The organism is Streptomyces aurantiacus JA 4570 (assembly GCF_000414115.1).
In the GTDB taxonomy this organism is placed as follows: domain Bacteria; phylum Actinomycetota; class Actinomycetes; order Streptomycetales; family Streptomycetaceae; genus Streptomyces; species Streptomyces aurantiacus_A.
Genome location: NZ_AOPZ01000019.1, coordinates 1 through 54,950, shown reverse-complemented (window position 1 = coordinate 54,950; position 54,950 = coordinate 1). Strand labels below are relative to the sequence as shown.

The 54,950-nt window shown below is 71.9% G+C and carries 57 protein-coding genes (1 of these 57 running past the window's edge); 30 read left to right on the top strand and 27 right to left on the bottom strand.

Annotation, left to right across the window (positions count from 1 at the left end):
- Together STRAU_RS02940 and STRAU_RS02935 are read right to left on the bottom strand one after the other, a co-directional pair.
- Positions 1–71, bottom strand: partial view of a tryptophan 2,3-dioxygenase family protein gene (locus STRAU_RS02940; protein WP_016638737.1) — the start only. 805 nt of this gene lie to the left of the window's left edge; the window shows 71 of its 876 coding nt (coding positions 1–71); it begins with the start codon at positions 69–71; the stop codon falls past the left edge of the window.
- Positions 72–239: 168 nt separating this feature from the next.
- Positions 240–653: a DUF3151 domain-containing protein gene (locus tag STRAU_RS02935; RefSeq protein WP_016638735.1), complete on the bottom strand. Its 414-nt coding sequence runs from the start codon at positions 651–653 to the stop codon at positions 240–242.
- 221 nt (positions 654–874) lie between these two features.
- Between STRAU_RS02935 and STRAU_RS02930 the strand changes: the two genes are divergently transcribed.
- Genes STRAU_RS02930 through STRAU_RS02920 form a run of 3 tightly spaced genes read left to right on the top strand, consistent with a single transcriptional unit; the run spans position 875 to position 4,199 of the window.
- Positions 875–2,239 carry a histidine kinase gene (locus STRAU_RS02930; RefSeq protein WP_016638734.1) on the top strand — a complete coding sequence of 455 codons (1,365 nt, stop codon included), beginning with the start codon at positions 875–877 and terminating at the stop codon, positions 2,237–2,239.
- Complete coding sequence (locus tag STRAU_RS02925) at positions 2,236–2,916, top strand: response regulator (protein ID WP_016638733.1); 681 nt, start codon at positions 2,236–2,238, stop codon at positions 2,914–2,916. The genes STRAU_RS02930 and STRAU_RS02925 overlap by 4 nt, the downstream gene beginning before the upstream one ends.
- Before the next feature lie 56 nt (positions 2,917–2,972).
- The gene (locus tag STRAU_RS02920; protein ID WP_016638732.1) at positions 2,973–4,199 is read left to right on the top strand and encodes a cytochrome P450; all 1,227 of its coding nucleotides are present in this window, start codon (positions 2,973–2,975) and stop codon (positions 4,197–4,199) included.
- Between the two features lie 7 nt (positions 4,200–4,206).
- Here the strand turns inward: STRAU_RS02920 and STRAU_RS02915 are convergent, their stop codons facing one another.
- Positions 4,207–5,769: an ABC transporter permease gene (locus STRAU_RS02915; RefSeq protein WP_016638731.1), complete on the bottom strand. Its 1,563-nt coding sequence runs from the start codon at positions 5,767–5,769 to the stop codon at positions 4,207–4,209.
- Positions 5,766–6,653 carry an ABC transporter ATP-binding protein gene (locus tag STRAU_RS02910; protein WP_016638730.1) on the bottom strand — a complete coding sequence of 296 codons (888 nt, stop codon included), beginning with the start codon at positions 6,651–6,653 and terminating at the stop codon, positions 5,766–5,768. Before STRAU_RS02910 ends, STRAU_RS02915 begins: the two co-directional genes overlap by 4 nt.
- 113 nt (positions 6,654–6,766) lie before the next feature.
- Here STRAU_RS02910 and STRAU_RS02905 point away from each other — a divergent pair, with 113 nt between their 5' ends.
- A complete protein-coding gene (locus tag STRAU_RS02905) occupies positions 6,767–7,273 on the top strand; it encodes a GbsR/MarR family transcriptional regulator (protein ID WP_016638729.1) in 507 nt (168 codons plus the stop codon).
- A 27-nt stretch (positions 7,274–7,300) separates the two neighbouring features.
- Here the strand turns inward: STRAU_RS02905 and STRAU_RS02900 are convergent, their stop codons facing one another.
- Positions 7,301–8,134: a hypothetical protein gene (locus STRAU_RS02900; protein WP_037657203.1), complete on the bottom strand. Its 834-nt coding sequence runs from the start codon at positions 8,132–8,134 to the stop codon at positions 7,301–7,303.
- 174 nt (positions 8,135–8,308) lie between these two features.
- Between STRAU_RS02900 and STRAU_RS02895 the strand changes: the two genes are divergently transcribed.
- Positions 8,309–9,592, top strand: coding sequence for an adenylosuccinate synthase (locus STRAU_RS02895; protein ID WP_016638727.1), 1,284 nt, complete (start codon positions 8,309–8,311; stop codon positions 9,590–9,592).
- 53 nt (positions 9,593–9,645) lie between these two features.
- Here STRAU_RS02895 and STRAU_RS02890 read toward each other — a convergent pair whose 3' ends face one another.
- The 5 genes from STRAU_RS02890 to STRAU_RS02870 form a co-directional block, all read right to left on the bottom strand.
- Positions 9,646–10,206 (bottom strand): hypothetical protein, encoded by a 561-nt coding sequence (locus tag STRAU_RS02890; protein ID WP_016638726.1) that lies wholly within the window; start codon positions 10,204–10,206, stop codon positions 9,646–9,648.
- Between the two features lie 81 nt (positions 10,207–10,287).
- Complete coding sequence (locus STRAU_RS02885; RefSeq protein ID WP_016638725.1) at positions 10,288–11,856, bottom strand: substrate-binding domain-containing protein; 1,569 nt, start codon at positions 11,854–11,856, stop codon at positions 10,288–10,290.
- Between the two features lie 115 nt (positions 11,857–11,971).
- Positions 11,972–13,801 (bottom strand): serine/threonine-protein kinase, encoded by a 1,830-nt coding sequence (locus tag STRAU_RS02880; protein WP_037657230.1) that lies wholly within the window; start codon positions 13,799–13,801, stop codon positions 11,972–11,974.
- 130 nt (positions 13,802–13,931) lie between these two features.
- A complete protein-coding gene (locus STRAU_RS02875; protein WP_016638722.1) occupies positions 13,932–14,390 on the bottom strand; it encodes a MarR family winged helix-turn-helix transcriptional regulator in 459 nt (152 codons plus the stop codon).
- Positions 14,387–15,007, bottom strand: a complete 621-nt coding sequence (locus tag STRAU_RS02870; RefSeq protein ID WP_037657201.1) for a type 1 glutamine amidotransferase family protein — start codon at positions 15,005–15,007, stop codon at positions 14,387–14,389. The genes STRAU_RS02875 and STRAU_RS02870 overlap by 4 nt, the downstream gene beginning before the upstream one ends.
- A gap of 131 nt (positions 15,008–15,138) precedes the next feature.
- Here STRAU_RS02870 and STRAU_RS02865 point away from each other — a divergent pair, with 131 nt between their 5' ends.
- Both STRAU_RS02865 and STRAU_RS02860 read left to right on the top strand, forming a co-directional pair.
- Positions 15,139–15,750: a DUF4956 domain-containing protein gene (locus STRAU_RS02865; RefSeq protein WP_016638720.1), complete on the top strand. Its 612-nt coding sequence runs from the start codon at positions 15,139–15,141 to the stop codon at positions 15,748–15,750.
- A 34-nt stretch (positions 15,751–15,784) separates the two neighbouring features.
- Entirely contained in the window at positions 15,785–16,582 is a 798-nt protein-coding gene (locus STRAU_RS02860; RefSeq protein ID WP_016638719.1) for a VTC domain-containing protein, read from the top strand.
- Here STRAU_RS02860 and STRAU_RS42200 read toward each other — a convergent pair.
- Positions 16,530–18,044: a sensor histidine kinase gene (locus STRAU_RS42200; RefSeq protein ID WP_052028925.1), complete on the bottom strand. Its 1,515-nt coding sequence runs from the start codon at positions 18,042–18,044 to the stop codon at positions 16,530–16,532. The two genes, STRAU_RS02860 and STRAU_RS42200, sit on opposite strands and share 53 nt — an antisense overlap.
- Positions 18,044–18,772: a response regulator transcription factor gene (locus tag STRAU_RS02850; RefSeq protein WP_016638718.1), complete on the bottom strand. Its 729-nt coding sequence runs from the start codon at positions 18,770–18,772 to the stop codon at positions 18,044–18,046. The genes STRAU_RS42200 and STRAU_RS02850 overlap by 1 nt, the downstream gene beginning before the upstream one ends.
- Before the next feature lie 124 nt (positions 18,773–18,896).
- Here STRAU_RS02850 and STRAU_RS42195 point away from each other — a divergent pair, with 124 nt between their 5' ends.
- A complete protein-coding gene (locus STRAU_RS42195; RefSeq protein WP_158692000.1) occupies positions 18,897–19,427 on the top strand; it encodes a hypothetical protein in 531 nt (176 codons plus the stop codon).
- A gap of 26 nt (positions 19,428–19,453) precedes the next feature.
- Here the strand turns inward: STRAU_RS42195 and STRAU_RS02840 are convergent, their stop codons facing one another.
- Positions 19,454–20,053, bottom strand: coding sequence for a hypothetical protein (locus STRAU_RS02840; protein ID WP_016638716.1), 600 nt, complete (start codon positions 20,051–20,053; stop codon positions 19,454–19,456).
- Positions 20,054–20,352: 299 nt separating this feature from the next.
- Here STRAU_RS02840 and STRAU_RS02835 point away from each other — a divergent pair, with 299 nt between their 5' ends.
- The 4 genes from STRAU_RS02835 (at position 20,353) to STRAU_RS02820 (ending at position 25,799) form a co-directional block, all read left to right on the top strand.
- Positions 20,353–21,711 (top strand): aspartate aminotransferase family protein, encoded by a 1,359-nt coding sequence (locus STRAU_RS02835; protein WP_037657197.1) that lies wholly within the window; start codon positions 20,353–20,355, stop codon positions 21,709–21,711.
- A 194-nt stretch (positions 21,712–21,905) separates the two neighbouring features.
- Positions 21,906–22,643 carry a GntR family transcriptional regulator gene (locus STRAU_RS02830; RefSeq protein ID WP_016638714.1) on the top strand — a complete coding sequence of 246 codons (738 nt, stop codon included), beginning with the start codon at positions 21,906–21,908 and terminating at the stop codon, positions 22,641–22,643.
- On the top strand, positions 22,640–25,078 hold the full coding sequence (locus STRAU_RS02825; protein WP_016638713.1) for a dolichyl-phosphate beta-glucosyltransferase: 2,439 nt from the start codon (positions 22,640–22,642) through the stop codon (positions 25,076–25,078). Before STRAU_RS02830 ends, STRAU_RS02825 begins: the two co-directional genes overlap by 4 nt.
- A gap of 70 nt (positions 25,079–25,148) precedes the next feature.
- Complete coding sequence (locus STRAU_RS02820) at positions 25,149–25,799, top strand: hypothetical protein (RefSeq protein WP_016638712.1); 651 nt, start codon at positions 25,149–25,151, stop codon at positions 25,797–25,799.
- A gap of 97 nt (positions 25,800–25,896) precedes the next feature.
- Here STRAU_RS02820 and STRAU_RS02815 read toward each other — a convergent pair whose 3' ends face one another.
- Positions 25,897–26,688 (bottom strand): SLATT domain-containing protein, encoded by a 792-nt coding sequence (locus STRAU_RS02815; RefSeq protein WP_037657195.1) that lies wholly within the window; start codon positions 26,686–26,688, stop codon positions 25,897–25,899.
- A 292-nt stretch (positions 26,689–26,980) separates the two neighbouring features.
- Here STRAU_RS02815 and STRAU_RS02810 point away from each other — a divergent pair, with 292 nt between their 5' ends.
- The 3 genes from STRAU_RS02810 to STRAU_RS02800 all read left to right on the top strand — a co-directional run bounded on the left by STRAU_RS02810 (position 26,981) and on the right by STRAU_RS02800 (position 28,727).
- A complete protein-coding gene (locus STRAU_RS02810) occupies positions 26,981–27,322 on the top strand; it encodes a YbaB/EbfC family nucleoid-associated protein (protein ID WP_078620933.1) in 342 nt (113 codons plus the stop codon).
- A gap of 108 nt (positions 27,323–27,430) precedes the next feature.
- On the top strand, positions 27,431–28,030 hold the full coding sequence (gene recR / locus STRAU_RS02805; RefSeq protein ID WP_016638709.1) for a recombination mediator RecR: 600 nt from the start codon (positions 27,431–27,433) through the stop codon (positions 28,028–28,030).
- A 16-nt stretch (positions 28,031–28,046) separates the two neighbouring features.
- Positions 28,047–28,727 carry a DUF5063 domain-containing protein gene (locus tag STRAU_RS02800; RefSeq protein ID WP_016638708.1) on the top strand — a complete coding sequence of 227 codons (681 nt, stop codon included), beginning with the start codon at positions 28,047–28,049 and terminating at the stop codon, positions 28,725–28,727.
- 64 nt (positions 28,728–28,791) lie between these two features.
- On the opposite strand, the gene STRAU_RS02795 is transcribed toward STRAU_RS02800, so the two are convergent.
- A complete protein-coding gene (locus STRAU_RS02795; RefSeq protein ID WP_016638707.1) occupies positions 28,792–29,364 on the bottom strand; it encodes a dihydrofolate reductase family protein in 573 nt (190 codons plus the stop codon).
- Between the two features lie 294 nt (positions 29,365–29,658).
- On the opposite strand from STRAU_RS02795, the gene STRAU_RS02790 reads away from it, so the two are divergent.
- The 3 genes from STRAU_RS02790 to STRAU_RS02780 all read left to right on the top strand — a co-directional run bounded on the left by STRAU_RS02790 (position 29,659) and on the right by STRAU_RS02780 (position 31,237).
- Positions 29,659–30,399, top strand: coding sequence for an FG-GAP repeat domain-containing protein (locus tag STRAU_RS02790; protein WP_016638706.1), 741 nt, complete (start codon positions 29,659–29,661; stop codon positions 30,397–30,399).
- A gap of 116 nt (positions 30,400–30,515) precedes the next feature.
- Positions 30,516–30,926 (top strand): hypothetical protein, encoded by a 411-nt coding sequence (locus STRAU_RS02785; protein WP_106967789.1) that lies wholly within the window; start codon positions 30,516–30,518, stop codon positions 30,924–30,926.
- A 2-nt stretch (positions 30,927–30,928) separates the two neighbouring features.
- Complete coding sequence (locus tag STRAU_RS02780) at positions 30,929–31,237, top strand: transcriptional regulator (protein WP_016638704.1); 309 nt, start codon at positions 30,929–30,931, stop codon at positions 31,235–31,237.
- A gap of 80 nt (positions 31,238–31,317) precedes the next feature.
- On the opposite strand, the gene STRAU_RS42190 is transcribed toward STRAU_RS02780, so the two are convergent.
- Positions 31,318–31,476, bottom strand: coding sequence for a hypothetical protein (locus tag STRAU_RS42190; protein WP_016638703.1), 159 nt, complete (start codon positions 31,474–31,476; stop codon positions 31,318–31,320).
- Between STRAU_RS42190 and STRAU_RS02775 the strand changes: the two genes are divergently transcribed.
- Positions 31,456–31,800, top strand: a complete 345-nt coding sequence (locus STRAU_RS02775; RefSeq protein ID WP_158691999.1) for a hypothetical protein — start codon at positions 31,456–31,458, stop codon at positions 31,798–31,800. The genes STRAU_RS42190 and STRAU_RS02775 overlap by 21 nt on opposite strands.
- A gap of 38 nt (positions 31,801–31,838) precedes the next feature.
- On the opposite strand, the gene STRAU_RS02770 is transcribed toward STRAU_RS02775, so the two are convergent.
- The gene (locus STRAU_RS02770) at positions 31,839–32,078 is read right to left on the bottom strand and encodes a hypothetical protein (RefSeq protein ID WP_037657191.1); all 240 of its coding nucleotides are present in this window, start codon (positions 32,076–32,078) and stop codon (positions 31,839–31,841) included.
- Between the two features lie 204 nt (positions 32,079–32,282).
- Here STRAU_RS02770 and STRAU_RS02765 point away from each other — a divergent pair, with 204 nt between their 5' ends.
- The gene (locus STRAU_RS02765) at positions 32,283–32,891 is read left to right on the top strand and encodes a hypothetical protein (RefSeq protein ID WP_016638700.1); all 609 of its coding nucleotides are present in this window, start codon (positions 32,283–32,285) and stop codon (positions 32,889–32,891) included.
- On the opposite strand, the gene cspE is transcribed toward STRAU_RS02765, so the two are convergent.
- Positions 32,888–33,130, bottom strand: a complete 243-nt coding sequence (gene cspE, locus STRAU_RS02760; RefSeq protein ID WP_397892051.1) for a transcription antiterminator/RNA stability regulator CspE — start codon at positions 33,128–33,130, stop codon at positions 32,888–32,890. The two genes, STRAU_RS02765 and cspE, sit on opposite strands and share 4 nt — an antisense overlap.
- A gap of 387 nt (positions 33,131–33,517) precedes the next feature.
- On the opposite strand from cspE, the gene STRAU_RS02755 reads away from it, so the two are divergent.
- The 6 genes from STRAU_RS02755 (at position 33,518) to STRAU_RS02730 (ending at position 40,128) form a co-directional block, all read left to right on the top strand.
- Positions 33,518–34,498: a hypothetical protein gene (locus tag STRAU_RS02755; RefSeq protein WP_016638698.1), complete on the top strand. Its 981-nt coding sequence runs from the start codon at positions 33,518–33,520 to the stop codon at positions 34,496–34,498.
- A 50-nt stretch (positions 34,499–34,548) separates the two neighbouring features.
- Entirely contained in the window at positions 34,549–35,127 is a 579-nt protein-coding gene (locus STRAU_RS02750; protein ID WP_016638697.1) for a Uma2 family endonuclease, read from the top strand.
- A 224-nt stretch (positions 35,128–35,351) separates the two neighbouring features.
- Positions 35,352–36,623 (top strand): aspartate kinase, encoded by a 1,272-nt coding sequence (locus STRAU_RS02745; protein ID WP_016638696.1) that lies wholly within the window; start codon positions 35,352–35,354, stop codon positions 36,621–36,623.
- Positions 36,620–37,681 (top strand): aspartate-semialdehyde dehydrogenase, encoded by a 1,062-nt coding sequence (locus STRAU_RS02740; RefSeq protein WP_016638695.1) that lies wholly within the window; start codon positions 36,620–36,622, stop codon positions 37,679–37,681. Before STRAU_RS02745 ends, STRAU_RS02740 begins: the two co-directional genes overlap by 4 nt.
- A gap of 447 nt (positions 37,682–38,128) precedes the next feature.
- A complete protein-coding gene (locus STRAU_RS02735; RefSeq protein ID WP_078620932.1) occupies positions 38,129–38,785 on the top strand; it encodes a SigE family RNA polymerase sigma factor in 657 nt (218 codons plus the stop codon).
- A complete protein-coding gene (locus STRAU_RS02730; RefSeq protein WP_016638693.1) occupies positions 38,782–40,128 on the top strand; it encodes a hypothetical protein in 1,347 nt (448 codons plus the stop codon). Before STRAU_RS02735 ends, STRAU_RS02730 begins: the two co-directional genes overlap by 4 nt.
- A 58-nt stretch (positions 40,129–40,186) precedes the next feature.
- On the opposite strand, the gene STRAU_RS02725 is transcribed toward STRAU_RS02730, so the two are convergent.
- The 4 genes from STRAU_RS02725 to STRAU_RS02710 all read right to left on the bottom strand — a co-directional run bounded on the left by STRAU_RS02725 (position 40,187) and on the right by STRAU_RS02710 (position 45,725).
- Entirely contained in the window at positions 40,187–41,005 is an 819-nt protein-coding gene (locus tag STRAU_RS02725; protein WP_016638692.1) for an SURF1 family protein, read from the bottom strand.
- A gap of 163 nt (positions 41,006–41,168) precedes the next feature.
- Entirely contained in the window at positions 41,169–42,953 is a 1,785-nt protein-coding gene (locus STRAU_RS02720) for a S9 family peptidase (protein ID WP_037657189.1), read from the bottom strand.
- Between the two features lie 189 nt (positions 42,954–43,142).
- A complete protein-coding gene (locus STRAU_RS02715; protein ID WP_037657187.1) occupies positions 43,143–43,670 on the bottom strand; it encodes a hypothetical protein in 528 nt (175 codons plus the stop codon).
- A 147-nt stretch (positions 43,671–43,817) separates the two neighbouring features.
- On the bottom strand, positions 43,818–45,725 hold the full coding sequence (locus tag STRAU_RS02710; protein ID WP_016638689.1) for a hypothetical protein: 1,908 nt from the start codon (positions 45,723–45,725) through the stop codon (positions 43,818–43,820).
- Positions 45,726–46,221: 496 nt separating this feature from the next.
- On the opposite strand from STRAU_RS02710, the gene STRAU_RS02705 reads away from it, so the two are divergent.
- Positions 46,222–47,967 (top strand): sensor histidine kinase, encoded by a 1,746-nt coding sequence (locus tag STRAU_RS02705; protein WP_016638688.1) that lies wholly within the window; start codon positions 46,222–46,224, stop codon positions 47,965–47,967.
- A gap of 114 nt (positions 47,968–48,081) precedes the next feature.
- Here STRAU_RS02705 and STRAU_RS02700 read toward each other — a convergent pair whose 3' ends face one another.
- Entirely contained in the window at positions 48,082–48,822 is a 741-nt protein-coding gene (locus STRAU_RS02700; RefSeq protein WP_016638687.1) for a response regulator, read from the bottom strand.
- Between the two features lie 487 nt (positions 48,823–49,309).
- On the opposite strand from STRAU_RS02700, the gene STRAU_RS42840 reads away from it, so the two are divergent.
- Complete coding sequence (locus tag STRAU_RS42840; RefSeq protein WP_016638686.1) at positions 49,310–49,834, top strand: hypothetical protein; 525 nt, start codon at positions 49,310–49,312, stop codon at positions 49,832–49,834.
- On the opposite strand, the gene STRAU_RS39875 is transcribed toward STRAU_RS42840, so the two are convergent.
- The 3 genes from STRAU_RS39875 to STRAU_RS02680 form a co-directional block, all read right to left on the bottom strand.
- The gene (locus STRAU_RS39875) at positions 49,752–49,970 is read right to left on the bottom strand and encodes a DUF4287 domain-containing protein (RefSeq protein ID WP_037657186.1); all 219 of its coding nucleotides are present in this window, start codon (positions 49,968–49,970) and stop codon (positions 49,752–49,754) included. The two genes, STRAU_RS42840 and STRAU_RS39875, sit on opposite strands and share 83 nt — an antisense overlap.
- 113 nt (positions 49,971–50,083) lie before the next feature.
- A complete protein-coding gene (locus STRAU_RS42185) occupies positions 50,084–50,692 on the bottom strand; it encodes a hypothetical protein (protein WP_016638685.1) in 609 nt (202 codons plus the stop codon).
- 125 nt (positions 50,693–50,817) lie between these two features.
- The gene (locus tag STRAU_RS02680; RefSeq protein ID WP_016638684.1) at positions 50,818–51,267 is read right to left on the bottom strand and encodes a DoxX family protein; all 450 of its coding nucleotides are present in this window, start codon (positions 51,265–51,267) and stop codon (positions 50,818–50,820) included.
- Between the two features lie 209 nt (positions 51,268–51,476).
- On the opposite strand from STRAU_RS02680, the gene STRAU_RS02675 reads away from it, so the two are divergent.
- Both STRAU_RS02675 and STRAU_RS02670 read left to right on the top strand, forming a co-directional pair.
- On the top strand, positions 51,477–52,712 hold the full coding sequence (locus tag STRAU_RS02675) for an amidohydrolase family protein (protein WP_016638683.1): 1,236 nt from the start codon (positions 51,477–51,479) through the stop codon (positions 52,710–52,712).
- 21 nt (positions 52,713–52,733) lie between these two features.
- On the top strand, positions 52,734–53,654 hold the full coding sequence (locus STRAU_RS02670; RefSeq protein WP_016638682.1) for an FkbM family methyltransferase: 921 nt from the start codon (positions 52,734–52,736) through the stop codon (positions 53,652–53,654).
- Between the two features lie 57 nt (positions 53,655–53,711).
- On the opposite strand, the gene STRAU_RS02665 is transcribed toward STRAU_RS02670, so the two are convergent.
- Positions 53,712–54,458, bottom strand: coding sequence for a glycosyltransferase family 2 protein (locus STRAU_RS02665; protein ID WP_037657184.1), 747 nt, complete (start codon positions 54,456–54,458; stop codon positions 53,712–53,714).
- Positions 54,459–54,950 lie beyond the last annotated feature (492 nt).

Genomic DNA, 54,950 nt, shown 5'->3' with positions numbered 1-54,950 from the left:
TCCGGGCTTTCGTCGTCCGTGGTCACGGACTGTGGCCGGGTCTCGTGCGCCGCGTGCGCCTCGTAGGACATCGCTTACTCCTAGATGCGTACTCCGGGTAGCGGTCCGCCCCTGCCGGTACCGGCACGGGGGCCCCGGTCCCCACCCGCATCCTCCGCAACATCCCCGGAAACAGCAAGACCTGCCTGGTCACACTGGGTGTCCAGGCAGGTCGTGGGTACGCGCGGGCGCTGCCGGGCTCAGCCCAGGGTGTCCGCCGCCGTCGCCGAGGACTCGCGCAGGAACGTCGAGCACCGCTCGTACTCCTCCTGCTCGCCGATGGCGCCCGCCGCCCGGGCGAGGGCGTGCAGCGCGCGCAGGAAGCCGCGGTTCGGCTCGTGCTCCCACGGCACCGGGCCGTGGCCCTTCCAGCCGCTGCGGCGCAGGGAGTCCAGGCCGCGGTGGTATCCCGTACGGGCGTACGCGTACGACTCGACGACGCGGCCCGCCTCGTACGCCTCGTCGGCGAGGCGTGCCCACGCGAGGGAGGACGTCGGGTACTTCGCGGCGACGTCGGTGGCCGGCGTGCCGCCCGCGAGGAGCTCGCGGGGCTCGGGGTCGTCGGGCAGATGGGTCGGGGGCGGTCCCCCGAGCAGATTCTCGTGAATGGCCATGGGCCAAGTCTGCTCCATGCGGGCCCTGCCGGTGGCCTCCCCAACCCGCCCCTTCCCGTAACCAGGGGGCTGCCGCCCCCTGTGGGGCGGAGCCCCAGTTCGGGAAGGGGCGGGGTTGGGGAGCCCCCCGGCAGGGCCCCGCGTAGTACCTGCGACGGACCCCGCACAACCCGTCCCGGAGGGGACGCGACCCGCGGCCCCCGGCCCGTACCGTCTACCGCGTGACCGAGAAACCGCGCAGCCCGGAGTTCCACCTCGCGCAGAACGCCCTCCAGGGCCTGCGCACGGACCTCTTCCACGACGCCTTCGCCTACCGCCCCCTGCCCCCGCTGAGCGCGGACGCCGCGCCACTGCAGTGGGTGCCGAAGCGGCTGCGCAGGTACGCGATCTGGTTCCCGCACGCCGTGGTGCTCGCGATGGCCCTGCTCACCTTCGCCGTCGCGTACACGGAGACCCCCCTCGGAACCGGCACCAGCGACCTCACAAAGATCATTCTGGGGCTCGGTCCGGCGGCCGCGGTGGCGGTGACGCTGGTGCGCCCGGTGCTCGCCTGGTGGCTGTCCCTGGGCCTCGCCCTCGTCACGGCGGCCGCGGGCGACGGCACCGACTATCCGTGGACGTCGGGCTCCCTCACGGGCCACACCGCGGTCATGGTGGTGGTGGCGGCGCGCACCCGGCCGCGCACGGCGGCCTGGCTGTGGGTGCTCACGGCCGTGTTCTCGGTCGTCGCGGAGGGGGCGGGCTCGCGCTACGCCACCAACACCGGGCCCATGCTGGTGTTCAGCGGCATCTGCGTCGCCCTGGTCACCCTGGTCACCGTCAACCGCAACACCCGCCGCGAGGTCGCCGCCGAACGCACGGTCACCGCCGTCGAGCGGGACAAGCGCACGCTGCTCGAGGAGCGCACCAACATCGCCCGTGAGCTGCACGACGTCGTGGCGCACCACATGTCGGTGGTCGCCATCCAGGCGGAGGCCGCTCCGTACCGTGTCGAGAACCCGCCGCCCGAGCTGGAGCAGGCGTTCGCGACGATCCGGGAGAACGCCGTGATCGCCCTGACCGAGCTGCGCCGCGTCCTCGGTGTCGTACGCGCGGAGGACTACGAGGCCCCCGACGCCCCGCAGCCGACCCTCGCCGACATCGGCCGGCTGCTCGACAACGTGCGCGACACCGGCCTGGACGTGGAGAAGGTCGTCACCGGCGCGGTGCGGGAGCTGCCGCAGGGCGTGGAGCTGTCGGCGTACCGCATCGTGCAGGAGGCCCTCAGCAACAGCCTGCGGCACGCGCCGGGCGCGACGGCACGGGTGGAGATCGGCTATGTGCTCGGCGGCCTCGGGCTGCGTATCGTGAACGGTCCCGCGACCGGGTTGGCGAAGCCGTCGCCGGGGGCCGGGCACGGCATCACCGGCATGCGGGAACGTGTGACGATGCTGGACGGCGAGATGACGGCGGAGCCGACCGCCGACGGCGGGTACGAGGTGACGGTGTTCCTGCCGGTGCCGGTGGAGCCTCCCGCGGCGGCGGACGCCACGAAGACCCTCTCCCTGGCCAAGCACGACAAGCCCGCCGGAGGCGACACCGCATGACCCGCACCATCCGTGTCCTGATCGCCGACGACCAGATGATGGTCCGCGAGGGCTTCTCCGTCCTGCTGAACGCCATGCCGGAGATCGAGGTCGTCGGCGAGGCGGTGAACGGCCTCGAAGCCGTCCGGCGGGTGCGCGAACTCGCCCCGGACGTCGTCCTGATGGACATCCGCATGCCCGAGATGAACGGCATCGAAGCGACCCGCGAGATCGTCGCGGACGCGTTGGTCGAGACGAAGGTGCTTGTCCTGACGACGTTCGACCTGGACGAGTACGTGTACCAGGCGCTGCGCGCGGGCGCGTCCGGCTTCCTGCTCAAGGACGCCTCGGCCCGGCAGCTCGCCGACGGCGTACGCGTGGTGGCCGCCGGTGAGGCCCTGCTCGCGCCGAGCGTGACGCGCCGCCTGATCACGGAGTTCTCGAAGCTGTCGGACAACCCGCGGCTCATGGCGTCCGCGCAGGCGCGGGCCCAGTACGGGGAGCTGACCGAGCGCGAGACGGAGGTCCTGGTGCTCATCGCGCAGGGTCTTTCGAACGCCGAGATCGCCGCGCGGCTCGTCGTCGCCGAGTCCACGATCAAGACGCACGTCAGCCGGGTCCTGGTGAAGCTCGGCCTGCGCGACCGCACCCAGGCCGCCGTGTTCGCGTACGAGGCACGGCTGGTCACGCCGGGCTGAGCGGGGCTGGGCGGGCGGGGCTGGTCAGGCCGGGCGGGCGGGGCTAACGTCCCTTCATGGACGCCCCCTTCGACCCCTGGTCGCCCGCGTTCGTGGCGGACCCCTATCCCGCGTACGCCGCGCTGCGCGCCGCCGGCCGCGTGCACCACTACGCGCCGAGCGACCAGTACCTGATCCCGCACCACGCGGACGTCGCGGCGCTGCTGCGGGACCGGCGGCTCGGCCGCACCTATCTGCACCGGTACAGCCACGAGGAGTTCGGCCGCCAGGCCCCGCCGCCCGAGCACGAGCCGTTCCACGTCCTGAACGACCACGGCATGCTCGACCTGGAGGCACCGGCGCACACCCGCGTCCGGCGCCTGGTGGCGAAGGCGTTCACGCCCCGCACGGTCGAGCGGCTTCGCCCGTACGTCGAGGGCCTCGCGGACGAGCTGGTGCGGGGGCTCGTGGCCGACGGGGGCGGGGACCTGGTGGCGCGGGTGGCCGAGCCGCTGCCCGTCGCGGTGATCGCCGAGATGCTGGGCATCCCGGAGGCGGACCGGGGGCCGCTGCGGCCCTGGTCGGCGGACATCTGCGGGATGTACGAGCTGAACCCGGGGGAGGAGACGGCGGCCCGGGCCGTGCACGCGTCGGTCGAATTCTCCTCGTACCTAAGGGAGTTGATCGCCGCTCGGCGCAGGGAGCCCGGCGACGACCTGATCAGCGCCCTCATCGCCGCCCACGACGAGGGCACCGGCCACGACGAGGGCGACCGGCTCAGCGAGCAGGAGATGATCTCGACCTGCGTGCTGCTCCTGAACGCGGGCCACGAGGCCACCGTCAACTCCACCGCCAATGGGTGGAACGCTCTCTTCAGCCATCCCGAACAGCTCGCCGCCCTGCGCGCGGACCCCGAGAAGCTGCTGCCCACCGCCGTGGAGGAGTTGCTGCGCTTCGACACGCCGCTCCAGCTCTTCGAGCGGTGGGTGCTCGACGACATCGAGGTCGGCGGCACCCGGATCCCGCGCGGCAGCGAGGTCGCGCTGCTCTTCGGCTCCGCCAACCGGGACCCGGCCGTGTTCGCCGCCCCCGACACCCTGGACCTGGCCCGCGCCGACAACCCGCACATCTCCTTCAGCGCGGGCATCCACTACTGCGTCGGCGCGCCGCTCGCCCGGATCGAACTCGCCGCCTCGCTCGGGGCGTTGCTGCGCCGGGCCCCGGACCTGCGGCTCGCGGCGAAGCCGACGCGCAAGCCGAACTTCGTGATCCGGGGCCTGGGGGAGCTGCTCGTCGAGTGCTGACAGGCTCTCAGCCCGCCGCCATGTCCCGCCTGCGCAGCCCCGCGAGGCCGGTCGCCGTGAACACCACCGCGAGCCCCGTGAGCAGCAGCACCGGGCTCCACGTCATGTCCGATCCCGGCAGCTTCGGCAGGTGGGAGAACGGCGACAGGTTCAGCACGGGCTGCGGTACGTCCAGGGCGGGGCCGATCCAGCCGATGAGCAGGGCCAGGCCCGCGGCTCCCCAGGCGGATACGGCCAGTTGGGGCGAGACGCCGTGGAGCAGCACGGCCAGCGAGCCGATCAGCCAGATCGCGGGGAGCTGGACCAGGCAGGCACCGACGACGGGGCCGACGTCCTTCCCGTACCCGAGGGCGAGACCGCAGGCCGCGAGCAGCATGATCAGCGCGGCGCCCGCGAAGGCGACGACGAGGTGGCCCGCCGCCCAGCGGAGCCTGCCGACCGCGTTCGCGAGGACCGGCTCGGCGCGCCCCGAGGTCTCCTCCCCGTGCAGCCGAAGCACCGAGGCGACGATGTAGAGCGCGCCGACCATGCCGATGAGGCCGACGATCGCGGCGAGGAAGGCGTCGGTGAGCCCGGTCTGGCCGCCCATGCGCTCGAAGATCTGGCGCGTGTTGTCGTTGTCGCCGACCAGGTCGGTGGCGCCCTCCGTCATGCCGCCGAAGACGACGCCCGCGGCCAGGAAGCCGAGGCTCCAGCCGACGACGGCACCGCGCTGCAGCCGCCAGGCCAGCGCGCCCGCCGTGCCGAGCCCGCCGCGCGCGGGGCCCGGCCGGGACGGCAGGAAGCCCATGCCGACGTCGCGCTGTCCGGCGAGTTCGTACGCGGCCACGCTCTGGACGCCGACGGCGCCCGCGAACAGCAGCAGCACCCACCACCGCTCGTCGCCGAACGACCGCAGGTTCTCCAGCCAGCCCACCGGCGAAAGCCACGTGAGCGGCGAGGAGCCGTCGGCCGTCGCCGAGTCGCCGGCCGCGCGCAGCACGAACGCGGCGCCGAGCAGCGCCGAGGTGAGGCCCTTGGCGAGCCGGGCGCTCTCCGTGAACTGGGCGACGATCGCCGCCATCGTGGCGAACACCATGCCCACGCAGGCGATGCCGGCGCCGAGCGCCAGCGCGCCCGCGGCGCCCTGGCCCGCGAGTCCGGCGGCCACGAGCAGGCCGAGGAGCGCGTTCGCGGCGAGCGCGGTGAGCAGCGCGGAGGTCAGCGGCGCGCGGCGGCCGACCATGGCGGAGGAGATCATCTCCTGGCGGCCCGACTCCTCCTCCTCGCGCGTGTGCCGTACGACGATCACGAGGCTCATCACGGCCGCGAGCACCCCGGCGAAGGTGCCGGCGCGCCAGGCGGTGAGGCCGCCGACGGACTGGTCGAACAGCGGGCCGTAGAGGGCGCGCAGGGAGGCGTTGGTGGCCAGCGAGTCCATCAGGTCGGCGCGCTGGGCCGCGGTGCCGTACACCTCCTTCAGGGTGTTCGGCATGCTCAGGACCATCAGCGCGATGACGGCGAGCCACACCGGGATGATGACGCGGTCCCGGCGCAGGGCCAGGCCCAGCAGGGGCCGGGTGCCGGTCATGCCTCCTCCTGGTAGTGCCGCAGGAACAGTTCCTCCAGGGTGGGCGGGGTGCTGTTGAGGGTGCGTACGCCGGACTCGGTGAGCGCGCGCAGGACGGCGTCCAGCTTGTCGGTGTCGACCTGGAGCGCCACGCGGCGGCCGTCGATCTCCAGGTCGTGCACGCCGGACAGGCGGGAGAGGCCGTTGGGCGCGCCCGCGAGTTCGGCGCGGACGCTGGTGCGGGTGAGGTGGCGCAGGTCGGCCAGTGAGCCGGACTCGACGGTGCGGCCCTTGCGGATGATGCTGACGCGGTCGCAGAGGCTCTCCACCTCGCTGAGGATGTGCGAGGACAGCAGGATGGTGCGGCCCGCGCGGCGCGCGTCCTCGACGCAGCCCTGGAAGACCTCCTCCATCAGCGGGTCCAGGCCGGACGTCGGCTCGTCCAGGATCAGCAGCTCGACGTCGGAGGCGAACGCGGCGACCAGGGCGACCTTCTGGCGGTTGCCCTTGGAGTAGGCGCGGCCCTTCTTGGTCGGGTCAAGCTCGAACCGCCCGATGAGGTCGGCGCGCCGCCGCTTGTCGAGGCCGCCTCTCAACTTGCCGTAGAGGTCGATGACTTCGCCGCCGGACAGGTTGCGCCACAGGGTGACGTCGCCCGGTACGTACGCGAGGTGCCGGTGCAGTTCGACCGCGTCGTGCCACGGGTCCCTGCCGAGGAGCTGGGCGGCGCCGGAGTCGGCGCGCAGCAGGCCGAGCAGGACGCGGATGGTTGTGGACTTGCCCGAACCGTTGGGCCCGAGGAATCCGTGGACCTCGCCGCGCTCGACGTCGAGATCGAGGCCGTCGAGCGCGTGCGTCCGGCCGAACGACTTGTGCAGCCCGGAGACGGTGAGTGCCTTCGTCATGTTTTTGAACGTACGCTGGTTTCACAAATTTGTGAAGTTAAGGAATCGCATAAACTCGGGTGTGTGCCGGGACGAGCAGGACGAGCGGGGAGAGCCGGGGAGATGATCTACGGATGAGCACGGAACGGAACGAGGGGCGCGAGGAGGATCTGGCGGCCGCCTCCCGCTTCACCGAGCAGTTCGCCGCGCAGCTCGTGTGGGCCGGGATGCCGCGGATGCCCGCGCGGGTGTTCGCCGCGCTGCTCGCCTCCGAGTCCGGGGCGCTGACCTCGGCCGAGCTGGGGGAGCGGCTGCAGGTCAGCCCGGCTGCGGTGTCCGGGGCGGTGCGCTATCTGACCCAGCAGTACATGGTCACGCGGGAGCGGGCGCCCGGGTCCCGGCGGGACATCTTCCGGGTGCACAGCAACCAGTGGTACGAGGCGGTGACGAACCGGGACGCCGTGCTCCAGCGCTGGGAGGCGGCCCTGCGGGACGGCATCGCCGCCCTCGGCCCCGACTCCCCGGCGGGCCACCGCCTCCAGGAGACCCTCGCGTTCTTCGAGTTCGTCCAGAAGGAACTCCCAGGCATGATGACCCGCTGGCGCACCCACAGAGAGTCCCTCTTCGGCCCCCAGAACTGACGCCGACGGTGCCCGTGACGTCTGCGCTCAGCCGGGCAACGTAAGCCCCCAAGCCTGCGGCCGAACCTGCCACGTCCGGGTCCGGACTGGGCCCGTGACCACCGCGTCGGCGCGGTACCGGAAGTCCGGCCCGGACACAGTCACCAAGCGGGCCCGCGCCCGCACGGGCGCGATCTCCGCCCCGACGGAAGCCGGATGCACCTCGACCCGGGCGAACCCCCCGCCCCCGGGCACCACGGACACCCCCTCGACCGGCTGGTCGAGATCGACGAGGGTCACCCCGTCGGCCTCGACCCGCAGCCGCGAGGGCCCACCCGGCACCACCCGCGAGGGCCGCGCGCCCAGCGTCCGCACCAGCGACTGACACGTCCGCAGCCAGGCGTGCCGCTCCCCGCCCGCCCCGCCGGCCGAGGCGTCCTGCGGCCCCACCGGCGGGATCCGCACATCCCCGAGCACCACCCCGTCCCGGTCGTCCACGAGCAGATCGAGCCGCCGTGGGGTCCCCTCCAGGACGGCCCGCGCCGCGGCGACCGCCCCGGCGGGCACGCCGAGCCCCCGCGCGAGCCGGACGGCGGACGCGGCCGCGCCGACGGGGACGACGGACAGGACGGCGGACGCCAGCGCCCGCTCCCGGTGCAGCACGGCCACCGCCCGCAGCAGCGCCCGGTCGTCACCGACTACCACCGGCCGCCGAGAACCGCGTTTGACCAGCGCTTTCGCGAATTCCTCGGGCCCTTCGGGCAGGCACAGCTTGACGCCCGCGCCCGCGCCAAGCACGTCCTTGGCGATGCGTACGGACTCCCCGTCCGTGCGCCGGGCGACCGGGTCGATGACCACCAGAAGCTGGTCGCGAGCCGACACGTGCGCCCTTTCTTTAGTCCTCGGGTAGCATCTTTGTGCAAGAGCCCCTTGCGCTATTGCGCCAGGGGCTTCGTCTATTCCGGGGCAACCAAGGCACACCCACACCGGCGGCACAATGCCTCCGGCTGCGGCCCCTGACCTTGGACATGCCCCGCCCGGAAGGGGTGTACGCCTGTGCCCGCACTCGTGCTGCTCGGTGCTCAGTGGGGTGACGAAGGCAAGGGAAAGGCCACCGACCTGCTCGGTGGCTCCGTGGATTATGTAGTGCGCTATCAGGGCGGCAACAACGCCGGCCACACGGTTGTCGTAGGCGACCAGAAGTACGCGCTGCATCTCCTCCCTTCCGGGATCCTCTCGCCGGACTGTGTCCCGGTCATCGGCAACGGCGTCGTCGTCGACCCGTCGGTCCTGCTCTCCGAGCTGAGCGGGCTCAACGAGCGCGGCGTCGACACGTCGAAGCTTCTGATCAGCGGAAACGCGCACATCATCACGCCGTACAACGTGACGGTCGACAAGGTGGGCGAGCGCTTCCTCGGCAAGCGGAAGATCGGCACGACCGGCCGCGGCATCGGCCCGACCTACGCCGACAAGATCAACCGCACCGGCATCCGCGTCCAGGACCTCTACGACGAGTCGATCCTGAAGCAGAAGGTCGAAGCGGCCCTGGAGCAGAAGAACCAGCTCCTGACGAAGGTGTTCAACCGCCGCGCCATCGAGGCGGAGCAGATCGTCGAGACGCTCCTGGAGCACGGCGAGAACATCAAGCAGTACGTCGCCGACACCACGCTGATCCTCAACGACGCGCTCGACCAGGACAAGGTCGTCCTGTTCGAGGGCGGCCAGGGCACGCTCCTGGACGTGGACCACGGCACGTACCCCTTCGTCACCTCGTCGAACCCGACCGCGGGCGGCGCCTGCACGGGTACCGGCGTCGGCCCGACGAAGATCAGCCGCGTCATCGGCATCCTGAAGGCGTACACGACCCGCGTCGGCGCGGGCCCGTTCCCGACGGAGCTGTTCGACGCCGACGGCGAGGCGCTGCGCACCATCGGCGGCGAGCGCGGTGTCACCACCGGCCGCGACCGCCGCTGCGGCTGGTTCGACGCCCCGATCGCCCGCTACGCGACCCGCGTGAACGGCCTGACGGACTTCTTCCTCACCAAGCTCGACGTGCTCACCGGCTGGGAGCAGATCCCGGTCTGTGTCGCGTACGAGATCGACGGCAAGCGCGTCGAGGAACTCCCGTACAGCCAGACGGACTTCCACCACGCGAAGCCCGTCTACGAGATGCTGCCGGGCTGGTCCGAGGACATCACCAAGGCCAAGACCTTCGCGGACCTGCCGAAGAACGCGCAGGGCTATGTGAAGGCCCTGGAGGAGATGTCCGGCGCCCCGATCTCCGCGATCGGCGTGGGCCCCGGCCGCGACGAGACGATCGAGATCAACTCGTTCGTCTAGCGCGGCCGCGTACCACCGCCGCCGGTCCCGGGTTCCGGTTCGAAGACAGGCTCTCAGGCCCTGCCCGCGCACCGGCGGCGGTAGTACGCGTACGTGAGGATCAGCAGCAGCGGTCCCCACAGGGTCAGCAGGCCGCTGACCGTCATCGCCAGGACGTTCCAGCCCTCGGCGTAGGGCCAGCCGGCGGGTCCCTCGGTGACGGCGCCGACCAGCCAGTGCACGGTGAGCGCGCTGAGGGCGAGGCCGCCGGCGGTCGCGGGGACGATCACCGCGGCGGGCGGGATGCGGCGGCCGCGAAGGCGGGGCACCCAGTGCGGCACGACCTCGCCCCAGCCGCGGACGAGGCCGAAGCAGAGGTGCGCGAGCAGCTCCGAGAGGATGCTGAGCGTCAGCACGTACGGGATGTTCCACACGGACTCGGGCAGCCGCTCCCCGCCCATGGGGAAACCGAAGGGGATGGGCAGCCGCCAGACGCAGACGGGCAGGACGACCAGGGGAATGGCGTGGGCGACGCGAACGGCCCAGGCCGGGACGGGGCGTTCGGTGCGCGTCGGGTGCGTCGGGTGCGTCGACGGGCGGGTCTTCGCCTGCGTCTGCGGGTGCGTTGTGGTCATGCGTCCAGCCTGTCCGGCCCGCCGCTGACGGGAATCGGCGCCGCGGCGGATCATGCTCCGCCGCGCGGATGAGGCGGGCTCCTACTCCTCGCCGCAGATCCGCAGGCCCTCCGGTGTCGCGCACGGCAGCTGGCCGTGGGTGCGGATGACGTCCTGGCCGCTGCCACGGGTCGCGTACGCGAGGAACTTGGAGGCGAGGGAGTCGGCGGGCGGCTCCCCGTAGGTGTACGCGTACTCGATCTCGCGGTAGGCGTAGCCGCTGACCGCGATGCCGTCGAGGGCCGCCGCGCGGCCGTCCAGGCTGAGGCGGTGCAGGCCCTCGCGGCCGGACGCGGCGCGCAGCTCGCTGTAGCCGACCGCGCCCGGCAGGCGTTCCACCGCGTCCAGGACCTGTTGGGTGGAGTTGAGTTCGCAGCGGATGACGGGTGCCTCGGGGTCGTCCTTGCGGGTGCAGTCGTCGGACGACTCGCGGACCTCGAACGCGCCGTCCAGGACCCGGCGTTGGAGGGTCTGGCGGGTGCCCGAGCTGAACGTGCGGCTGACCAGGACGACGGGCAGGTCGGGGCCGCCGAGCTGTTTCCAGTTGCGGATCTCGCCGCGGTAGAGGCGCCGTACGGCGGCGGTGGAGAGGTTCCTCAGGGTGACCTTGTCGTTGACGGCCAGGGTGAACACCGAGAGCGCCACGCGGGTTTCGCTCAAGGGCGGGCGGTCGGGCGCGGGGTCGTCGGTCGCTGACTCGTCGGTCGCGGGGTCGTCGGTCGCCGGGCCGTCGGAGAGGGCCACGATCGGCGGCGATCCCTCGGCGCGCTCCCCGGCCGCGATCAGCTCGGTCACACCGTCGCGGCTGCCGTGGCTGCTCACGGTGATGCGCGCGCCGGGGCAGTCGTCCTCGTACTTCGCCTTCAGCTCCTCGGCGACGGGCTTGAGGGCCGTGGAACCGGTGAGCGTCAGCTCGCCCTTCGCGCACTCGATCGGGGCCCGGTCCTCTTCGGTCAGCAGGATCATGGCGGCGAGCGTGACGACGGACGCGGTGAGCAGCGCCGTCAGGACCTTCGCGGGCCCGCTGAACAGCGGCGGCTTGTCGTCGGGTGTCGTGGACCGGTTCGGCTGCACGGCGCCCGCCTGGATGCCCCCGGAGACGATGACCTCGCTGCCGACGGCGCCGCCGGTGAGCAGCACCAGCAGCTTGTAGTGCTGGCCCCGGTTCAGCGGTACGCGCGGTATGTGCAGCGTCGAGCCCTCGTACCGCAGTCCCGCCGACGGCGTGAAGTGCTCCATCAGGTGGTCGGCGCCGACCTGCGCGGTCACGGCGAGGCCGCGCACGGTGCGGCCGGTGAACACGGCCGTGAGCCCGTGCAGCGCGCGCCCGGTGTAGTCGGCGTCGGAGATCGACTGGGATCCGTCGTTCTCCACCCTCAGCAGCACGAGCGTCGCGTCCGACATCTCCGGCGTCTCGTCGAAGAGCCCGAGCCGCGCGTTCGCGCCGCCGGTGCGCACGTTGTCACCGATCGCGGTGTCCATCTGCACGCGGTAGCCGACGCGTTTGCGGCGCGGCACGCGGCGCTCGTACCAGATCGCCCCGAGGGTGGCGAGCAGCCCGAGCGCGGCGGTCAGGACAGCGACGACGTTCTCGGGGCTCAACCAGTCCACGGGCGCACGCTACGGAGGCGCCCCCGGAGCGGGGAACGCCCCGGCGGGGGACTTCGCCGTTCCGTCGCCGGACGTTCGTGAGCGGTTCAACTTCCTTACGGAAGCGGTCAGTTGCTCAGCCGCCCTTGGTGTACGTCAGCGCGCGGGTGCCGTCGGTGTTGACGCGGTGCAGTTCGCCGCTCGGCAGGATCGTGACCACGGTCGGCTTGCCGGGGTCGCACGCCGGGGGCCCGCCCACGGTGACCGTCGTCGGGCCGATGTGCAGCCGGTCGTCGCTCGCGGACACCAAGCTGCCCTGGAACACGCAGTGGTAGGTGCCGCCGCCCGCCAGCGGCCCGTCGGCCGTCATGGAGAGGACGGTGTCCCCTTCCTCGCCCTGCTGAATGGTCAGCACCCGCGTGCTGGTCCCGGCGTCACCGCTGACCGTGCCGTTCCAGGTGCCGAGGAACTTGTCCGGCACCGTCTTGTTCGAGGCCACCGACGTGGACGGCGAGGGGGTCGGCGCGGAGTCGGACTCCGAGGGGGTGCCGGGTGTCTTCGGCGCGCTGCTCCCGCGGTTCTTGCCGTCGCCGCCGCCGCGCGCCTTCGGGTCGCCGTCGTCGCCCTTCATCACCGCGTACACCGTGCCGCCCGCCCCGAGGGCCACGACCAGCGCCACCGCGACGAGCAGCGCGGTGGAGCGCCCGCCGCGCCGCGGCGGGTCGACGGGCGGCGGTCCGTACGGGGGAGTGGGCCCGTACGGAGGCGTCGCACCGTACGGGGGCTGCGGATGCGGATACCCGTACGCGGACCCCGGCGCCTGCGGATACCCGTAGGCGGGCGAGTGACCGGGCGTGGGGGTCGGCGCGGGCGGCATCCCGCTGACCATGGTGGGGAGGTGATTGACGGGGGTCTGGCCGGGGGTGCCGGGAGGGGGCGGGGTATCGGTGGAACCCTCCGGTGCGGAGGGTTCGGGTTCCCTCTGGACGTCGGGAGTGTGCTCCGGGACTTCCGGGTCACCGGACTCCGACCCCGCCCCGGCTGCCTCCGGGTCCTCGATCTCCAGCAACTGCACAGCGTGCCGCCCAAGCTGGGCAACCAGGGCCCCCGGGAGCCAAGGCTCCAAGGACTTCCCCTCGGAGAGGGTGTCCTCCGCCCCGGTCCGGGCAAGTATCTCGTCCAGCGAGGGCCGGTCCCCGGGCGCCTTGGCGAGGCAGGACTGAACCAGCTCCCGCAACTCCTCGGGCAGGGCCGAAAGCTCGGGCTCCTCCTGCGCGATGCGGAACATCAGCGCGTGCACCCCGCTGTTGGCGGTCCCGAACGGCAGCGCCCCCGTCGCGGCGTACGCGAGCACGGACCCCAGACAGAAGACGTCGCACGCCTCCGTGACCCGGTCCCCGCGCACCTGCTCGGGCGCCATGAAGCCGGGCGACCCGACGAGCGCCCCGGTCCGGGTGAGCCCGCCGTCCGTGACGGTCTCGAGCGCGCGGGCGATGCCGAAGTCGATGACGCGCGGCCCGTCGATGGTGACGAGGACGTTCGACGGCTTCAGGTCGCGGTGGATGAGCCCGGCCGCGTGGATGTCCTTGAGGGCGTTGGCGAGCCCGGCGGCGAGGATGTTCACGGACCGCTCGGGCAGCGGCCCGTGGTCGTGCGAGACGACCCCTTGGAGCGAGGGCCCGGCGACGTACCCCGTGGCGACCCAGGGGATCGCCGCCTCCGTGTCGGCGTCGAGCACCGGCGCCGTCCACGCCCCGCCGACCCGCCGCGCGGCCCCCACCTCCTGCCGGAAGCGCCCCCGGAACTCCTCCTGCGCGGCCAGCTCCTCGCGCACCAACTTGACCGCGACCGTGCGGCCGCGGTCGGACCGCGCCAGATACACCTGCCCCATGCCGCCCGCGCCGAGCCGCGCGAGCAGACGGTAGGCACCGATCCGCTGCGGATCCCCCGGCCCCAGTTTCTCCATGGCCATCGGCGCCGTCCTCCCCCTGTGTTCCTGCGGTTTTCAAGCCACCTTCGCGTGGCGACTCTCCGTGCACCGCTGTGCAACAGACCGAGGATAGTGCCGTGGTGGGAGGGGCGCCCCGGGCTTACCTCTACGGTTCCGTAACGGCGGGCTCCAGTCCCGCGAGGGCCTCGGAGAGCCGCTCCAACGCCAGGGCGGTTTGCGCGAATTGTTCGGCTCCGAGGGCGTCTTCGAGGCGCCCGGCGAGATCGGCGTGCCCGGGCTCGATCTTCGCGACGGCGGCCCGCCCCTCGTCGGTGGGCCGCAGGAGCTTGGCGCGGCGGTGCGCCGGGTTGGGCACGTACTCGGCGAGCCCGCGGCGTACCAGCAGATCGGCCACGCGCTGCACGCTCTGCCGGGTGATGCCCATGGCGCGGGCGACCCCGGCGACGGACAGGGGCTCGCGCAGGACCGCGCCGAGGACCTGCCACCAGGCGGCGGTGAGCCCGGCCGGGCGGGCCAGCTCCTCCGACACGGAGAGGAACTGGCCGTTGAGCCGGAAGACGCTCAGCGCGGTGCTGCTGAGCAGGTCCTGCGCGTTCCCGCTCACGATGCGAGGACCTCGTACGCCGTCGGGTCCGAGTCGTGGAACAGCCGGTACCACGCGTCCAGCTTCTCGCCCTCGAACGCGCCCATGCGCTTGAGGACTTCGCGGGCGAAGGCGACGGGCTCGGTCGGCCCCGCCGTGATCAGGTCGCCGTCGGTGACGGCGTCGGACTCGACGTACCGCTCGGCGCCCTTGTAGCCCGTCGCGTCCAGGTACATCGAGACGGCGCTGGTGTGCGCGCGGTCGTCGAGCACGCCCTCGCGGGCAAGACCGGCCGTGGCGCCGCAGATCGCGGCGACCGGCACGCCCGCGTCCAGGAAGGAGCGGGCCGCGCGGGCGAAGGGGGCGAGCGAGTCGCCCGTGTCCCACAGGTCGGCGCCCGGCAGGATCAGCAGCTCGCTGTCCTCGGGGCGCAGCTCGTCGAGGGCCAGGTCCGGCTGGACGCGGACGCCGCCGACGCTGGTGACGGGCTCGCGGGTGAGGGCGACGGTGCGCAGCTCGTGTCCGGCGCGGGCCAGATACGCCGTGGCGTAGCCCGTCTCCCAGTCGGCGAGGGTGTCGTAGACGGCGAGGTGAACGGTGCGGGGACGCTGCGCGCTGTGCGGGGCCTGGCTGTTCATGGTGACCTCCACTGGGTGACCGCCACTGGGTCTGATGTAAGTATGCTGTCATTATGACAGTGTGCTGTCAATGGCGCTGTTTAACCTCGGTCAGGGGCCGCGTTAACCCGCCCCTCCCTAGCGTCCCGGTCATGGATCTGACGACTCTCGCCGCCCATCTCGGTCTCGATCTGGCGGCCGTCTCGCTGCTGACCTTCGGCGTCTTCTGCCCACGGCACCGCAGGCGTGAGCTGGTCCCCGCGTATCTCGCCCTGAACGTCGCCCTGTTCGCGGTCGTCGCGGCCCTCTCGGAGGCGTCGGGCGGCGGCGGGCTCGCGCTCGGCTTCGGGCTCTTCGGCGTCCTGTCGATCGTCCGGCTGCGCTCCGACGCGGTGCGGCACCAGGAAGTGGCGTACTACTTCATCACCCTCGTCCTGGGGCTCCTGTGCGGGCTGCCGGGCCTCTCGCTGCCGATGGCCGCGGGCCTCGCGGCGGTGCTGCTGCTCGTGATGTACGTCGGCGACCACCCCCGTCTCTACCGGCGCGACCGGCGGGCCCTGGTGACCCTCGACGCCGTGTACCGCGAGGAGGACGCGCTCCGCGCCGAACTGGCCCGGCGGCTCGGCGAGCCGCTCGGCGGCGGCTGGGGGAGCCGCTCGGCTGGACGGTCCAGGAGGTCGACTACGTACGGGACCTCATGGTGCTGGAAGTCCGCTTCCGTCAGCCGGAACCTATGCCGCACGATGGGGAGTTCGTACGAGTGACCCCGCCGTCCCCGCCGTACGCCAAGGAGGCCGTGTGAAACCCGCCGAACGCGCCCTGAGCCGCGCCGCGCTGGCCGCCCACCCCGTCTCCCTCGACGAACTCAACGCCCGCGCGGAGCTGCTCGCCCGCTACGACAACAGCTACCTCGTCCCCGTGGAGATCTTCGAGGACTTCGCGGCGCTGCTCACCGACCCGCGCCGGCCCTGCGGCGCGTTCCACGCGCTGAGCATCGGCGGCCGCCGCTCGTTCGGGTACCACTCGACGTACTACGACACCCCCGCCCTGGGCACGTACCACGACCACCGCCAAGGCCGAAGACTCCGCTACCGCGTCCGTGAGCGGGTCTACCAGGACAGCGGGGAGCGGCAGTTCGAGATCAAGCTGAAGACCGGGCGCGGCGAGACCGTCAAGCACCGGCAGCGGATGTCGGGCGACGACCACGCCCTGGACGACGCCCGGCGCGGGTTCCTGGCCGGGGTGCTGCGCGGCTCGTACGGCATCGACGCCCCCGCCGGCCTGACCCCCTCCCTCGTCACCGACTACCGCCGCGCCACGTTCGTCGCCGACGGGCAGCGGGTGACGTGCGACGCGGCCCTTGTGGTACGGGACGTGGCGACGGGCCGCACGGCCGCGGCCGACGGCGGGCTCGTCCTCGTCGAGACGAAGACGCGGGGCCGCCTCACGGAGGCCGACCGGGTGCTGCACCGCTATGGCCTGCGCGCCGCCGAATTCACCAAGTACTGCGGCGGTTTCGCGGCCGTCCGGCCCGACCTCGGCGTCAACCGGTGGGCCCGGGCGGTGCGGACGGTGTTCCCGCGAGCGGGAAGGTGAGCGTGACGCGGGTCGGCCCGGCCGCGACGGCGAACGTCCCGCCCGCGTCCTCGGCGGTCCGCCGCGCGATGTCGAGCCCGAGCCCGGTGGACCCGCCGCCGCTGGCGCCGCGGGCGGCGGCCGCGTGTCCGTCCGGGAACCCCGGCCCGTCATCGGCGACGGTGAGCCGGGCCCACCCGCCCGCCTCCTCGACGACAATCCGGAATCCGGTGCCTTGGGGGGTGTGATCGAGCACGTTCCCGATGAGCGCATCGAGCGCGGCGGAGAGCTCGTCCGGGGGGACGGGCACGAGTATCTCTTCCGCGCTGTGCCGCGGTCTGTCGGGCTGCTCCCCGCTGTGGGCATCCGGCCTCCACCCGGGCTTCCGGTCCGGCTCTTGTTCCCGCCCCCTGCTGTGGGCAGTCGTTCCGCAGGGCGGAACGGGTGGGCACAGCCCAGGCCGACGGTGCGTTTGATGTGGGGGGTGACCAAGGCCGACGGCGTCAACGGTCAGCGAGCGGCCCTGGTCCTCGGCCAACGGAAGCCAGAAGGCAGCCCGCTCGCGGGCGACATCGGCAAGGTCGGCGCACGGCGCGCCCCGCAGGGGCAACCGAGCCCGACGGATCACGTCGTCCACACTGCGCTCCAGCGCGGACACATCCTCGGCGATCCGCCGAGCCTCCCCCGCGTCCCGCAACGACTCCGCGTCCAGCCGCAACGCGGCAACAGGCGTACGCAGCCGATGCGCGAGATCGGCGGCATTCTCACGGGCAGTCTCCCGCTCAGCGGTGAGCAGCTCGTCAATACGCCCGGCAAGCCGGTTCAACTCCCCGGCGACGAGCCGGAGTTCGGGCGGCCCATCAGGCACGGCCCGAGCCGTGAGATCCCCCGCGGCGAGCCGGTCCGCCGTGCGGGCAAGCCCCCGCGTCGCCCCCACGAGCCGCGCCCCGAGCCGATCGGCGAGCAGCAGCCCGAGCAGCACAAGGCCCACGCCGATCCCGGCGAGCACAAGCCAAGAGGTGAGCGTACCCGCGTACAACTGCCGCTCGGTGAGGGCGACTTGAACGACGGCGGTCCCGTCGGCGGCCCCGTGCACGGGGACGAGGACCTGCCGCCCGCCGGTCGAGGGCTCATAGGTGAAGGCACGCCCGGTACGGGCGAGCCGAATGGCATCGGAACCGGAACCGGAACCGGCGTCGGACCCGGCACCGGGCCCGATGACAGTCCCGTCGGCGAGGACGAGCGAAGTCCGGGGCAGCCCGGACCCGTTGACCCCGGCGACGGTCTGCTCCGCGGTGGGCCGCTCCGCGGCCGAGGCGAGCGCGGGCCCAATGGCATGCGCCACCCACTGCGCGCGGGCGGTGGCCTCGGCGGTGGCACGGTCGGCGGCGTGGCTGCGGGTGAGGAGGGTGAGCGGGACGAGCAGGGCGGTGAGGACGAGGGCGGTGGTGGCGGCGGTGAGCAGCAGCAGCCGACGACGCATCAGAGGGGCCCGTCGGGGAAGTCGCCCTCGGGCCGCGGGGACGAGGCCGCGTCCGGCGCCGCGAGTTTCACGCCGACCGTGCGGACGGTGTGCAGATAGCGCGGGGCCTGCGCCGTCTCGCCCAGTTTCCGGCGCAGCCACGACAGGTGGACGTCGACCGTCTTGTCGGCGCCGCCGAGCGGCTGGTGCCAGACCTCGGCGAGGAGTTCGCGGCGTGAGACGACCTGCCCCGCGCGCCGCGCGAGATGGGCGAGAAGGTCGAACTCGCGCGGCGTGAGCTCGACCGGCACCCCGTCGAGGGCGACCTCACGCGCGGCCGGGTCGACGCACAGCCCGCCCACCCGCAGCGGCGCCTCCCCCTCACCCCCGCCGAGCCGCCGAAGCACCGCCTTCACCCGGGCGTCCAACTGCGCGGCTCCGAACGGCTTCACGATGTAGTCGTCGGCCCCGTCGCCGAGGAGCGCCACCATCTCCGGCTCCTCGTCGCGCGCGGTCGCCACGATGACGGGTACGTCGCTGACGGCCCGCAGCATCCGCAGCACCTGCGCCCCGTCCACGTCGGGAAGCCCGAGGTCGAGCACGACGAGGTCGGGCCGGTGCGTCACCGCCGCGTCGAGCCCCGTCATGCCGGTGGGCGCCGTCGCGACGGCGTGGCCCTTGTCGCGCAGGGCGCGGACGAGGGCGCCGCGCAGCTGTGGGTCGTCCTCCACGACGAGCAGGTGGGCCATGGGGCCACGGTAGCCACGAGTTGGCCCCGGATTCGCCGCGGGTTCACGCCGGAGTGGGGGGCGGGGGCCGACCTTAACCGGGTCCTTAACCGGACGTTAGGGAACCGTGGGGGACAGTGGCTCCATGGGGAAGTGGCAAGGAGCCGTGGTGACCGCGGTGTGGGTGGCCGCGGGCACGGCGGCGGGGGCGCTGGGCGCCTGGCAGTTGGCGAGCGCTGATTCCGGCGGGGCCGCCCACAGCAGGCCCTTGGACGAGGGGGCCGTGCGGCGGGCGCTGGCGGACACCCCGAACGCCCCGTCGGCTTCCCCCTCCCCGACCCGTACCCCTGCCCCCTCTGCCTCTGCCTCTGCCTCGCCCTCTCCCTCCCGTTCGGGCCCGGCCGAGCCGACCCGTCGGGCCGTCGAACGGTCGACGGTCCGGTTCACCGGCGGAACGGCGACGGTGGAGTGCCGCTCCGACGGCACCGTCCGCCTGATCTCCTGGAGCCCGGCCGACGGCTACCACATAGACGACGACGTCACCCGGGGCCCGGCCGCCACCGCCCGCCTGGAGGCCGAGGCCAACGACGACGACGAACGGGACGACCTGACGTACGAAATCCGCTGCACCTCGTCCGGCCCCCACGCCCGGGCCGTCCCCGAGGCGGACGACTAGAGCGTGCCCGAGGGCGTTCGCACCGGCTAGCCGATCGTCAGGTTCTTGTACTGGATCGTGACGGCCTGCTCGTTGCCGGTCGGGGGGTTTTCGACCTTGACGACCCTGGGCTCTTGCAGGGTGTACTGCCTCGTCACGTTGCCCGCGTAGTCCAACCCGTCGAGGGACGCTGTCCCGGGCTGGGTCTTGCCGTCGATCAGATCGGTGAACTGCTGGGACTGTTCGGCGCCGCGGACCACGGTCACCGTGCCCGTCTTGTGCTCGCCGGGGATGAGCGTGTTGGAGGGAACCTGCTGCGTGGGCTCGTCCGCCGTCGGCCCGGCGGAGACTTCGGCGAGGATCTCGGTGCCGCCGTCGACGCTCAACTGGACCCTGTGAGCGACGAGGCCGTCGCCCTCCTGGAGGTTCGACTCCCCGCCCCCGGACCGGGAGGACAGTTCCGAGCGGTCCTTCGCACCGTTGCCGGACGGCTTGGCACGCGGCTCGGCCTTCCGGGACGAGCCGGCGCCCGACGCGCCGGTGTCCGAGGACTCGGAGCCGCACGCGGTCAGCAGCCCCAGGGACAGTAAGGCCGCGGTGGCCACCGCCGCTATGCGGCGGCGCGAGCTGATGGTGGAACGGGTCATGGGGAGACTCCCTGAGCTGTCGGCGGCTGCGTATGTCGGACGGCTTGAGTCTGCGAGCCGTCCGGTCCCGGCCACCACAAAAAGCGGGCAGAATGGGAAGCCGGAACGCACTTTCCCCCGCTGACCAGGCGAAACGAAGCACGGGTGGAACGCCGGAGCGGGACGCGTGACGCAGGGGGATGGGAACGCACCGGAAGGTGCTCTGCCGGACGACGCCCGACAGAATGTCGCGTTCCCGGCGAGCCGCCAGACAGGACGCCCATGGCCCGTCCACGGAGTGGACATTTACCCTCGGCCCCATGACCCCTCAGCCAAACCCGCAGCTCGGCGCAGCCGTCTCCGCGGCGGACCGCGCGCACGTGTTCCACTCCTGGTCGGCCCAGGAGCTCATCGCCCCGCTCGCCGTCGCCGGCGCGGAAGGCTCGTACTTCTGGGACTACGAGGGCAACCGGTACCTCGACTTCACCAGCGGACTCGTCTTCACGAACATCGGCTACCAGCACCCGAAGGTCGTCGCCGCGATCCAGGAGCAGGCCGCGACGATGACCACGTTCGCGCCCGCCTTCGCCCTGGAGGCCCGCAGCGAGGCCGCCCGCCTCATCGCCGAGCGCACCCCCGGCGACCTGGACAAGATCTTCTTCACCAACGGCGGCGCCGAGGCCGTGGAGAACGCCACCCGCATGGCCCGGCTGCACACGGGTCGCCCCAAGGTGCTCTCCGCCTACCGCTCGTACCACGGCGCCACCTCCGCCGCGATCAACCTCACCGGTGACCCGCGCCGCTGGCCGTCCGACACCGCGTCGGCGGGCGTCGTGCACTTCTGGGCGCCCTTCCTGTACCGCTCGCCGTTCTACTCCGAGAACGAGACGCAGGAATGCGAGCGGGCCCTCCAGCACCTGGAGGACACCATCGCCTTCGAGGGCCCCGGGACGATCGCCGCGATCATCCTGGAGACGGTCCCCGGCACCGCAGGGATCATGCCCCCGCCGCCCGGCTACCTCGCGGGCGTCCGCGAGCTGTGCGACCGGCACGGGATCGTCCTCGTCCTGGACGAGGTCATGGCGGGCTTCGGCCGCACCGGAAAGTGGTTCGCGGTCGACCATTACGAGGGTGTCGTACCGGACCTGCTGACCTTCGCCAAGGGCGTGAACTCCGGGTACGTGCCGCTCGGCGGCGTCGCGATCTCCGGCGCCATCGCCGAGACCTTCGCCCGGCGGCCCTACCCGGGCGGGCTCACCTACTCCGGGCATCCGCTGGCCTGCGCCGCCGCCGTCGCGACGCTCAACGTCATGGCGGACGAGGGGGTCGTGGAGCACGCGGCGCGGCTGGGCGAGGAGGTGGTGGGGCCCGGCCTCCGCGAGCTGGCCGCGCGCCACCCCTCCGTGGGGGAGGTCCGCGGGCTCGGCATGTTCTGGGCCCTTGAGCTGGTACGGGACCGCGAGACCCGCGAACCCCTCGTCCCCTACAACGCGACCGGCGAGGCCAACGCCCCCATGGCGGCGTTCGGCGCGGCCGCGAAGGCGAACGGGCTCTGGCCCTTCATCAACATGAACCGCACCCACGTCGTACCGCCGTGCAACATCACGGAGCCCGACCTGAAGGCCGGTCTCGCGGCCCTCGACACGGCCCTGGACGCCGCCGACGCCCACGTGGCCTGAGGAGCGGGCCGTCCGGCCGGTCCTGCGGGGCCCCCGGGTCGGCCGTGAGGTTCCGCACCCCCGTGACCCCGGTCACGGGGGTCGGGAACCCCGACCGCGTAGTCTGACGTGCTCGTAAGTGCCCAGAGCGACCAGAACGTGCCACGTTCGCTCAAGACACCCACGTCAGAGAGACGCGTAGGGGGAGAGCCACCATGCCCGGACCCGACGGCCCGGCCGTCATCCGCAGCACCCTGCGCCAGCAGATCGCCGACGCCCTGCGCGACGAGATCCTCGCGGGCCGCCTCGTGCCGGGCCAGGAGTTCACGGTGAAGGAGATAGCCGACCAGTACGGCGTCTCCGCGACCCCGGTCCGCGAGGCGCTGGTGAACCTGGCGGCCCAGGGCCTCCTGGACTCCGCGCAGCACCGCGGCTTCCGCGTGCACGAGCACACCCTCGACGACTACCGCGGCATGCTCCAGGCCCGCGGCCTCATCGCGGACGCCATCTTCCGCGAGGTGGCGACGACGTCCGCGCACGACTCCATACCGGCGGCCGGCTTCGTCTCCGTGCGCCGCCGCGGCGAGGAGGCGGCCCGCGCGGCGGCGGCCGGCGACCTGACCGTCCTCATCGGCTACGACCTGCGCTTCTGGCGCGAGCTGAGCGCCCTGTTCGGCAACGCCTACCTCTCCGACTTCCTGCACCGCCTGCGCGTCCAGTCCTGGGCCTGCGCGGTCCCGCGCCTGCGCCGCGAGGCGGAACGCGGCGGCGGCCTGCGCGGCCGCCTCTGGTGCCGGCACACCGACCTGGTCGAGGCCCTGACCCGCCGCGACGCGATCCTCGCGCACGCGATCGTCGCCGAGTACAACGCGCACTCCCTGAACCTCGTCGAGACCCTCGCCGCCGAGGAGACCGACGAGGACGGGACAGCCGAGCCCCAGGCCCCCGCATGACCGTCGACCTGACCATCGTCATCCCCGCCTACAACGAGGAACGCCGCCTCGCCCCCACCCTGGACGCCATCCGCGCGTACCTCGACGCGGGCTCGCAGCAGCCGAGCTGGGAGCTGATCGTCGTCGACGACGGCTCCACCGACCGCACCGCGGACATCGCCGCCGAGGCCGCCGCCGCCGACCCCCGCGTCCAGCTGCTCCGCGGCGGCCGCAACCGCGGCAAGGGCCACGCCCTGCGCCAGGGCGTCCTCGCCTCGTACGGCCGCCGCGTCCTGGTCACCGACGCCGACCTGGCCGCGCCGATCGAGGAGCTGGACGCCCTGGAGAAGGCGCTCGCCGACGGGCACGCGGCGGCCGTCGGCTCGCGGGCGCGGCCGGGCGCGACGATCGGCGTGCACCAGCACCGGCTTCGCGAGCTGCTCGGCCGGGGCGGCAACTTCCTGATACGCACGGTCGCCGTCCCCGGAATCCGCGACACCCAGTGCGGCTTCAAGCTCTTCGACGGCGACCGCGCCCGCGCGGCGTTCGCCGCGTCCCGGCTCAGCGGCTGGGGCATCGACGTCGAGATCCTGCACCACTTCCGGCGGGAGGGCTGGCCCGTCGCGGAGGTCCCGGTGCGCTGGTCGCACCAGGAGGGCTCCAAGGTCCGCCCGGGCGACTACGTACGCGTACTCGCGGAGGTCACCTCGCTCAGGGCCCGCGCGATCCGCCGCGCCGACCTCCTCGTGGCCCTGCTCTTCCTCGCCTTCGCCACCGTCCTGTACTCGGCCCGCTGGATATCCCCCGACCACCGCTACCTCCCGCACTCCCTCCAGGACCAGAACCAGTGGGAGTGGTTCTTCGAGGTCACCGCCCACAACGTGGGCCACCTCCAGAACCCGCTGTTCACGCACCTGCAGAACGCCCCGGACGGCGTGAACCTCATGGCCAACACGGTCATGCTCGGCCTGTCCGTCCCGCTCGCGCCCGTCACCTGGCTGTTCGGCCCGGCCGTCAGCCTCAACCTGGCGATGACCGGCGGCCTGGCCGCGACGGCCTTCGCCTGGTACTGGCTGATCGTCCGGCGTCTCGTGCGCCACCGGGGAGCCGCAGCGCTCGGCGCCGCCCTCGCCGCCTTCGCGCCGCCGATGATCAGCCACGCGCACGCGCACCCGAACTTCATCGTGCTCTTCATGATCCCGCTGATCGTCGACCGGGCCCTGCGGCTCTGCGAGGGTCGTCATGTCGTACGGGACGGAGTGGTCCTCGGGCTCTTCGCGACGTACCAGATCTTCCTCGGCGAGGAGCCGCTGCTGCTCGCCGCGATGGGGATGCTGCTGTTCACGGTGGCGTACGCGGTGGTGCGCCGCGATGTCGCGCGGGCGGCCTGGCGGCCCCTGGCGCGCGGCATCGCCATCGCGCTGGCGGTGTGTCTCCCGCTCATCGCCTTCCCCCTCTGGTGGCAGTTCTTCGGGCCGCAGAGCTACAAGAGCGTGCTGCACGGCGACAACGCGGGCAACAGCCCGCTCGCCCTGCTGTCGTTCGCCGAGCGCTCCCTGGCGGGCGACGCGGAGACCGCGTCCTCGCTGTCCATGAACCCCACCGAGCAGAACGCCTTCTACGGCTGGCCGCTCGTCGTCCTGGCGTTGTTGATCGTGGTGTGGCTGTGGCGGCACGCGGTCGTGAAGGCGCTGGCGTTCACGGCCCTCGCGGCGGCGTTCCTGTCCCTCGGCCCTAAGTTCCGTATCCCGCTGACGGACGTGGTGCTCTCCGGGCCGTGGGCGCTGCTCTCCGACCGGCCGCTGTTCGAGTCGGTCATCGAGTCGCGGGTGGCGATGGTGTGCGCGCCCGCGCTGGGGATGCTGGTGGCGCTCGCGGTGGGGCGGCTCGCGGCGCGGGGGGCCGAGGGCCGCCCGGTGTGGGGGAGGCCCGTCCGGTACGCCGGTCTCGCGGCCGTCGTCCTGGCCCTCCTGCCCCTCTTCCCGCTGCCCCTGAAGGCCGTGGACCGCACCGAGGTGCCCGCGTTCATCGCCGACGGGACGTGGCGGCGGTACGTCGACACGGACGCCGGCGAGACCCTCGTACCGGTGCCGCTGCCCGACCCCGCCTACGCCGAGGCGCTGCACTGGCAGACCACCGCCGACCTGGGATTCCGGCTGCCCGGCGGCTACTTCAACGGGCCCTGGGGCCCGGACCGGATCGGCATCTACGGCGCCTCGCCGCGCAACACCTCCAACCTGCTCCGCGACGTGCGCGGTACGGGGCGGACCGTGCGGATCACCGACGCCTGGCGGAACGCGGCCCGCGTGGACCTGCGGTTCTGGAACGCGGGCGTCCTGGTGCTCGCGCCGCAGCCGGGCGACGCGGCGCTGCGGTCCACGGTCGACGACCTTCTTGGACAGCGCGCAAAGTGGGTAGACGGGGTGTGGATCTGGGACGTGCACGGGGGAGGCTGAGCGGGCCCCGGTGCCACTACGCTGCCGGGGCAACACGCACGGTAGCGTCCACCGACTCTAGGAGTATTTCTTGGCCTGCGACCTGTGGCTGGTCCCGCTCGTCGACGTGCTGTGTCACAGCCCCGACAATCCCTTCGCCGAGGAACTCGCCTCGTACGACAAGGCGTTGGGGGACGCGGGACTGCCGACGGTGCCCGTGTTCGCCTATATGCCGGGGCTCTCCGGGGATGTGGCCCCGGTCGCCGGGTTCGACTACGACGCGCTGCACTTTCTGCGGCGCGCCTATCTGCTGAAGATCTGCGGCCTGGAGGTCACGCCCGTCGACGAGCTGGGCGGGGACTACGAACAGCTCCTGGAGATGTTCGACTCGACCGCCCAGCAGTCACACCTCGTCTGGCACTACGACCACGCGGGCGCGTACGTCCCCGTGGACTTCCCGGCGCCGCTGTCCAACGACGAGCTCCTCGCCGGCGGCGGCCCTCTGGGCTCCTCCCAGGCCCTCCTCCGCGAGCTGGAATTCGTCGCCCCGTCCATCGGCATAGACCCGGCGAACCCCCCGCTCCCCCCGGCGCCGCCGCAGGGCCCCACGGCCCTGGAGGAACCGGCCGTCCCACCCCCGCACGACCCGAGCCCCTTCGCCCGCGAACGCCACGTCTGGCTGGGCCTCCACGCGGCGACGACCAGAAGCCTGGCCCAGGGCTCGATGATCATCTACAGCTGAGCCGACCTGAGCTGAATTCAGCCCCTCCGGCGTTTGAGGAGCGGGGTCTGGGGCGGGAAGGGGCGGGCTTGGGGAGCCCCCGGCAGGGCCCACCCCCCTACCGGGGCTCGGGCGGCCGCTGCCGAGGCATGTTGGGCCGCGCCCCGGGCGGCAACGGAAACCGCCCGGGGCCCCCGCCCTCCCGCCCGTGCCCAGGCGCACCGCCAGGCACCGCCGCCTGCATCACCAGCGCCCCGGCCCCCGCCCGGAACTCCACCATCCAGTCGGCCGTCTCGGCCCGAACCAGCTCCGTCACGTCCTCGGAGAAGCGCCGCAGCACCCCCAGGCACCGCTCGGCCGCCTCACTGGCGGTCCCCTCCGTGGGCCCGAGCACCTCCCGCACGCTCTCCGACGCCCAGTCGAACTGCAGCACCTGCAACCGCCGCTGCACGGCCTGCGCGGTGGCGACATCCCTTATCCACCCCGAGGTGAGCCCGAAGAACCGGTCGCACCCCACGCACGCCACCCCGGCGAGCAGCGAAACGAACCCCCACGGCGCCACACCCACCACGCCCCCGGCGAGATCGAGCAGCGGCAGCACCCCCGCCCCCGCGGCCCCCACCGCGGCCCCGCCCCGCAGCAGCCGTGCCCCGAGCCGCTTCCGCGTCCGGTCCCGCAGATACCACCCGGCGGTCTCGACCGCCCCCTGTTCCACCCACCGGTACAGCTCGTCGAGCCGCTCCGCGGGCTCCCCCCAGTCGCCCAGCGGGAACAACCGGCTCACCAGGTCACCAGGCGCCGCCCCGGCGGCCGCCCCCGCGCCGTCCCCGTTCGCGTCCCCGCCCTGGGGCACCCCCTCAGGCTGCATCTCCGGCTGGTGGCTCACCCGGCACTCCCTCGGCTTCCGCATAAGTGACGCAACGTAATGGATGGTGCCTCTGCGCGGCACCAGTCCTACCGCCCAATGGGTGGCTATGCGGCAGTTTTCGCGGCTTTTCCGCCTGGAAGGGTCGCTTGATCAGGTATAGGAGCCGGGGCAATCTCACCCGAACGAGTGGCGACGGGAGTGCTGGGGCGAGCGCACCCCTGACCACGTAGGCTCGTCCCAGAGGGGAAAACCCCCGCCATACGGACCATAAGAACGACGTACCGAACCATAAGAACCGACGTTAAGAACCGACGTACGGAACCAGGAGCTGATCGTGATTCCCGGTGGTGGCCAGCCCAATATGCAGCAGTTGCTCCAGCAGGCCCAGAAGATGCAGCAGGACCTCGCCGCGGCGCAGGAGGAGCTGGCGCGGACGGAGGTCGAGGGGCAGGCGGGCGGCGGCCTCGTCAAGGCGACGGTCACCGGCTCCGGCGAGCTGCGCGGCCTCGTGATCGACCCCAAGGCGGTCGACCCCGAGGACACGGAGACCCTGGCGGACCTGGTGGTCGCGGCCGTGCAGGCGGCGAACGAGAACGCCCAGGCGCTCCAGCAGCAGAAGCTGGGCCCGCTCGCCCAGGGCCTGGGCGGCGGCGGCATCCCGGGGCTTCCCTTCTAAGAAACCTCCGGGCCAACTACCGTACGTAGAAACTCGGCACCCTCGGAGCCGCGGACCCCGACCCCGGAACCGCGCTCCGCAGAACTTCAGGATCAGGAAAGGCACTCCGTGTACGAAGGCGTGGTCCAGGACCTCATCGACGAACTGGGCAGGCTGCCCGGCGTCGGTCCCAAGAGCGCGCAGCGGATCGCCTTCCACATCCTCCAGGCCGAGCCCACGGACGTCCGCCGGCTCGCGCACGCCCTCCTCGAGGTCAAGGACAAGGTCCGCTTCTGCGCGACCTGCGGGAACGTCGCGCAGGAAGAGCTGTGCAACATCTGCCGCGACCCGCGCCGCGACCCCTCGGTGATCTGTGTGGTCGAGGAGCCCAAGGACGTGGTCGCGATCGAGCGGACCCGCGAGTTCCGCGGCCGGTATCACGTCCTGGGCGGCGCGATCAGCCCGATCGAGGGCGTGGGCCCGGACGATCTGCGCATACGGGAACTCCTCGCGAGGCTCGCCGACGGCACGGTCACGGAGCTGATCCTGGCCACCGACCCGAACCTGGAGGGCGAGGCGACGGCGACGTACCTCGCGCGCATGATCAAGCCCATGGGCCTGAAAGTCACCCGCCTGGCCAGCGGGCTCCCTGTCGGGGGAGATCTGGAATACGCGGACGAGGTCACCCTGGGCCGCGCTTTCGAGGGGAGACGACTCCTAGATGTCTAAGTCACCCGAGGCACCGATGCCTCTGTCAGCCGAGGCGCCCCAGCCCAAGCTGCTGCACGCCACGACCCAGGACCCCGACAGCTTCGCGGTCCAGATCTCGGACCAGATCGAGAGCTTCATCGTGGCCGTGGCGGAGGTCGCGAAGGGCGACGAGCCGGATTCGGCGGTTCCCTTCCTCCTCCTGGAGGTCTCCCAGCTGCTGCTCGCCGGCGGCCGTCTCGGCGCGCACGAGGACATCGTCCCCGACGAGCGCTACGAGCCGGACCTGGGCCCGGAGGCGGACGCCGACGACCTCCGCGAGAGCCTCGCGGTCCTCCTGGACCCGATCGACGTCTACTCCGAGGTCTTCGATCCGTACGAGCCGCGCAAGGCGCCCGTCGCCTGCCGCATCTCCGACGACCTCGCGGACGTCGTCACCGACCTCCGCCACGGCCTCGCCCACTACCGCGAGGGCCGCACCACGGAGGCCCTGTGGTGGTGGCAGTTCTCGTACTTCTCCAACTGGGGCTCCACCGCCTCCGCGGCCCTGCGCGCCCTGCAGTCGCTGGTCGCCCACGTCCGTCTGAACCAGCCGCTGGAGGACCTCGACGGCCTGGACACGGACGAGGACCTCTCGGACGACGCCCTCGCGGAGGTGGCGGGCCAGGTCATGGCGGAGGAGATCGCGGGCCCGCTCGGGATCCGGCCGTCGAAGTAGCCGACGGCCGGGGCGACTTCGGCAGTGGCCCCGGGGGCGGCCGCCGGAGTGGCCGCCCGAGCGGTTAGCGGACGACGTCGAAGACGTTCTTCTGCAGGCCGTTGGCGTACGCCTCGTACTCGACGAGCTTCAGCTTCTGGGTGTCCTTGTCCGTGCTGCTGAAGAGCCGCTTGCCCGCGCCGAGCAGGAGCGGGAAGACGAGCAGGTGGTAGCGGTCGATCAGGCCGGCGTCCGAGAGGGCCTGGTTCAGGGAGGCGCTGCCGTGGACGATGATCGGGCCGCCCTCGGTCTCCTTCAGCGCGGCGACGTCGTCGAGTGAGCGCAGGATCGTCGTCTCGCCCCAGTTCGTCACCAGGTCGCCCTCGGTGAGGGTGGTGGAGACGACGTACTTCGGCATCACCTTGTAGTCGGCGAACTCCTCCATGGCGGGCCACACCGGGCTGAACGCCTCGTAGCTGACCCGGCCCAGGAGCAACGCGGCGGCCTCGCCCTGCTCACGGCCCTTGATCTCGTACGCCTCGGGCAGGAACTCGACTTCCTTGAAGGTCCATCCGGTGTTGCGGTAGCCGGGCTCGCCGCCGGGGGCCTCCACGACGCCGTCGAGCGAGATGAAGGCAGTGCTGATCAAGGTACGCATGTCAGGTTCCTCAGTGTCCAGGGCCAGGCTCTTGCGTCCGGCTCTCGTGTCCAACCATCCCAGTCACGTACTCAGACCGCGGACCCCGCGGAAACTCATCGGTCGGCGGCGGTTTTCGTGGCCCGGAGCGTCCCATGTTCGCATTCCAGGCACCCCACGTTTGGGCAGGCCACAGCCTGTGTTTGCGTTCCAGTGTCCCGAACTGCCCGGATTTCTTCGCGGTTTGGGCGGCTCACCCCACAGGCTGGACCGCGGGCTCAACGGCCCAGCAGCAACGACACGAGGAGTTCGTAGATGCTTCGCAAGCGCTCACGTCTGATCGCCGCGCCGATCGCGGCTGCCGCCCTGACCCTGACCGCCGCCGGTTACCAGGCCGGTGCGGCCGAGTCGCCGGCCTCGGGCGGCGCGGAACGGTCCGGCAAGGCCGCCGCGGCCCCGTGCCTGGCGGGCGCCACCACGCTGATCGGCGACCTCGACGGCGACGGCCGGCCCGACAAGATCTCGAACCCCGGGCACACCGGCACCAAGATGACGGTCCAGTGGGGGACCGCGAGCGGCTCGTTCGGCACCAAGCACGCCGTCAGCAAGCTGGTCGGCGCCAGGAGCGGAGAGGTCACGACCGCCGCGGTCGCCGACTTCCAGAAGGACGGCAAGCTCGACCTGGTCGTCAACATCGTCAAGCCGTCCGGCGTGGACGACCCCGCGACGGCCCGCGTCTCGCAGTACCGCCCGGGCCCGCTCAAGCGCGCGAACCTGGCCTCGGCCGCCGCGCGGAAGCTGGACATCGGCACCCAGGGCGAGGCCAAGCAGATACGCGTCGCCAACTACGGCGGCGACGCGTACCCGGACCTCGCGGTCCTCAACAACGCCGGTGACGGCGTGTGGGAGCGCAGCATCCGCGTGACGAAGCCGCGCACAGGCCCCGGCAAGTACGACTACGACCTGCAACAGCAGTACGGCGAGACCGGCACCCCGGCCGAGCCCCCGACCATGCCCACCACCGGCTGGAAGCACTTCTACAAGCCCTGCTCCTGACGTACGGGGCCTTCCCGTGACCGCGATCAGGCGCCGCCGACTGTTAGTTGCGCTTTTGGAAACTGGATGCGACTCTTGTAACTGGAAAGAGCGTCCCAGGGGAGCGATCAGTCTTGGTGGAAGAGCTTGATGCAGCCGGTCGGCTTGGCGTCATTGAGGGAGCGCCGAAGTTGAACAAGTCCGCTTCGGCCCGCGAGCGAGTGCTGGGTGTGGCCTCTGCGGCAGTCTTGTTCGCCGGCGTGGCCGCGGCCGGAGCGAGCGACATCCCCACGGTGGTGGGGGTCCTCGTTCTGGTCGCGGCAGTGGCGCTGATGATGGCGTGGTACTGGTTTCACTTGAGTGCCACCCGCCGCCGGCCCCACACCAAGACGGAGAACGCGGCGGTGGTCTTTGCCACGATGATGCTGGGTGCTCCGGGCTCCAAGATCCTTTGGGATGATCCGGCTTCGCTCGGTGCGTCCCTCGCGGCGGCGGCTCTGCCGACTGCCGGCCTGCTGGCCTATCTTGTGCTGCGGTGGAGGCGCTGAGTATGAGCAACGGCCATCCGCGCACCCACCTGGTGACGGTGATGCACTCGCCGGTTCGGTTGGCGATTCTCGGCTCATTGCGCCATGTCCAGCAGGTCAGTTTCGCCGATCTGCGGGAAGCGCTCGACCTCTCGGCCGCCGAGCTGTCCCGGCAGTTGGGAATTCTGGAGAAGGAAGAACTGGTCGAGATCGCGAAGCTACGCGAGCAGCGGCGTGTGGTCACACAGGTCCGACTCTCGGAGCCGGGCCGTGAGCGATTTGCGGAATACCTCGCGCACCTTCGCCATGTGGTTCAAGGAGAAGTTCCGTAGAAACCCGGCGGGCAGGTCTGTCGCTGCCCACCGGGCTCTGACGCGCGGCTACGATTCCGTGCTCGCAGCGCGCACGGCGATCAGCTCCACGGCATGGCGCACCAAACGGCATAACCGCCCAGGGCGGCGGCGAGACCGGCCACGCCACCCTTGACCCCGATCTTGATGCCTCGCTTGGCGGCTTCCTTCGTGATCAGCTTGGCGGCCTGCTTCCAGTGATGGCCCTTGACGGCGTTCACGATGGCGGTGCTGGATCCCAGGATGCCGCCGAGTCCGACGCCCTTGAGGACACAGGACGTGTAGCTGCGCTTGACGCGCTTGTGCGCCGAGCTGTCGCTGGTCGCGAACTCCTGGGCCAGGGCGTCCGCGAGCTCCGAGCCGTACTCGGCACGAGTCTTGTCGTAGTCGAACTTGCCGTCGGCGTCGTAAATCCGGCCCTCGAAGATCGCTTCGAGGTAGCCGGCGAGTTCGTCGAGCTGCTGCTCGGTGGCGCCGTCGACAGCGACGGCGGATGTCGGGCGGGCATCGTCGGCGGCAGCGGCATTGGCGATGCCGATGCCTGAAATGCCGACGGCGGCGGCACAGACAGTGGAAGGGGCCGTTAGGCGGCGAAGTCCGTCTCGCCGTTCTCTACGAAGTAGAAGGAGCCGGGCGGGGCGGCCTCAAGTGCCGTCGCGTACAGGTCCGTCACGTCGTCGATGTGCACCGTCGACCAGCTGTCGCGGCCCGGGCCGATGTGCCGGGCCACACCGCTCGCCCGTGCCTGCCGGATCAGGCGCGGGAGCTGCGCGCTGTTACGGGCTTCCCGGCAGCAAGTCCGCTCCGCGTACACGTCCTCCACCGGCGATCGGTCTGTGGTGGTACGAAGTCGCCCTGATCCCCGGGCTGTTGCAGGCCGAGGCGTACGCGCGTCGGCTGGTCAGTGACCGTTGCCCGTCGCTGGTGACGATGTCGTGGCGCCGCGATGTGCTGAGCGGGAGTACACAGAACCCGGTGAGTACTTCAGCCCTGTGAGCGGGCACCGTGCTCGGCTTGGATCGGATCCATGCCTACGACCGCCACCGCCTCTTCCCCTCCGCCGGCCGGCACGGCCAAGCACGGCTGCCTGGTGGGTGCCGTGATCCTTGGTCTCTTGGTGACCGGGGGCGCGGTGTTCGCCTTTCAGACCTGGCAGTCCATGGCGGGAGGGCCGGTCCGGTCGGCAGACGACTACCGCAGCCGTGTGCGTGCGACGAAGGAGGCGGGCATGCTCGCCATCAGGCAGCTGAAGCCCGCACCGCGTCTGGCCGGCACTCTTCCCGGCGCGACGCTGGAGGGCACCGCCGACAAGGAGGAGAGCAGCACGTCCTGCGTGGACGACATCGGCTACGACAGCGGCGACGTCATCCGTCAGCAGCCGGTGTACAGCTGGGACCTGGAGTTCAAGGACCGCAATGCCTACGGCAGGGCAGTGCAGAGCCTGCGCCGTGCGTGGACCGCGCGGGGGCTCACGGTGAAGAGCCTTCCCGCCCGCGAGAAGGGCGAGCCCGGCGGTGGTCCGAGCGGAATCCGAACCACCGACGAGGACGGCATCGACCTGGTATTCGGGCCGGACTACTACAGCGGCAGGCTCGTTGTGCGTGCCGACGGCGGGTGCGTCCGGCACCACGGTTAAACAGCGGTGACGTTGACCGCGCTCGGCCCCTTCTGGCCGTCCTGGATCTCGAACTCCACGTTCTGGCCCTCCGCGAGTGTCTTGAACCCGTTGCCTTGGATGGCGGAGAAGTGGACGAAGACATCCTTGCTGCCGTCGGCCGGGGTGATGAAGCCGAACCCCTTCGACTCGTTGAACCACTTGACCTGGCCCTGGAGCTTTGCCACCGGGACTCCCTGTGCTGGTAGTTGGGACCTCATAGTCCCGCCTGCGTGGCGCCCGGCCCAGATGATCTAGGCAAGTTGGCCGGTTCGGGAGGGCGGGAAGGCGGGGCTTTCCGCAGGTCGTCCCGGAGCTTGAGCCCCGGGATCCGGGCTTCGGGACCCGAGCCCTTTCCTGGGTATTGGTTGGGTTTGGGCAACCCAACCAACCTGCCCCCTACGGGAGTTGAAGGCTCCATCACTCGCGAGGGTGACGTTTCGTGGTCAGCTTGCTTCGGAACGTAAAGCCGCCCTAGGTTCGCGGCAAAAGAACGGCCCCGGCCGGTGCGCCAACACCGGGATCGGGGCCTAGACCTACGGATCGACGGAGACTCGATCGTGGCTTACGCCAACTCTAATGCCGCCCTGCCGTCCCCGTCCCACCCGATGGCCAAAACGGGCTACGGCAAACGTCACGCGGGTGACGAACCCCCGTACGCAGAAGCAGATTTCGCACACCTGGCCCCGCGTGAGGCCGAACTCGCGGCGTTCATCGACGAGCTGCCCACCGGCGCCGCGATGGGCCACAAGGTCATCGCCGCCGAGCACCCTCGCTACGGTCAGCAGGCTGTCCGTACGTCCATGGGCCGCCTGACGGAGGCGGGTCACCTCCGCTGGATCAAGGAACACCTCACCGTCGAGGACAACTCGATGCGCTGGGTGACCAGGACGTACTGGTCGCGTCTGCGCAGGTCCGAGGAGTGGTGGGCGGAATTCGTACGGGCGCGGCACGGGCGCGACGTAACGCATGACCATCAGCCGGGCCTGGCCCGAGCGGACGAGGCGGAGCCGGACCTGGATCCGGACCCGGACCCGGAGCCGCCGCCGGAGCCGGAGGGCGCCGCCGAAGAGCCCAGCGTCGCGCACCGCACGCTGGCCCAACTCCGTGCCGCCGACCGCAGGCTGGCCCTCTCCGAGGGCGACTGCGCGGCCCTGGAACCCCTCGCCGTCGAGTGGCTCGCGCGCGGTGCCACCCCCGCCGAACTGACCCACGCCCTAACGGCCGGATTACCGCCGACCGTCACCAACCCGGGCGGACTCGCCCGCAGTCGACTGGAGAGCAAGATGCCCCCGAAGCCCCCGGCCAAGCACCGGCCCGCCGCCCGCGCACGCGTCACGCGCGCCGTATTCGTCTGCGGCCTCTGCGAGGAGCCGGAGACGGCCGTGCCGCTGGTCAACGGGCTCTGCGCCGAGTGCCGCGCGGGGTGCGGCCTGGACGAGCCGGGGCCGCCGCCCGGGTGCGTCCCGGCGACCTTCCTGCCCGCCTCCCGCCAGACCCTGCAGGCCGAGGGCCCGGTCGACGTCACCGAGCGGGTCGAGGAGCTGCGGCGCGCCGCGGGTCTGCGCCCCCGGCGAGGTGGCGCATGAGCGTGCGAGACGTGCCGGTCCGGGCACCATGGAGTCAAGGAGGCGACGCCATGACCCCCAGGACCACGGACCGGCCCCAGATGTCCGTCGAGGAATTCGAGGAGCTGGCCCGCCGCGCGCCCGAGACCGTGCGGCTGGAGTTCATCAATGGAAAGGTCCAGGTCAAGCCGGTGCCGGACGGTTCCCATGGCCAGATCGTCATGTGGCTGATCAAGTACTGCATGCAGCGGCGCCCCGAGCTGTCCCTGTTCCCCGAACAGGGACTCAAGGTCAACGGGTACCGGAAGGGGCGGGCCATCCCGGACGGTGTACTCGCGCCGGACGAGAACTTCGTGGGGCAGGGCCGATGGGCCGATCCCGCAGGCGTGTTGATGGCCGTGGAGGTCACTTCCTACGATCGTGACGCCGACCAGCGCGACCACGTGGAGAAGCCCGCCGCCTACGCCGCCTCCGGCATCCCCGTATATCTGCTCGTCGACCGCGATGCCGCCGAGGTCCAAGTGCACGCCGACCTGGAGGACGGGAAGTACCGCAGCCTCATCCGGCGGCCGTTCGGCGACACCGTCGAGCTGCCGGACCCCGTCGGCATCACCTTGGACACGCGCAAGCTCAAGGACTACGGGGACTAGGCCCGGGTCCGCCGGGCGGCTGTGAGCCACCCCACTTTCCGGAGTGGGCCGCTCCTCGGCGGGCATGTGCCTTCGCGGAGCGGCCGGAGAACGGACAGCCCCGGTGATCACGTCGTGAGCGGGACATCTCACGATGTGATATGCGCGGGGCGGATTTCGGCCGCTCGTTAGACTGAGCCGACCGCAGCAGTGCGGTAAGAGACGTAACTGAGCGAGGAGCGCACGTGGGCCTTGTCGTGCAGAAGTACGGAGGCTCCTCCGTAGCCGATGCCGAGGGCATCAAGCGGGTCGCCAAGAGGATTGTCGACGCCAAGAAGAACGGCCACCAGGTCGTTGTCGTGGTGTCCGCGATGGGTGACACGACGGATGAGTTGATCGATCTCGCCGGACAGGTATCGCCGATTCCTGCCGGGCGTGAATTCGACATGCTGCTGACCGCCGGAGAGCGGATCTCCATGGCCCTGCTGGCCATGGCGATCAAAAACCTGGGCCACGCGGCCCAGTCGTTCACCGGCAGCCAGGCCGGTGTCATCACCGACTCGGTTCACAACAAAGCGCGGATCATCGATGTGACCCCCGGGCGGATCAGGACCTCGATCGACGAGGGCAATATCGCCATCGTCGCCGGGTTCCAGGGCGTCAGCCAGGAGGGCAAGAACATCACCACGCTGGGCCGTGGCGGTTCCGACACCACGGCCGTGGCCCTCGCCGCCGCGCTCGACGCGGAAGTCTGCGAGATCTATACGGACGTGGACGGTGTCTTCACCGCCGATCCGCGGGTCGTGAAGAAGGCCCGGAAGATCGAGTGGATCAGCTTCGAGGACATGCTGGAGCTCGCCAGTTCCGGGTCCAAGGTGCTGCTCCACCGCTGCGTGGAGTACGCCCGCCGTTACAACATCCCGATTCACGTGCGGTCCTCGTTCTCGGGGCTTCAGGGCACGTGGGTCAGCAACGAACCGCAAGGGGACCGCAAGGTGGAGCAGGCCATCATCTCCGGTGTCGCGCACGACACGTCCGAGGCGAAGATCACCGTCGTGGGTGTCCCGGACAAGCCGGGCGAGGCCGCCTCGATCTTCCGGGCCATCGCCGACGCCCAGGTCAACATCGACATGGTCGTACAGAATGTGTCCGCCGCCTCGACGGGTCTGACGGACATTTCCTTCACGCTGCCGAAGACCGAAGGTCCCAAGGCCATGGAGGCCCTGGAGAAGACCAAGGCCGGAGTCGGATTCGACTCCCTTCGGTACGACGACCAGATCGCGAAGATCTCGCTTGTCGGCGCCGGGATGAAGACCAACCCGGGTGTTACCGCGACCTTCTTCGAGGCGCTCAGCGACGCCGGCGTGAACATCGAGCTGATTTCGACCTCGGAGATTCGGATTTCCGTCGTCACGCGCGCCGATGACGTCAACGAGGCCGTGCGTGCCGTGCACACCGCCTTCGGGCTCGACTCGGACTCCGACGAGGCCGTGGTCTATGGAGGCACCGGCCGATGAACCGCAAGCCGGCGCTCGCGGTCGTCGGAGCGACCGGGGCCGTCGGCACGGTGATGCTCCAGATCCTGTCGCAGCACGCCGACATCTGGGGCGAGATCAGACTCGTCGCCTCCCCGCGCTCGGCCGGCCGCAAGCTGGCCGTGCGCGGGGAGGAGCTCGAGGTGCTCGCCTTGAGCGAGGACGTCTTCGACGGCGTCGACATCGCCATGTTCGATGTGCCGGATGATGTGGCCGCCCAGTGGGCTCCCGTCGCCACCTCCAAGGGCGTCGTCGTGGTCGACAACTCCGCCGCCTTCCGGATGGACCCGGACGTGCCGCTGGTCGTCCCCGAGGTCAACCCGCACGCCGCGCGCGTACGCCCGCGCGGCATCATCGCCAACCCCAACTGCACCACCCTGTCGATGATCGTCGCCCTCGGCGCCCTGCACGCCGAGTTCGGCCTGCGCGAGCTGATCGTCTCCTCGTACCAGGCCGTGAGCGGGGCCGGGCGGGACGGCGTCGAGGCGCTGCGGCGGCAGCTCAAGCTGGTCGCGGGCACCGAACTCGGCACCACCCCCGGCGACGTACGCCGCGCCGTCGGCGACGACACCGGGCCCTTCCCCGAGCCCGTCGTGCTGAACGTCGTGCCCTGGGCCGGGTCCGTGCGCGAGGACGGCTGGTCGTCGGAGGAGATGAAGGTCAGGGACGAGTCGCGGAAGATTCTCGGGCTTCCTGATTTGAAGGTCGCCGCCACGTGCGTGCGCGTGCCCGTCGTCACCACGCACTCGCTGACCGTCCACGCGCGCTTCGAGGACGAGGTGACCGTCGCCCGCGCCCGCGAGATCCTCGCGACCGCGCCGGGCGTCGTGCTCTTCGACGACCCCGCCGCCGGTGAGTTCCCCACGCCCGCCGACGTCACGGGCACCGACCCCACCTGGGTCGGACGGCTGCGCCGCGCCCTGGACGACCCGGCGGCCCTCGAACTCTTCGTCTGCGGGGACAACTTGCGCAAGGGCGCCGCCCTGAACACCGCGCAGATCGCGGAGCTGGTGGCCCGGGAGCTCGTGACCGGCGGCTGACCGCGATGGCGGGCCAGGGGCTGGAGTGGCTGGTGGCGGCCGGTGGGCCGCATCGGCGGCAGGGGCGGACGCTTCGCTTCCGGCTCCCCGGGGCGGAACCCCCCGTAGGAACTGTGTAAATTCTGTGTCCAATCTGATGGTCCAGACCGCTTGAACTGGGGCGTCTCCGCGTTCGAAGATTCGGCTTCTGCGTGCTGCAACCGCGGCCGCGCAGCGCGCGTCTTCGCCGTCGCCCTCCCGTGGGCGGCCCGAAGCGCTGCGAAAAGAAAATTGGGGCATAGGGGAAGAGCTGGTACGCATGGGGGCTTTTGATGCATCGTCGCGAGCGGATCCCGCGACCTCGGCGCGCGCCGCGACCACGGCGCCCGCGGTACGCGGTGGGCGGGCGATGCACAACGCCACACCCGACGCGTACAACCCTGATGGGGGGAAGCGTGTCCAACAGGCGTGGCAGAGGTACTGGACTTCACAGCGGCGAGCGGCGCGGCGGCATTGCGACCGCCTCGCCGCCCGCGCGTACCCGGCGGCATGCCGGTGATCGCCCCCATGCCCGCAGCGCGGCCCGCCCGCATCCCGACTCAGCGCGAGGGCGATGAGTTGAGCGTGACCGCGGGCACCACCGTCGACCATCTCACCGAGACCTACCGCGCCCACTACAGGTCACTGCTCGGCCTCGCGGCGCTCCTCCTGGACGACACCGCCTCCTGCGAGGACGTCGTGCAGGAGGCGTTCATCCGCGTGCACTCCGCGCGCAAGCGGGTGCGCGACCCCGAGAAGACCCTCGCGTATCTGCGCCAGACCGTGGTGAACCTCTCCCGGTCCGCGCTGCGCCGCCGCATCCTCGGCCTGAAGCTCCTCACCAAGCCCATGCCGGACATGGCGAGCGCGGAAGAGGGGGCGTACGACCTCCTGGAGCGCGACGAGCTCATCAAGGCCATGCGCGGCCTGCAGCGCCGCCAGCGCGAAGTCCTCGTGCTGCGCTACTTCGCCGACATGACCGAGGCCCAGGTGGCCGAGACGCTCGGCATATCGCTGGGCTCGGTCAAGGCGTACGGCTCGCGGGGCATCGCCGCCCTGCGGGTCGCCATGGAGGCCCCGGCATGACGCGCGAGGAGCGGGATGTGTTCGCCGCCGCGCGGGACGTGGCAGAGCGGGACGTGAACGAAGAACGGGGCGCCGGGCGCGACCCCGGGCAGGACGCTGGGAACGGAACTGTGCAGCAGGGGCCGGGCGGCAAGGGACGCCCCGACCGCGAACTCGGTGAATCCGGAGAACCCGGAGAGCCCGGAGAGCTCGGCGTACTGGGCTTGATCGGGGGCGCCGGTCGTTCCGGCGGTTCCGGTGGTTCCGGCGGCGGCTCGGGTGGCGGTCCCTTCGGGGGCGGCTCCTTCGGCGGCGGTGACGGCGACGGTGACGAGCCCGCGGGGCTCGGCGCCGACGAACTCGCGCTGCGCCGACTGCTCCAGGGCGCCGTCAAGGAGATCCAGCCCGGCGACGCCGCGCTGGAAAAGCTGCGGCACGCGGTGCCCGCGCGCCGCGCCCGCAAGCGCCAGGCACTCGTCGGCGTGGCCGCCGCGGCGCTGCTCGTCGGCACCGCCATCCCCGCGTTCGTGCACGTCGCCGCTTCCGGCGGCGACTCGGACGCGCGGCCCTCCATCGTGGGCGCCGGCAGCAACCAGCCCACCCAAGGTTCCTCCTCCGGCCAGGGCAAGGACCGCGACGAGCCCGGCACGGACAAGAAGGACGACAAGTCCAAGGGCAAGAAGGACAAGAAAGACAAGAAGGACAAGGAGGGGAAGGGCAAGGAGGGCAAGGGCAAGGACGACAAGCCCGGTGCCACCGCCGGAACCGACCCGGGCTCCGAGGACACGGCCGCCGCGTCCTCGCCCAGCTGCGACGCCTCCCAGCTCGGCAACGCCACCGCCTCGGTCGGCACCGCCGAGGCCGACGGCAAGGTCTACGGCACCTTCCGCATCGCCAACGTCTCCGGCGACAGCTGCACCGTCACCTCGGCGGGCTCCGTCGCCGCGGCGGCCCAGGGCGCGGCCGACCCGGCCAACGTCAACGTCGTCGACCACACGGCGGGCGACGCCGCGACCGGCCTGCCCGACCCGGCGCAGGAGTCCAGCTCACTGGTCCTCCAGCCCGGCGCGTCCTACGAGGTGCGGTTCGCCTGGGTGCCCGCGGCGACCTGCCCGTCGGACGGCGGCGACCCCTCGCCGAACCCCTCGCCCAGCGAGGGCGGTGCGGGCGGCGGCACCGGCGGCTCCGAGAGCGGGGCCCCGGACGGCACGAAGACCCAGCTGGTCCGCGAGGACGGCGGCACGGTCGACGGCAGCGTCGCGGTGACCCTGACGGCGGAGCCGGGCTCGCCCTCCACGGCGACGACGGTCGCGAACGCGTGCTCCGGGACGATCTACAAGACCGGGGTGCTGGCGGCGCAGTAGCGCGTGCCGGTGGGCTGCGTGCCGCCGGGCTGTGTGCCGGTCGGCTTCACGGGGCGGTTCAGCTCCGTGTGGGTGCCTGTGCGGATGCCGCGGCCTTCGTCTCGCTCGGTTCGTCCGGTACGAGGCCGAGTTCCGCGTCCCGTGCGAGCTCCCGCTCACGGCGGAACAGGCGGAACCACATGAACAGGACGAAGCCCGCGAAGACGAACCACTCGCCGGTGTAGCCCAGGTTCTGGAACGCCTTGATGTCCAGGCCGCTGTCCTCGGGCGCGGACGCCGGGACCGCCTTCATCCCGGCCGTGCCCCTGTCGCCCCGGTCCAGCGTGACCCACGCGTCGTACACGTCGTCCGGCACCAGGTTCACCAGCGACGCGGCGCTGATCATGCCGACCTGGCCGGACGGGAGCCCGCCCGCCGTCGTCACGCCGTCGGAGCTCATGCTCTCCGACGCCTGCAGCGCGCCGGTCACGGTGACCTCGCCCTTCGGCGGGGCCGGGGCCTTCTTGCCATCGGCGGGGCCCGGCAGCCAGCCGCGCACCACCGGCAGCGCCTTGCCGTCGCCGGTCTCCAGCATCGTCAGCACGTAATACCCGCGCTTGTCGTCCAACTCCCGGTCCGGTACGAGGAGTTGCTTGCCCCAGCGGCCGGTGGCCGACGCCTTCTCGCCCGACGTTTTCTTGTCCACCGGGAGCAGTGAGGTGAGCGGGCGGGCCGCGCCGGTGTCCGTGGTGGCCTGGCGCTTGGCGTCCTCGTGGTCCTGGACGCGGTCCTCGAAGCGGCTCAGCTGCCAGGAGCCCATGAAGAGGCATACGGGGATCGACAGCGCGACGAAGACGTTGATCCCCCACCAGCGGGGGGTCAGCAGGAACCGGTACACACCACCACGGTACGGGGCGCCTGCGGCGGGCCTTCCCCCACCCCGCCCCTTCCCGCTGCATCGATTAGCGGCTCCGCCGCGGGTGGGGGCTCCGCCCCCCGACCCCCGCTCCTCAAACGCCGCGGGAAGGGGCGGGATTGGGGAAGCCCCCGGCAGGGCCCGCCTACCCCAGGTGCCGCCGCGCGAAATCCAGCTCCAGCGCCACCTGCTTGATCCGCTCGTCCACGACCAGGGAGCCATGCCCCGCGTCGTAGCGGTACACCTCGTGGACGGCGTCGCGGGCCGCGAGGCGGTTGACGTAGTTCTCGACCTGGCGGATCGGGCAGCGCGGGTCGTTCACGCCGGCGGAGATGTAGACGGGGGCCTTCACCGCGTCGACGTAGGTGAGAGGGGAGGACGCCTCGAAGCGCTCGGGGACCTCCTCCGGTGTGCCGCCGAAGAAGGTGCGGTCGATGGACTTCAGGGCCTCCATCTCGTCGTGGTACGCCGTCACGTAGTCGGCGACGGGCACGGCGGCGAGGCCGAGGGCCCAGGCGTCCGGCTGCGTGCCGAGGCCGAGGAGGGTGAGATAGCCGCCCCAGGAGCCGCCGGAGAGGACGAGGCGGTCCGGGTCGGCGAGGCCGGAGTCGACGGCCCACTCGCGCACCGCCGCGATGTCCTCCAGCTCGATGAGGCCGACGCGGTGCTTGAGGGCGTCCGTCCACTCGCGGCCGTACCCCGTGGAGCCGCGGTAGTTGACCCGCACCACCGCGTACCCGTGGTCCACCCAGGCTGCCGGGCCCGCCATGAACGCGTCGCTGTCGTGCCAGGTCGGGCCGCCGTGCACCTCGAAGACGGTGGGCAGCGGGCCACTCGCGCCCGCCGGCTTCTGCACGAGGGCGTGGACGCGGCCGCCGGGGCCCTCCACCCATACGTCCTCCACCGGGACCGAGCCCGGCGCCTTCATGCCGGGCGGGTCCAGGACGACCTTCCCGGAGGTGGAGCGCAGGACGGGCGGCTCGGCGGCCGACGACCACATGTACTCCACGGTGCCGTCGGGGCGGGCCGTGGCGCCGGAGACCGAGCCGCGCGGGGTCTCGACGCGGGTCAGCTCGCGGGTCGCGAAGTCGTACCTCCACAGATCGCCGCGGGCCTCGAAGCCGTGCGCCACGAGCAGCGCGGAGCCGTCCGGATACCACTCGGCGGAGACGTCGCCCGGCAGGTCCAGGTCCAGGTCGGCCTCCTCACCCGTGGCCACGTCCCACACCATCGGCTCCCAGCGGCCGCGGCGCTGGTGGCCCACCAGGAGCCGGGTGTCGCCGTCCACCGGGGCGAAGCCGAGGACCTCCAGGCCCAGCTCGACCGTGCCGCCCTTGCTGTCGTCGAGCTCGGCGACCGTCGAGCCGTCGGTGCGCACCACGCGCAGTGCCGCGTGCATCGCGTCGCCGTGCTCCGTGTGCTCGATGGCGATCAGCGTGCCGTCGTGGGAGAGGTCGCCCACGCCCGCGGACTCGCGGTGGCGGTAGATCTCGGCGGGTGCGTCGCCGGGGGCGGCGTCGGGGCGGACGACATGGATCGTCGAGCCGTCCTCGTCCGTCGAGCGGCCCACCACCACGGTGCGGCCGTCGCGGCCCACGGCCAGGCCCGCCGGGTAGGACGGCGCCAGGCCGGGCACCGCGGGCTCGTCCGTGCCGCTGCCGTCGAACGGCTGGCGCAGCCAGACACCGAACTCGTCGCCGTCCTTGTCGTCGAACCACCAGATCCACCGGCCGTCCGGCGACAGCAGGCCGTCCGTCGTGCCGTTCGGCCGGTCCGTGACCTGGCGCTGCTCGCCCGTGGCGCGGTCCCAGGCGTACAGCTCGTACGTACCCGTCGCGTTCGACACGAACAGGGAGCGGTGCGGGGCGTCCTCCGCCCAGTCGGGCAGGGAGACGCGGGGGGCGCGGAAGCGCTTCTCCCAGTCGGGCATGGGCGCGGAGCCCGACGTGGACCCCGTGCCCGTGTCCGTGCCCCCGTCGGTCTCGGCCGTGCCCCGGCCCGGTCCTGCATTCGGCTGCGTACCCGTGTCACTCATGGCCCCATAGTGCCTGGAGCAGGCCACGATCCGCTGGGAGGGCCCTCAACCTGTGGACAACGGCGGCCCGAGCCTGTGGAAAACCTATCCGGGCCCCGGCCCCAGCCACGCCTCCCTCGGCGGCGACGTCAGCTCGCCCAGCTTCGCGTACGACCACGCCCGCAGGACCTCGTGCGCGGCCCCCGGAGGCGTCGCCGCCACGATCACGTCCGTGGTGTGGCGGGACAGCAGGAGGTCCCGGAGCCTGGTGGCCACGCCCAGGCGCCGGTACTCCGGCACCACCATCAGTTCGGTGATGACGAAGAGCCGTCCCGCCCCGGCGTGGGCGGCCGCCTCGGCCGGCAGGATGTTCCGCAGCGCGTCCGCGAGCGTCCCGCCCCGCTCGGCACGGAAGCCGTACAGGCAACCCGCGAGGACCGCCCCGGAGTTGGCGGTCACCATGTCGAAGTCCGGTTCCTGCACATGCCGTTCGAACCGTTCCAGGAACGCCTTGCGGGCCGCGCCCCCTCCCGGCCCGTCCAGGCCGTGGCACTCCATGTACAGGTTCGCCATCACCTCGCGCTGCTGCTCCGCCTGCCACCGGGTCAGCCGCCGCAAGAACACCTCAGCCATGCACGCCTCCCACCCCGCGACCCCGCGTCGCACCACCCCGCACGCCGCGCACCTGGACTCCGCATGGTGACACCACCGGCCTCCTTGGGGAACTACGCGTGTACGACGATCACGCGATGAGCCACGCCCGCGGCTGGTCCGGCGGCTCTACAACCGCTTGAACACCCCCGTGAGCCCCGCGATCAGCATCGCCGCCAGCGCCCAGCCCGCCAGCGTATAGAAGGACGCGTAGTTCGCCGCGTCCCCGACGGCGTAGAAGCGGGCGCGCTCGCCGAGGCCGGCGCCGGGGATGAGCAGGTCGGCGGCGTAGCGCCCGGAGTGGAAGTCGACCTCGCTGCTGACCGTCTTGGAGCGATGGATCTGACCCAGGCCCGCCGCGCGGTCGAACAACCACCAGCCGAGGCAGTAGAGCCCGCCGATGGGCAGCAGGATCCGCCAGGGCCGGTAGCCGAAGCCGACGGTGGCCCACAGCATCCCGGTCCAGGCCATGCGGAAGGGCCACTGGAGCCGGCCGAAGACGCGGTGCGGCCGGTCGCGGCGGCGCAGTTGGGCGGCGACGCGGACGCGGCGGGCGTCGCGTTCGTTGCCCTCGCGCTGGTAGACGTCGGCGAGCTGGCGGTAGGGCTGCGGCGCGAAGCCGTCGATGTCGCGGGCCAGCCAGGCCAGGCGGCGGCGCACCGGCATGGACGGCTCCATGCCGTCGGTGTCGCGGGCCGGCCAGGCCAGGTGGCGGCGCACCGGCGTGGGCTGCTCCATGCCGTCGATGCTCGTGTACGTGAAGCCGTTGAGCCGGACCTGGGAGTCGTCGTCCCAGCTCTTCGCCGCGTCCTGCCAGCCGCCGACCTTCGTCATGCGCAGGTCGACGATGCCGTCGACGTGGGTGGGCAGGAAGCGGACGCGGCGGGTGATGTCGGCGCCGAGCAGCCGCAGCGCGTACTTGCTGCTCCCGGGGCCCCGCCGGAACTGCCCGCCCGTGCAGCTCAGGTCGCCGCCGACGCGGGCGTTGAGGAAGCTGACGCCGCCGCGGGCGTCGAAGCCCTCGCGCAGGTTGACGTTGCCGTCGACGGCGACGCACTGGGCGTCGAGCGCGAGCACGCTCTCGGTCGCGCTGATGAAGGTGCCCTTCCTGCACTGCAGGTTTCCGCCGACGCGGGCGCCGTGCAGCATCACGCCGCCGTGCGCGGTGAAGTCCTCGTGGCACAGGACGGTGCCGGCGCACGTCATGGCGTACGCGTCGATCGCGCGGCCCTCGCTGTGGCCTCCGGCGTGGTGGAAACGGCCGCCGGAGCAGTCCAGGTCGCCGCCTATCTGCGCGTTGCGCAGCACGACCTCGCCGTACGCCTCGAACTCGCCGCCCTTCTCGGTGCGCAGGAACACCGAGTCGGCGACGGCGATGCCGTAGGCGCGCAGCGCGGTGGGGTTCTCGTCGCCGGCGGCGCGGTTGTCGAAGGCGCCGTTGGTGCAGTTCAGTTGGCCTCCGGTGCGGGCGGAGACCAGGTCGAGCAGCCCGGTGACGCGGGCGCCCTCGAACCAGATGCCGCCGTCGGCGATCATCCCGCTCGCGTCCACGGCGGTGCCGCCCGCGTTGTGGAAGACGCCGTCGTCGCAGTCGAGCGCCCCCTGGATGTGCGCCCCGCACACCTGCACCTCACCGGTGGCGGTGAAACCCTTGCCCAGGCAGACGTCCCCTTGTGTCTGCAGGCAGTTGGCGTGGAAGCCGGGCACGTGGCAGCCAGGGAGCTGCACCGTGAAGGCGCGGGCGTCGTTCATGAGGACCGGCTCGGGGGACTCGAAGTAGCAGTCCTCCAGGTGCAGCGGCCGGGAGAGGTGGGCGGCCTCCAGGTCGAGCGCGCCGGTGACGCGGGCGCCCGCGAGCCACACCGCCCGGTGCGTGCCGCCGTCGGACCCGTTCGGCCGGGTCAGCAGCTCGGCCAGGAACGCGGCGTCCACGGCGCGTTCGTCGCCCCAGTACTCGCCGTCGCCCGCGTCCACGCGCTCGCCCGGTACGGGGCGCAGATCGACGTGGGTGCCGCGGGCGAGCAGTTCCTTGTTCATCGTGCTCCCCCTTGCGTTCTCCCCCTGGCGCGCGCTGTTCGCTCCCGCGCAGGCGGGGCGCCAGGATGGCAGCGTTCCGGGAGAGCGTCAGCGCGCGGCGCGTACACCGGGGCATCACAATTCCCTTACGGAAGAGGGGAGTTGGTTGAATCCTGAGCGATGTCGCCCCCTCCGGCCCACCCCTCCCGCGCTGCTCGCGAACGGCCGGTGACCTCCGACCACCCGCGCGACTGTCCGGTGTACGGCGGGGGCCGGGTGCGGGAGGTGTGGGCCCGTCGGCCGACGTAGCCGCTCCGGTACCGGCGAGCAGACGGGCAGATGCGGCCCCACCGCTGGTGACCGGCTTCGTCTCGACCGGCTGCCCGACCGAGCGCGCGGCGCCGAAGACCTCCAGCGGGCCCGCGGCGGAGAGCCTCCACGCAGCGCCACTCACCGGCTACGGTGAGCGTCGATATGCGGGGCGGGTATGTGCACGTCCGCTCGGGCGGAGGAGCCGATGGGTCAACAGGGCGCGGACACCGGGCAGTTGACGCGGTTGCGCCTCGATGAACTGCTGGAGGAGCTGGCCGCGCGGATCAGCACGGTCCGTGGCACCCGGGACCGGCTGCACAGCCTCCTGGAGGCGGTCCTGTCGGTGGGCCGCGAGCTGGACCTGGCGCAGGTGCTCAGACGGATCGTGGAGACGGCCGTCGCGCTCGTCGACGCCGAGTACGGCGCGCTCGGCGTGATCGGCGAGGGCCGCAGGCTCGACGAGTTCCTGCCGGTCGGCATCAGCGAGGAACTGCGCGCGCAGATCGGCGACCTGCCCTCCGGGCACGGCCTGCTCGGCGAACTGATCCGCAACCCGCAGCCGCTGCGCCTCGCGGAGCTCTCCGACCACCCCGCGTCGGCCGGATTCCCGCCGCACCACCCGCCGATGCACTCCTTCCTCGGCGTCCCCGTCCGCGTACGCGACGAGGTCTTCGGCAATCTCTATCTGACCGGGAAGCACGGCGGCGCCGAGTTCGACGCCGAGGACGAGTCGGTGCTCTCGACGCTCGCGGTCGCGGCCGGCGTGGCCGTGGAGAACGCCCGCCTGTACGAGGAGGCGCGGCTGCGCGAGCGCTGGCTGCAGGCGAGCGCGGAGGTCACCAGCGCGCTGCTGTCCGGCGCGCCGGAGGCGCAGGTGCTCGAACTGATGGCGGAGCGCGCGCGGGAGATCACGTCGGCGGACCTCACCGCCATCGAAATGGTGCAGGGCGACGGCGACTTGAGGGTCGAGATCGCCCTCGGCGCGCGCGCCCGGCTGCACCACGGCGCCACGCTGCCCCGCAAGGGCTCGTTCGCCGGGGCCGCCCTCGAGGCCCAGGCCCTCGTCCTCTCCGCCGACGTGCGCAAGGATCCGCGGGTGACGTACAAGGCGTCCCGCTGGGAGGGGCTCGGCGCCGCCGTCGCCGTACCGATGAGCACGCGCGACGACGTACGCGGTGTGCTGCTGCTGGCCCGCAGCAGCGGCCGTCCCGGCTTCGCGGAGGCCGAGACCACGCCCCTGACCGGCTTCGCGGGCCAGGCCGCGCTCGCCCTCGAACTCGCCGACCGGCGCCGCGACGCCGAGCAGATGAGCCTGCTCGAGGACCGCGACCGCATCGCCCGCGACCTGCACGACCTGGCGATCCAGCGGCTCTTCGCGACCGGCATGACGCTGCAGAGCGTGCAGCGGTTCGTGGAGCACCCGGGCGCCGCCGAGCGCCTGCACCGCGCCGTCGACGACCTCGACGCCACCATCAAGATCATCCGCTCCACCATCTTCGGCCTGCGCGACCACGAGGCGCCGGGCGGCGCGGCCGGTCTGCGCGTGCGCACCGTCCGCGCGGTCGAGGACGCGGCCGCCGCCCTCGGCTTCACGCCCGCGCTGCGGATGGAGGGCCTCATCGACACGGACGTCCCCCGCGAGGTCGCCGACGACGTGGTCGCCGTCCTCAACGAGGCCCTGTCCAACGTGGCCCGCCACGCCCGGGCCCGCCGGGCGGAGGCGTCACTGGTGGTGCGGGAGGGACTGCTTGAGGTGGCTGTGGTGGATGACGGCGTGGGGGTCGAGGGGGTTGAGACCGAGCCCGGGCCCGAGCGGGGCGCGGGCCTGCGCAACCTCGCCGAGCGGGCGGAGCGGCTCGGGGGCGAGCTGGTGGTGCGGGCGGGGGAGCGGGTGGGGACGAGGCTGGAGTGGCGGGTGCCGCTCCGGAGGAATAGCCCGTCCGGCGCTTGAGGCCCGTCCGGCGCTTGAGGACGAGCCGCGAAGCGGCGACGAGCAGGGGGAGAGGGGGCGGCAGCCCCCATGCCGGACGCAGGCGGAGCCGCGGATCGACACAGAGCGGCGGGGCTAAAGGCCCCGCTGCTCCGCGGCGGCACGGCTGACCTGCGCCGCGAGCACAGCGGCCTGCACCCGCCGCTCGACACCAAGCTTCGCCAACATCCGCGAGATGTGGTTCTTCACAGTCTTCTCGGAGAGATAGAGCTTCCCGCCGATCTGACGGTTGGTGAGCCCCTCCCCGATGAGCGCGAGGATGGCACGCTCGCGCTCGTTCAGGACGGACAACCGCGCGTCCCCGGACGCCGGTTCACCCTCGTCCGCGCGCAGCGACCGCATCAGCCGGGCCGTCGTCGCCGGGTCCAGCAGCGACTGCCCGGAGGCGACCGTACGCACCGCGGTCACCAGGTCCGACCCCTTGATCTGCTTGAGTACGTAGCCCGCGGCGCCGGCCATGATGGCGTCGAGCAGCGCGTCCTCGTCGTCGAAGGACGTGAGCATCAGGCAGGCCAGCCCCGGCATGAGCGACCGGAGTTCACGGCACACCGTGATGCCGTCCCCGTCCGGCAGGCGCACGTCGAGCACGGCGACGTCGGGCCGCAGCGCGGGCCCCCGGGCCAGCGCCTGCTCCCCGTCGGCGGCCTCCCCGACCACTTCGATCCCGGGCTCCCCGCCGAGCAGGTCGCGCAGCCCCCGGCGGACGACTTCGTGGTCGTCGAGGAGGAACACGCGGATGGCGGGGGCGGGGTCCGGTACGGCGGCGGTGCCGGCCGTGTTCACGTCGTCCACGTCCACCCCTTGGTCGGTCGGCATGCCTCCTCGGTCGGCTCGGCGTGCCATGTCGAGCGTGACGGAAAGGGCTTGCTCCCTGCCAGGGGCCGAACGGCCCGGCCACGGCCGGACGCCGGGGCCGAGCGGCCCCCGAGGAGGGCCATTCGGCCCTCGCGCGACGCGTGCCGCGCAGGGCATCGTTGAGTACGGAACAACCCCCGGAAGCACGGAACAGCCCCGGCAGGCAGTACGGGACAACCCCGGAAGCAGGGCCCGGTGCGCAGCTGAGCCGCCGCACCGGAGCCGTCCAGGGTGCGGCACGACTGAGGTCAGGTCCAGCGACCACCGCACCCCGCCTGCGCGGCCGCAGGGGAGCGGCCGCGCAGGCGCGTCCTTCTGGCGGGGGCGCCTTGGTGGCCTCCCCCCCTGACGCGAACCCTTCGCAAATCCTGACATGCCGGACCCTGATAGATTCCTGCCGTCCGATCATCGGAACAAGTGGGACAACAGGCACGGCAGCAGGGGGATCATGTCCGCGGAGCCGCTCGACGGGCACAACTTCATGGCGCTGCTGGGCATCGTCTTCCTCTGCACGGTGCTGGCGACGGGCCTCACGGCGTACGGCTGCGCGACTCTCGTACGCCACGTCGTCCGAGGCGCGACGCGCTCGCTGCCGCGCGCCCTGCGCGGCGCCGCGTCCCTGGCGGGGGCGGGCGCGCTCGCGGTGTACGCCTGGGGTGCCGTGCGCCTGCTCGCGTTCGACGACACGGAGCACGGCTCGGCGTGCCGCGCGGCGGAGGGCCCGGTCGACGTGACGGCGATCGACGGCTACAGCGCCACGTACGTCCCGCTGCGCTTCGGCTGCCATACGACGGACGGCACGACGTACGCGGTGGGCGTCCCCGACTACGTCAACCCGGCGACGCTGACCCTGGCGGTCACGGCGACGGTCCTCGCGGCCGCGGCGGCTCTCACCGGCCCTTCGAGCCCCCGTCCAGGGTGTACTTCACGAGCGCGTTGGCGTGCCCGTGCCCGAGTCCGTACTCGGCCTTGAGCCACGCCACGAGCTCCATGTGCTTGCTGAGCTCGGACCCCCGGATCAGCCCTTCCCACTCGGCGATCGGCCGCCCGTACTTCTTCTCGATCGAAGGAAAGTAGCTGGCGGGACCGTTGGCGGCGGCAGTGGACATCGGGACACCCTCCCCTGTACTGGACAGCAACTGCCCTCTAGGACAGCCGCGCCCTCCCGAACTGATCGCCCCCCAAAGGTGATCCACGTCACGCAGCCCCGTGAGGCCCGCCTTCACAGATGCAGCATGTGCATCAACTCGGTGCTCCGCATCCCGGTCGGCACCTGAGGCGCGTCCTCTCCGGGCCGCATCCACCCCGCCGCCACCGCGGCGGCGACCGCGGCCGCCTCGGCCTCGTCGGCCGCCGCGTTCAGGGCCGGGTTCGCGCCCAGCTCGCCCGCCTTCGCGGCGGCCGCCGCGGCCTGCGACGCGGTGAGGGCCGCGCGGCACGCGGCCACGGCGGCCTCGCTGTCGCCGTCATGGGTCCGGCCCATGCGGGCGGCCTGGGCCGCGGACGCGGACGCGTTCCGCGCGCAGCGCGAGTCCGCCGCCGGCGCGGGGTCGCTCTCGGACAGCACCGCGACGGCCTGCGCGGACACCCGCGCGGCGTGGGCCGCCTTCCACGCGACCTCCTCGTCCGCCGGTTCGGCCCGCCTCCGCTCGACGTACCGACTGACGGCCGCGGCCCGGGACGCGGCGCTTCGGGCCCGGGCCGCGTGGCTCGCCCTGAGGCTCGCCCCGGTCGAGGACGCGTCCGGCTGCTCCCGCTGCTCCCGCTGATCCGACTGATCCCGCTGCCCCCGCTGATCCGGCTGCTGCTCGTCGCGGTCGAGTTCGCTCACGGGCCGTCTCCTTGTCCGCTCGGGTCGCTCGGGTGCCCCGCAGGGTGACATGCCGGGCCGCAACAGGCCAGAGCCGTCCGGCCGTCGATGTGCCGTCGATGTGCCGCCGGTCTCGGCCGCCCGTCTCAGACGAAGAGCCCCAGCGCGTTGTCCAGCGACCACACCTGCCAGCTCATCCCGAAGAACGCCACGGCGGAGATCAGCGCCATCATGAGGTTCTGCCCCTGCTCCGCCCAGTCGTGGATCATGAGGACGAGATAGATCAGGTTGAGCACGAGCCCGCCGACGAGGGCGATCGGCGTGAGGAATCCGGCGACGAGGCCCAGGCCGAGGGCCAGTTCCGCGTACGCGACGACGTAGGCCATGAGCCGCGGGTGCGGCTTGACCAGGCGGTCGAAGCCGCGGCTCACGACGGGCCACCGGTGCTTCTCGGCGATGCCGCCCGCCCAGCCGATCCCGCCGCCGGCGAACCACGACTTCTTGTCCTTGTGCCGCCAGCTCTCCAGCCACCACAGGCCGAGCCCGATCCGGAGGACTGCCTGCCACTCGGCTCCGCCGAGCCAGATCGTCTGCATCGATGCCCCTCCCGGGCGAACCGCCTACCGTCTGCTGACGGTGTGTCAGTTCAGCGGATGCGCCCCGATCCCGCAAGGTCTCGACTTCTCGACGGTGCCGCCATAACCTCGATCTGATGGGTCGTCAGATCCGAGCGGTCCAGACGGGCCGGAGCGGGTCGGAGCGGGCCGGAGTAGGCCGGAGTAGGTCGGAGTGGGAGGGGCGCGGCGTGAGCGGCACCGAGAGTGGCACCAAGGACGTTCCCAAGGTCATCAGCGTGGACGATCACGTCATCGAGCCCGCGCACCTCTTCGAGACGTGGCTGCCGGCCAAGTACCGCGACAGGGGCCCGCAGCCCTTCACCGCGGGCATCGGCGACCTGCAGTACGTGGGCGGGAAGTACCGGTTCACCACCGACCCCGAGGGACAGATCACGGACTGGTGGCGGTACGAGGACGAGATCTTCCCGTACAAGCGCATCATCGCGGCCGTCGGCTTCTCCCGGGACGAGATGACGCTCGACGGGATCACCCGGGAGCAGATGCGGCGCGGCTGCTGGGACCCCAGGGCCCGCCTCGCGGACATGGACATCAACCATGTGGAGGCGTCGCTCTGCTTCCCCACCTTCCCGCGCTTCTGCGGCCAGACCTTCGCGGAGGCCAAGGACAAGGAAGTGGGCCTGGCGTGCGTCCGCGCGTACAACGACTGGATGGTGGAGGAGTGGTGCGGGGACAGCGGCGGCCGGCTGATCCCGCTCTGCCTCATCCCGCTCTGGGACGTGGACCTGGCGGTCGCGGAGATCGAGCGGAACGCCGCGCGCGGCGTGCGGGCCGTGACGTTCAGCGAGATCCCGACCTATCTGGGGCTGCCGTCGATCCACTCCGGCTACTGGGACCCGTTCTTCGCGGCCTGCGAGGAGACCGGCACGGTCGTGAACATGCACATCGGCTCGTCTTCGCAGATGCCCGCGGCGTCCCCGGACGCGCCCCCCGCCGTCCAGGCCGCGCTGTCCTTCAACAACGCGATGGCTTCGATGATGGACTTCCTCTTCTCCGGTGTGCTCGTGAAGTTCCCGCGGCTCAAACTCGCGTACAGCGAGGGGCAGATGGGATGGATTCCGTACGCCCTGGAGCGCGCCGACGACGTCTGGGAGGAGCACCGGGCGTGGGGCGGCGTCAAGGACCTCGTCCCCGAGCCGCCGTCGACGTACTACTACCGGCAGATCTTCTGCTGCTTCTTCCGCGACAAGCACGGCATCGAGGCCATCGAGACGGTCGGCGTGAACAACGCGACCTTCGAGACGGACTACCCCCACGTCGACTCCACCTGGCCGCACACGAAGCAGGTCGCGACGGACCACGTGGGCCACCTTCCGGAGGAAGTGGCCTACAAGCTGCTGCGCGGAAACGCGATTCGTATGCTGGACCTGCCGTTTGATCAGGATCGGACGGTCTCAGCGACGTAGCACCGCGCGAGAGGCGGCCGGATGCCGATTCCCACTTCGGAGGACCTGACCACGCTGGCACGGGCGTATGTGCGCCGGGCTCCGGGAGCCGTCGGCAAGGCGGCGCTGGTCTCCCGGTATCTGAACGGCCGCTTGCGGGACCGCCCTCGCCGACGCGTGGTCGACACGGATTTCGGGGCGAGACTGGCCGTCGATACGCGGGACCTCATCCAGCGCTACGTCTACATGTTCGGGGTGTGGGAGCCGAACATGACGCGTTGGCTGCGGAGCCGGCTCCGTCCCGGCGACACGTTCGTCGATGTCGGCGCCAATATCGGGTACTTCAGCGTGCTGGCCTCGCGGCTGGTCGGCCCGGCCGGGCGGGTGGTGGCGGTCGAGGCGTCACCCGCGTTCCACGAGCGGCTGCTCGGCCAGGTGCGGCTCAACGCGTGCGGGAACGTCCGGGCCGTGAACGCCGCGGTCTCGGACCGGGAGGAGACGCTGACGTTCATCCTGGCCAGCTCCCACAACATGGGGGCGAACAGCATCGTCCCTTACGCCGGACCCGCGGAGTCCACGTTCGACATCGAGGCCCGCCCGCTGCCGGAGCTGCTCACGCACGAGGAGATCACCACGGCTCGCGTGGTCAAAATTGACGTCGAGGGCGCCGAGGGGGGTGTCATCCGCGGCATGGCCCCGATGCTCGACAAGCTGCGGCCCGACGCCGAGGTCACCGTGGAGGTGACTCCGGACCGCATGCGGCAACTCGGCTTCTCCGCCGCGGAGTTGTTGGCGACGATGCGGGCCCACGGCTTTCATGCCTACCGGATCGTCAACGAGTACGCTCCCGAGACCTATCCGGCAGCGCTCCGCGGGCCGGCGGCGGTGCCGGTTCGTTGGCGGGGGCCGGTCGTGGACGAGAGCGATCTGGTCTTCTCCCGGGTGGACGCCGAGACGCTGTAGGGCCCGGTCGGACACCAGGCCGCCCAGGAGCCGCCCCCGCCGCCGACGCCCCCGCCGTCAGCGCCGCCACCGGAAGTCGCCCAGCGCCCTCGCGCGGGCCTCCACCACGGCCATGCGCGCGGCCCGCTCGGCCGTGTCGGTGTGGGAGGGAAGGCTCGTCGCCTGGCCGGGCCACTTGCGGTAGAGGAGGCCCGTTTCGGCGGAGAACCAGCCGCGGGCCACCGCGTTCAGCGCGAGCAGGAGGCCGGTGTCCTCCGACGCGGGCAGTGCCATCCAGCCGCCGAGCGCGACGAGCAGCTCCCGGCGTACGCAGAGTGTCGCCGGGTGGACCTGGGCGATGTGGTCGTGCGAGGACCAGTGGTCGAGGACGGCCCGGCGGTCGATCGGTCCCGGCTCCGGGTCGTCCGGGAAGCCGACCGTGGATCCGTCCGGGAGCAGGTCGAGGGCGCGCGACGTCGCCCAGCCGATCGTGCGGTCGCCCTCCAGGGCGGCCAGATCGCGGGCCAGCGCGCCCGGCGTGAGCTGGTCGTCGGCGTCCAGGACCTTCACGTACGCGCCGTCGGCGTGCGCGAGGGCGAGCGTGCGGGCGACGCCGGGGCCGCCGCGACGGCCCTGCCGGAAGGTCACGCGCGGGTCGTCCGGGACGTGCGGGGCGACCTCGTCGCTCTCGCCGTCCTCCTGGATCACCCAGTGCCACTCCCACCCCTCGGGGAGCTCCTGTTCGCGGAGCGACGCGTACGCGTCCGCGAGGAACCGGGCGGAGGGGCCGTGCACAGCCGTGATGACGATGACGCGCCGCCGCACGGCACTCACCACCTTTCGCGGTCTCCCGGGTCGATAAAGGGTCGACAGGGGTTCCATGTAGGGTGAAAGGTTCTTTTGTCTTAATTCGGCGTGCCCGCCGCGCGCGGCGAAAGTCCCGCGCGAATTGGACGCCTTGGAGAGGGCGCGCTCACGGCAGCCGCGGGACGATCGGGGCATGGAAGGGCCCGACCGCCGGCGACGGGGGATGCACCAGCGATCGGGCTGTGTCCAACCGTAACAAGCCTGTTGGCGCAGGGGGAGCGAACCACCGGACCGAATTGGTGTGTTGTGATCGGGATCACGCGGAGTGATCCGTGCCGAGGGAAGAGCGGGAAGGGCAGGAAGAGGGAAATAGCGGACGCGCACCGTTACTTGTCCGCTCACCTACTCGCGCCTCTCCGGCCCTCCCGCTCACCTACTCCTCTACTCCTCGCACGGGGGCGCGTAGGAGAGCCGGGGCAGATATTCGCGCCATTTCTCTCGCGTCAGAAC

Excerpts from the sequence above, each read along its gene's own strand:
- STRAU_RS02830 (WP_016638714.1), top strand. The coding sequence starts at position 21,906 with ATGCCCGGACCCGACGGCCCGGCCGTCATCCGCAGCACCCTGCGCCAG.
- STRAU_RS02700 (WP_016638687.1), bottom strand. The coding sequence starts at position 48,822 with ATGCCGACCGACCAAGGGGTGGACGTGGACGACGTGAACACGGCCGGC.
- STRAU_RS02865 (WP_016638720.1), top strand. The coding sequence starts at position 15,139 with ATGGATCTGACGACTCTCGCCGCCCATCTCGGTCTCGATCTGGCGGCC.
- STRAU_RS02835 (WP_037657197.1), top strand. The coding sequence starts at position 20,353 with ATGACCCCTCAGCCAAACCCGCAGCTCGGCGCAGCCGTCTCCGCGGCG.
- STRAU_RS42200 (WP_052028925.1), bottom strand. The coding sequence starts at position 18,044 with ATGCGTCGTCGGCTGCTGCTGCTCACCGCCGCCACCACCGCCCTCGTC.
- STRAU_RS02670 (WP_016638682.1), top strand. The coding sequence starts at position 52,734 with ATGCCGATTCCCACTTCGGAGGACCTGACCACGCTGGCACGGGCGTAT.
- STRAU_RS02715 (WP_037657187.1), bottom strand. The coding sequence starts at position 43,670 with ATGGCTGAGGTGTTCTTGCGGCGGCTGACCCGGTGGCAGGCGGAGCAG.
- STRAU_RS42840 (WP_016638686.1), top strand. The coding sequence starts at position 49,310 with ATGTCCGCGGAGCCGCTCGACGGGCACAACTTCATGGCGCTGCTGGGC.
- STRAU_RS02790 (WP_016638706.1), top strand. The coding sequence starts at position 29,659 with ATGCTTCGCAAGCGCTCACGTCTGATCGCCGCGCCGATCGCGGCTGCC.
- STRAU_RS02920 (WP_016638732.1), top strand. The coding sequence starts at position 2,973 with ATGGACGCCCCCTTCGACCCCTGGTCGCCCGCGTTCGTGGCGGACCCC.
- STRAU_RS02925 (WP_016638733.1), top strand. The coding sequence starts at position 2,236 with ATGACCCGCACCATCCGTGTCCTGATCGCCGACGACCAGATGATGGTC.
- STRAU_RS42195 (WP_158692000.1), top strand. The coding sequence starts at position 18,897 with ATGGGGAAGTGGCAAGGAGCCGTGGTGACCGCGGTGTGGGTGGCCGCG.
- STRAU_RS02730 (WP_016638693.1), top strand. The coding sequence starts at position 38,782 with ATGACGCGCGAGGAGCGGGATGTGTTCGCCGCCGCGCGGGACGTGGCA.
- STRAU_RS02840 (WP_016638716.1), bottom strand. The coding sequence starts at position 20,053 with ATGACCCGTTCCACCATCAGCTCGCGCCGCCGCATAGCGGCGGTGGCC.
- STRAU_RS02710 (WP_016638689.1), bottom strand. The coding sequence starts at position 45,725 with ATGAACAAGGAACTGCTCGCCCGCGGCACCCACGTCGATCTGCGCCCC.
- STRAU_RS02910 (WP_016638730.1), bottom strand. The coding sequence starts at position 6,653 with ATGACGAAGGCACTCACCGTCTCCGGGCTGCACAAGTCGTTCGGCCGG.
- STRAU_RS02780 (WP_016638704.1), top strand. The coding sequence starts at position 30,929 with ATGAGCAACGGCCATCCGCGCACCCACCTGGTGACGGTGATGCACTCG.
- STRAU_RS02915 (WP_016638731.1), bottom strand. The coding sequence starts at position 5,769 with ATGACCGGCACCCGGCCCCTGCTGGGCCTGGCCCTGCGCCGGGACCGC.
- STRAU_RS02890 (WP_016638726.1), bottom strand. The coding sequence starts at position 10,206 with ATGACCACAACGCACCCGCAGACGCAGGCGAAGACCCGCCCGTCGACG.
- STRAU_RS02825 (WP_016638713.1), top strand. The coding sequence starts at position 22,640 with ATGACCGTCGACCTGACCATCGTCATCCCCGCCTACAACGAGGAACGC.
- STRAU_RS39875 (WP_037657186.1), bottom strand. The coding sequence starts at position 49,970 with ATGTCCACTGCCGCCGCCAACGGTCCCGCCAGCTACTTTCCTTCGATC.
- STRAU_RS02850 (WP_016638718.1), bottom strand. The coding sequence starts at position 18,772 with ATGGCCCACCTGCTCGTCGTGGAGGACGACCCACAGCTGCGCGGCGCC.
- STRAU_RS02705 (WP_016638688.1), top strand. The coding sequence starts at position 46,222 with ATGGGTCAACAGGGCGCGGACACCGGGCAGTTGACGCGGTTGCGCCTC.
- STRAU_RS02750 (WP_016638697.1), top strand. The coding sequence starts at position 34,549 with ATGACCCCCAGGACCACGGACCGGCCCCAGATGTCCGTCGAGGAATTC.
- STRAU_RS02905 (WP_016638729.1), top strand. The coding sequence starts at position 6,767 with ATGAGCACGGAACGGAACGAGGGGCGCGAGGAGGATCTGGCGGCCGCC.
- STRAU_RS02680 (WP_016638684.1), bottom strand. The coding sequence starts at position 51,267 with ATGCAGACGATCTGGCTCGGCGGAGCCGAGTGGCAGGCAGTCCTCCGG.
- STRAU_RS02815 (WP_037657195.1), bottom strand. The coding sequence starts at position 26,688 with ATGCGGAAGCCGAGGGAGTGCCGGGTGAGCCACCAGCCGGAGATGCAG.
- STRAU_RS02870 (WP_037657201.1), bottom strand. The coding sequence starts at position 15,007 with ATGAACAGCCAGGCCCCGCACAGCGCGCAGCGTCCCCGCACCGTTCAC.
- STRAU_RS02800 (WP_016638708.1), top strand. The coding sequence starts at position 28,047 with ATGCCTCTGTCAGCCGAGGCGCCCCAGCCCAAGCTGCTGCACGCCACG.
- STRAU_RS02880 (WP_037657230.1), bottom strand. The coding sequence starts at position 13,801 with ATGGAGAAACTGGGGCCGGGGGATCCGCAGCGGATCGGTGCCTACCGT.
- STRAU_RS02720 (WP_037657189.1), bottom strand. The coding sequence starts at position 42,953 with ATGCCCGACTGGGAGAAGCGCTTCCGCGCCCCCCGCGTCTCCCTGCCC.
- STRAU_RS02795 (WP_016638707.1), bottom strand. The coding sequence starts at position 29,364 with ATGCGTACCTTGATCAGCACTGCCTTCATCTCGCTCGACGGCGTCGTG.
- STRAU_RS02935 (WP_016638735.1), bottom strand. The coding sequence starts at position 653 with ATGGCCATTCACGAGAATCTGCTCGGGGGACCGCCCCCGACCCATCTG.
- STRAU_RS02740 (WP_016638695.1), top strand. The coding sequence starts at position 36,620 with ATGAACCGCAAGCCGGCGCTCGCGGTCGTCGGAGCGACCGGGGCCGTC.
- cspE (WP_397892051.1), bottom strand. The coding sequence starts at position 33,130 with ATGAGGTCCCAACTACCAGCACAGGGAGTCCCGGTGGCAAAGCTCCAG.
- STRAU_RS02755 (WP_016638698.1), top strand. The coding sequence starts at position 33,518 with ATGGCCAAAACGGGCTACGGCAAACGTCACGCGGGTGACGAACCCCCG.
- STRAU_RS02775 (WP_158691999.1), top strand. The coding sequence starts at position 31,456 with ATGGCCCTTGACGGCGTTCACGATGGCGGTGCTGGATCCCAGGATGCC.
- STRAU_RS02765 (WP_016638700.1), top strand. The coding sequence starts at position 32,283 with ATGCCTACGACCGCCACCGCCTCTTCCCCTCCGCCGGCCGGCACGGCC.